This window comes from Candidatus Nitrosocosmicus agrestis, assembly GCF_008389435.1.
In the GTDB taxonomy this organism is placed as follows: domain Archaea; phylum Thermoproteota; class Nitrososphaeria; order Nitrososphaerales; family Nitrososphaeraceae; genus Nitrosocosmicus; species Nitrosocosmicus agrestis.
This window is the reverse complement of sequence record NZ_VUYS01000012.1, coordinates 1-57,671: the sequence shown is the minus strand read 5'-3', so window position 1 is coordinate 57,671 and position 57,671 is coordinate 1. Positions and strand designations below refer to the sequence as shown.

The following is a 57,671-nucleotide window of genomic DNA, read 5'->3' as shown; positions in this document are numbered from 1 at the left end:
CAAATTAATCAAGAAGACATGAGAACCTTAAATAATCTAAATGAGAATTTAAGAACAGTCTTTTTAGATTAAAAGCATTTTATTAATACACATTATCTTTAAACCAAGTAAATAATCGTGCTATCCATATTCTTAGTATATTTCAATTCTAAAATTTTGTCATTTACTTAAGTATTAATACCTATAACAACAGATGCGACTCCAAAGTCTTGCGATCATCAAACTATCTTCTCCATTATAGATATTATAAAATTTAAACGTCAAAGGCATTTGAAATTTAGCCAATGTATTGACGTAATTTTATTTGGGTTGATTTGTTTTCATCCAGTAAGTCATCAATAACAATGACATCTCTTTGGCTTTGTATTAGACAAGACTTGGTTTTTTTAGTAGTAAGAATGGAATTTTTTAATTTGTTATTACGCATCCCGATAATATGCTCTAAGAAATATTTTTAGAATAAATGACATTGTTCTAGTATCCGAGTTAGAAAATAACTCCACAATTGGTCATTTAGAGACATAATCACATTTAACTAAATTTGACTCACAACTGTCATTCGAGATCAAAGATTAGAAAGATATTTACAAAACTAGTCAGTCTGACAATCAAAACTTTCCCCTATTTGCTATCAATACAACTCCGATCATTATTATCATAGTAGCAACTACTAGCTGAATAGTGATAACCTCATCAAGTATAACCCATCCCAAAATTATGGCAATCACAGGGCTAACGTAAGCAAATGTATTTGCAAGCGTTGCAGAAGTATATCTAAGTATCCAAAAAAATCCAACCCAACCTGCAGACCCTACCGTTATGAGATAAATCAACGAAATAAATGAATTCCTAGAAATTGTATCACCGTGAAATTTCTGGAGTTCGCCAGTTGTAACACTTAATACAAGTAAAAGAAGTCCGCCTACAAATAGCATCATACCGGTCGAAATAAATATGTTGTCTGGTAGATCTGCTTTTGAAGAATATAACGATCCCCCTGACCAACTAAGGGTAGCCACCATCAATGCAAGTATGCCAACAAATTCAAACTTCGTGTTGGAAGAATTGATCTCTACAAATTGTGCCAACAAGGTAGGAGATATCAAAATAATAAAACCAATCGACCCTAATACCACACCTAGTATGGTAAATTTCTTTAGCTTTTCTTTGTATAAGAACTTTCCCAGCAGTAATATCCAAATAGGAACGGTAGAAAATAGCAGGGCGGTAAAGCTAGATGAAAGAAATTGTTCACCCCAAGTCAACAGTCCCTGACCACCCAATATCAAAGCGGCTCCAATAATCGATGCTTCCCTCCATTGTTTCTTACCAAATAGTTGAACAATTCTAGATCTGATTCCGATTTTATAATCCCGAGTTAACTTCCCTTCAGTGAGATAGTTTTTGGAAGGTATCAGAAAATTCAACAATAAAAGAAGACCCCCTGATAATGCATATCTGGTTCCTGACATTAAAAAGGGAGGTATAGTATCAATCGAAATTTTTATACCTATATATGTAGATCCTATAACGACCCAAAGCATTATTAAAACGAGCCATACTTTTAGGTCAGCCATATAATCATACCCATGGTAATAATAATTTCTATTTTAGTGTGACTCTAGTTGTTATTTATTTATTTATTTATTTACATTTTAATTATAGCTTATTTAGGAAAGTGAAATAATCTACCTATTGCTACCCCCCTCATTTTCAAAATTATTAATTGTATTTAATCACTCTATATAGCATATTTAATAGCTACCATATTGCTATACAGTCTAGATATTATGAAAAATTCCACTTCACTTACAACTAGCATTTTTAATCTGATTAGACCCGAGGTAACGGATCATCTCGCATATCGAAATTTTATAAATTCCTTGAGATCAAGATATACCAAAGATGCATATTCGATTTACCTAAACAGATTCTTAAATTTACCCCAATACAAAAATAAAACTCTAGATGAAATTCTGCAAACTAATCCCAAAGAATTAGAGGCAGACATTATAGAGCATCTGATATTCATGAAAGATAATGAGGGCTTATCCCATTCCTCTTTATCCCTTTTTCTAGCAGCACTTTCTCACTTTTTCACTATTAATGACGTTCTCATAAATAGAAAAAAAATATCAAAATTCATAGGAGAGCATGAAAACAAACAAGAATACAGACCTTACAATCTAGATGAAATTTCTAAATTACTCTCATTACAAGATGAACGAGGCAGAGTCTGTGTATTACTAATGGCTTCAACAGGAATGCGAGTAGGAGCTTTACCACATATTAGATTAAAACACCTAAAGAGATGGAATATAGCAAATACAACAAAAGACTTTATTTATCAAATAACAGTATATGGTAACTCACCTAAATCAAAATATCTTACATTTTGTACTCCTGAAACTGCTAAAGCCATTGATGAATATTTGGACATGAGAAAAAGACATGGCGAATCATCATTAAAAATAGATGAAAATGGCAACTGGATTCCAGGAGATACAGCTCTAATAATTAGACAATTCAATAAACAACTTAATACTGCACTATACTCATCTAAAACATCTATCTTACCTAGTAGTATCACTGAAAAAGTTATAATCCATAAATTACATCAACTAGGAATCAGAGAAAAAATCCATACAACAGAAACTATGAGTCAGAAAGAAGCACCCAAAATCAGACATGAACTACACCCCTGTCATTCCTTACGTATTTTTGCAATAACACAAATGCAGAGAGCCAAGGTAGACAAGACAATTAGGGAAATGCTAGTAGGCCATTCAACAGGCTTAGATAAGGTCTATTACAAGCCCCAGGATGAAGAGATTTTACAAGAATATCTTAAAGCAGTTGACCTTCTAACAATATCAAATGAGCACCGCTTACAAAAACAGGTAGACTATTACAAAGAAAGAGAGAGTGATCTATCCAGAATGAGTTTTGAGTTAGCAGAGATCAGAGAGAAATTGGGCATCTGAAATAATTGGAGAAAAAATGATTCCATCATCATCATACCGAAGCATAGCAGGTATGATATGCTTCTCAAGATTGCAAATAAGAAAGTCCATTTTGTATTATGGATTCATTTTTTAGTACGTAGGATATTAAAATAACCATGAAGAATCTGTTAGACTCCTATTTGGATTTTTGTAATTTTAGGAAAGATTATAATGAAAACAGTAAAATCATCGTCAAGAATGACTTCCTGACCCCTACTCATATTATACCTTTGTACCATTTTATCACGACTAATGATATTCCTTCAGAAAATATTATTATTGAAAATCAAGATGTCCATTCCTATTTTGAAAACATCATAAAGAAGGATATTTCGTCTAGATCTACGTTTACTTATATTCCATTGACGAGGTTGCCCGAAGATCATACAAATTTTGATTCTGAAATGGATTCAATTTACAATATTCTGAAGGACAGGTTTTCAGACCCAACTCCTTTATTTTATATTTTCCAAGAACTTATAAACAATATTTATGATCATTCCGAATTTACAAATGCTTTTTTTATGGCGCAGGAGTATAAACAACAAGGATTATTGGACTTTTCGTTTTTCGATGATGGATTAACAATACCAAGAGTATTTAGAAATAGTGGAATAGGATTACCAGAAGATGTGGATTGTATCTATAGAGCTTGGAAGGGAGTAACAACCCGTCCTGATGCAGGTAGAGGGAAAGGAATTCGTTCATCATATAATATATGCACCAATCAATATGAAGGCGAGTTTCTAATAATATCAGGTAAAGGTATATTAGATCTGAGAAAACCTCCTAGAAAGCACAAACCAAATGATCCTCATTTCCACCTTAATGGTACCATGATTAGCGCTAGATGCAAATTCATGGAGCCAAAGGGAAAATTTATTGATAATTTAGTTTGGGAGTAATTTTATAGGCAAAACTTTGGAAATATAAAAATTCAATAACGAGTTGGTCTTATTCATTGAATATGTCAAATATTCCTATTATTTCAATAAAAGATTCAATTTCTCCTCATTTAGCCATTCGAAAGAGCGTTATTTCCTTCTTTGAAAAGGATATCATACATAATCCTTCTTATCAATTAAAAATCGATTTTTCGGAAGTAAAGTCAATAAGTCATTCATTCGCAAACCAATATCTTCTTAGCAAGAAAGATGTTAATAAAGAAATTAATGAAATAAACATGCCATCAAACGTTGCAGAAATGATAAGTTTGGCTCAAAATGCGATAGATTCTCCGAAGAGAACTGAACCCATTGCTGATCAAGAGATTCCAACCGAAGAATTGAAACAATCATAGTGAAAAAATTTTCATTTTCTCTTCTTAATATTCTAAATCGAAATACTTGTATTTGCAAAGCAATAATTAATCAAGTTAGTCAATGCTATTTTGATAAAATGTAACCTAAGTCACAGAATAACTATTAACAATTGCCACTGTAACTATTATAAATTATCGGCTGCAGCAAGCATTTTGAAGATTCATAAAGTTCTAATCCACTATTACTTTCAATATTTAATTTGATTAAATCCATCCCACATTTTTTAAATATTTCATTTCATTTCTTCCTTTTAACTATTCTTAAGTAAATTCATCAATAGACTTTATGATACTATAATTTGATCAACTATTTATCACAACTCCTTCGAGAACTAGTCATCCGAATCATTTTCAATTTAGGTGGAAACATAGCTGTTTGGTTGGCCATAAGATTATGGAACTGGTTTAGGACAATAGGATTCATTCGTTAGTCTAATCTTCATTTTTTTCAATCGTCAATACTCTAGTTCATTGCCAATTGTAATATAATTAATTGAAAACATGGCATGGTTTTATAAAATTCTAATATAAAATGATCTGTGTAAATACAATAAAATAAATAATAACCAAAATACTTAAAAATTCTTACGTACTTTGACTATCTACAACTGAACAAGGGGAAAAACAAATCAAGCATTCTTTGTGTAGATGTGGAGATGTAAGAAGATCAGGAAATGTTTGACTGCGAATTATGCACAATGGCAAGTTGCTGATCTCTTTCTCTACATTTTGTATTGGATGAATATTATTTCACTTGTACAATGCTTTTATCAAAAAACTTTAATTGATGATTGCTATGGTTATCTTTCCGTTCTATAAGTTAGTTCGGAACCTGATGAATACAGGGTGGATATGCTAATGTACTTTACTAGGTTGCCTACTAGTAAATCCACCCTGTATTTTTAACATTGTCATAATGATTTAATCTCAATCCAAATAATCAAGACAATCTTTATTTAATTATTGTAGTAAGACTATCATAAAATAATTCACGTCATATGTCCAATGCGGTGAGGATGGGTGGTGGCCCGGTCATATCAACTACCATTGAAAGTAAGTATTACCATACCTTTTTTGATCCGCACCAAAGCCCATCCTGTATATTATTAGAAATTAAAAAATTTTATTTTATTTCGCCACCCAGTTCTCATTAACCATTATTTAAAATATAAACAAGAATAACTGATATTTTTCAATATGACTTTTAACTAATCCATATATTATATTTTCATATTAATAGCAACCGTATGCACCTATCCCTTAATACGCATGCATTCGACAGGGAAGGTGTATACAAAGACAAGTGGCATGTATTTGTCTTCATTTCATGTGGGATGAGCCCATGATTACTGCTTTGTCATATTGGCTATTGATTTTCATTCATCATGCGGTTCATCCCCCATTTTCTCCACTTGTAAAATAAGAACAGATAATCTAGATCATTGATAAATAATATTTTTACCATATTAATTCTTGCCCTAATCTCCGGGGTATCAAGACAAGTACCACACAGCTTGGAACGCAAAGAGAGAGAAAAGTAGAACAAAAGTAAAGGCTACAATCATGTGATAAGTATCGTTACAAAAAGTGATCCACTCCTCTAATATCAGGCATTCAGACGATCGCTTATTCATCTAATATACTACTACCTCATTTGAAAGCACGGTGATGACGATTGCACAAAGGTAAGGAAAAAATAGAAGGATTCATATCCTCACATCTACGTCTATTCATTCGCTCATACCTTCATTTGATCCTACCATTACCAAATGAGAAAAGTGCTTGCGTTGAGACGCGCAATAAGAATACAAAAGCATGAGAAAGTTCCCCATGTGAACTTCTAATTGACGCCTTTGCTATTCTCATTTCCTCTCTGTGCTACTTATTACTTTAATAATTCTAGGAGTCCTTTTTTTGATTATCATCTAGCTTTCACCCTATCCAAGGTGCTACATTTCGAACAAAAAACATTAATAGTTGATAACGTAGCTTACCCTGCAACTTTTAAAAAAGAAGGGAAGTTGCAAGTGTCATAAAATGTCCAATGTGGGATGAACCTAAAAACCTTCATCCTTTTCCGTAGGCTCATATACAATAGGTTCATCTCACATATTTACTATAATATATGATCTGATAATCAAGATAAAACTTTAATTGATGAAATTCATTATTTATCCTCCGAATATTCAACCATTCGGTTTCTACGGACACAGGATAGATTATACCAATACCTTCATGGGGTGGTGGATCCATCCGTGTAATCTATCCTGTGTATATATATAATACATACATAAGCACATCTCAAAATTACCTCAGCTTCCCTGCTCTCTTTAGCTTCTCAACTTCATCTAATGAATGAACAAAGTTCATGTGTTTACATCCAAAACCCATAACCTCATTATGGTGGTCGCAGTGTAGTGGTCCACCCTTGATAAAAATCTCGATATCTTTCTTTAAGATATTGTCTCTTACCAACAATACATTATCGTAATGGTCTTTAAGGTAATAATCTTCATCATTATCATTATTATTATTCTTGTCTGATTGGGGAGATTTAGTAGATTTTGATTTACTCATTCTATTTGATTTTTGCATCCTACTTTAACTATTTATTTTTCTATCCCTCATTTAACAATATTTTACTCCTCTACTACCTTAACAAGACCCAATATAGAATCGTGTTTTGCTATAACCTCTACTATATCATTTTCTTTTAAAAAATAATACAACTCCTCACATACTTTATACCTTTGGTTGGTCGAGGTACAAAAATAATAATTAAATGCAGGTCCAATTTCGGAATCAGTATTTTCTAAACGCTCTTTTGTTATAATCGCAATAACAATATTTCTATTTTATCTTTTCTTTCGTAAATAAACAATAAAGTAGAAATGCAGGCAATAATGAAGGCAAAAACTAAAAATATCCACCCTACACTCAGATTTAACGGTAGTGTAACAAAAGCAATGACGAAGCAAAATAATGAAACTCCTATAGAGCCTAAGAATGTACGATGATCCCTACAATCAATTTGATTTTCTTTATTGATTTTCTCCGAACTTGAGTTGAAGTTCATAACCTTACTTTTGCAGATTTATTTGCCTTCTACGACATTAATCTATAATATTTTACCGTAGAGTTTACTCCTTGATTTTACAATATTTTCAGATTATATCTGACCTGAAGGACGTGTATTCATTTCAGTATAATTCTTCCATCCTTCTAATCTTTGTTTTGATCTTTTTAGATTAAGTTTTATTAACTCGGGTAATGCCATTGTAAACCTTACATGCAGACATTCTATTGACTCGTCCTGTTCGCAAAATATCTCAAATCCGTCATCACAACTGCTATCTTCATGATACCTTAGTTTAATTGTGATTGTTTTGTTTTGTTTTTCGTCATGCAGAAATATCGTGTTATTGGCTACATATTCTAAGGAAAGATTGGGTGCAAAGATCTTTAGGAACTCATCTCTTTCTACGTTCATGAGTAGAGTCTCATTTACATAATCCTGCAATGTCTTACCCTTTTGTTCCGCTGCTAATTTTATCTTTTGATATACCGACTCAAATATTGCCACAGTTAGTCTTTTATTAGACTTCACCATTTGTATTAATTTGGCATGCTATTAACATGCTAATAAAGATATTGTAGATAATGTAGAAAACAAGTGTATAAGAATTGTATGATAAAATTGTATATTATATATAAATTTATGCAATACTATGTAGTATTGAATGTTAAAAACACACAATCGACATACAATAAGTCCAAAAAGACGAGTTAGTGTCATGATAAGTGAGAGCATAAACAAGAAACTAAACATTCTGGCAAAGTATTATGAAATGCCAAAGAAATATGTCATAAAGATGCTAATAGAAGAGAAAATAGACACATTTCATCAATGTAATAAGGGGGTTGCAAACTAGAAAATGAGTTATTCTACACCTACCTATCAAGTAACAAAGAATAACCAATCCAATGCTAACGAGTATGCAACTTCCCCCGATGCTAATACCTACACTAAAATACTTAGAACTTTCGTTTATGAAGAAATCATCAAAACCGCCAAGAAAAGAAGTAAAAATGATGTTCCTAAGTTTGACATAGATTCTAAAGATCTATTGAAAACTGCAATCAGTCTTGCAGATGCAGAATTTACCAAAAGGAGGTGTTTAATCTAAACTGTCAGATACAACAGATCGAGCAGAATTCAAAAGAAAGTTTGTAATGGAATATGACGCTATTTTGGGAGATATTGAGATAGAGCATGACGAATATCCAACTAACTATTAGAGAAACAAAAAGACAAGATTCTAAGGCTTGCTAAAATTCTGGATGAATCAGGACATCCTAAAGAGACTATTTGTGCAAGTTTGCAAGGATGTTGATAAATACGATATTAAGGAACGATATGTGAGAAAGATTCTCCCTGACGAGTATAAAAATGCAAACAAAGTCAGGGATCCAATTTGCGGCCCTAGGGCCGCAAATGTGACAGTGGAGCAGAAAAAACCTCTTTTAGTAACTAACAACGGTGAGACAACAGATCAAAATGCAGAAAATACACTAGACGAAATATACGGAGGAAAATCATTCTCACAGATGAAAAAAGAGGCTGATATTGAAGTTGCAGATGATAAAGAAGAGACTTTGGAAAACCCTGCAAACGGTCTACAACATCATCGACAGCCTACTACTCCCACTACTGCTTTTCTCTCTGATAAATCTCCAGAGTTTAGAGCAATGGAGGCAAGGATGGATGAGATGACCCAAACCATGAATCAATTAGTAGAGGATAGAGACACAGCAAGACAGCAAACAGAAAGTTGGTCAAAGAAATTCAATCAGGTGAAAGGAGGTTTAATGGCTGAGGAAGATAGGAGACTCAATGTAGAAAATAGCAATTATCGAGTATTGTTACAAGATGTAGATAGAGAAAGTCTTGCAAAGGAAGGATACAAAAAAGTTGAGGTTTTCAAACTACAACAGGACACAATCAGAATGTTAAAGGAAGTATCTAGTAAATCAGAGAGAACGTTCTTTTTATTGGTTCATACCAAAACAATGCAGATCAAAGCAGCAAAAACAGATAAAGAGATGCATCAAATTCAGGCCAAAAGAGCTGCAGGAGTTTTGTAAGCTAATGTATCTCAAAGAATTAGACTCTATCTCTACTTTTTTTGATAAGAAAAGCAATAATCTGCAAGGGTCTGGTATATCAAGAGATTTTACTAAATAACAAAATCTTATGCCTCAAATAATAGAGGCGGATATATGGGAGCAACTATTGAATCTGTTTATCAGGTCCTCAAAAGACTCCAACAATACCTCTATTCGTGAATAGCATAACTACTAACTGTAATATCAAAATATTCCTAGTCAAGCATAAACTAATCAGGGAAGTATCTCCAGAGGATAATTTGAAAAGTGAATACCTAACATACAGATATTACTCCATAGGTGTAAAGGGACAGGAATACCTCAAAAGATACGAGGGATTTAAGGAGCTGATTTCTTAACAACATGTCTAAAATAAAATATGACTTTGATGACCTGATAACACATAGAATTAGATCCTAATACGACATTTGCTAAACTCATATGCTTATTATACGAAAGGATAATGTAAATGCCATTACTTTCAAACGATTTCTAAATTCATTCAAAATACTCGTAACATGAGACGATAAACTAGTAATGACTATAAAGAAACTAAAAACAAAATGTTACTTTCTAACCAATGATTGGATGGTTTACGAAGTGAGATTCAAACAACAAGAAGAGGTATCAAACTAACATATGTGGATTCTGTCAGGGTAATTGTTGAAAAGATAAAAAAAATCAATGTAGTATAATATTAAAATCTAAACTCGAAGTTCACTGGATGTGAAATAGTCTTAGACACAGACTCAATGCGCTGCATTGCTATTGTTGCAAAAGTAGACTCAGAAAAAGAACTCCAAGAGCTAAGAATTCTTTAAAAGCTAAAATAATTAGGCCTCGGGTAAAAATGTATTAGAAAAAGAAATGGGAGTTTCATTTTGTAAAGGTAAATGCTATAGCGAAAGCAGTTATCAGGGAATTGCAGGTAGACTGCATAACTCTAAATGTTCTGTCTGTGAGATAGCCTAAGACACAAATAGCCCTAGATGCTACTGCTGCAATACTTTACTAAGAAAAAGGAGATCCAGGAATCCACGTAAGAAAAAGATGTCGCCTCTTATTCCGAAGAGGTATTAACTAATCAATAATGAGTATTATCGATCGATACTTAGACTTCAAAGTTCAACAATGAAATCAATATAATATAACTCAAGTATACTGTCATAATTGCGACAAATACTATTGCTTTTTGTATGATCTATGTCTATGTAAAAACAACAAAGAGAAAGAATTACCTAGGAAAGGAACAAACAACATGTCAAACTCTAAATTTTATGAGACTAATTCACCTCTAGATAACACGACTAGAGAGGATTAATCAGAAATAGACATAGAAAATGATATACCCTTAAGCGATGATTGCGAAAATATAATGCTACAAGAGATAAGAGAGGGCAACAAACTACAATGTCCTAATTGCGGATCAATTAATATACAATCCTCATTATAATGAATTAGTCAAGGTCGAGAACCAGGAAACAACACTAGACGAACTTTCTAGTAATGGGGAACTATCTTTTAAAGATGAAGAGAATGCAACTATAAGAAAAACCCTCAATCATAAACAAGCAAGATTAGAGGATATAGAACACGTTATAAAGGAATTTGAAAGATACAGAGATATGGAAATAATAGACAATACTAATTTGCAACTCAGAAAAGAGAGGGGTAAATTTAGAGTATTACTACTCAACGTTTAAGAGAAATATTACAATCCTTGAATAAATTACATGATAAACTGTTAGAACTACAAAACAAAATCCAAAAGAAACTTAAGTGGAGAACCAGAGAAAGAAAATATATCATACCATGAGGATATATCAGTTGAGATAATAGAACAGGAAAGAATGGGAATCTAGAACCATGACTAATAACAACAACAACGAATCTAAAACTTGTTTATATGTTAAACATGCTAAGTGTATGAACTCTTTTTGTATTTGTATATTATAGATATTTCTGATTTCAAAATAAATGATGATGTGTATTTATGAGTATAGCTTATTAGATGACACTAGTCCTCTTATCAAATTTGTAATACAATCTCCAATCTCAACACATCAATCCTATGCTGGAATTCACGAATTCAATACGATAATAAAAATTATTGATGGCTACAAACCTGTGAAAATAATTGTTAGTTGTGCTAATATGCATGCTAAAACCATTGTAAAATTCATTAGCAATTTGCTACCTAAAGGATATAAATTCACCATACATAGAACTATTATTGGGAGTTATCCTATCTCATCACGAATAATTCTTTTGAGATTCAGGTTAATTGAATTAGACGTCAATAAATAGAAACAACAGATTATTAACTAAATTAACAAATAAATCTACAAATCATTTTGTCCAATTAGGATAAGGGAAAATAAATATATTCACAAACAGGGCACCGGATCATGAGAGGTCTATTATGCCAAAGTGGCATCGGACCCATATCGCAACTTTTATTATCACAATCAATACAAAATACAAGAGGTATAAACTGTTCTCTAAACCGTATCCCATCTACAAAGCGCGTTGAATAACATTCATCATTGTCAAGGGTAACTCCCAATTTTTCAAGTGTATTTCGATCTAATTTCGAGACATAAATTGGATCATGGTATTTCGCATCAAAAAATTCCTCTGTCACATCCTAACATGGTTTTACAACAAATTATAATATTTTAATAAATATCTATTTCGGTTCTAAATAGTCATATATCCATAACAATTGATAGATGTCATAATATTGTTTAAAATTTATAAGAAATTACAAGCATTTCAATCATTTATAAAGTCATAAAAAATCAATAAATGAATTATGTAATTACATTTGAATAACTAAAAAGTGTAAAACTATATTTAGAAAATAATAAATCCTTATAGCCCATAGCGTTCCTGTTTAATGAAATATAAACTTAAGAAATGAATAGATCATTTTACTGGTTCTGATTGTTGATTCTATTCAATACATCCTGATAGTCAGTTAATGGCACAATCTTTACGGTATTGTATGAAGAAATTCCAGATTCTATACAAAGCTGTTCTATATCATGGGCACTGTTTGCTTGGACTAAAATAAACCACTCGTGTTCTAAAACAGACATGTAAAATCCATTAATTTCTTGGACTCTATATTTATCAGAATTTGACTTTAGTTTATTGTAAATCTCCTTAAAGATTTCTTTGCTTTTGTTATTATTTAGAGGTCATGACTCTGGACTATGGATTACAAATATTCCGAACAATTTGTATGATCAACTCATCAATTTTTCCTAGGTTATTTCATATATAAATTCAAATCATAATTAAATAATTAAAAATCACAAACATATTAAATTAATTTTATATATTGGCGATTGAAATTATCAGGGCGCGATTAACCTGCAATGAATTATTGTAATGGGTTCTGCTGAAATGAAAAGAATATCAATGCTGCTTACATCTTAGGGCTTGACTCAAAATATACTACCTGTGAGATTGCATATAATACGGATGAATTTAGATGTTATAGTTGTCGTGGCAGACTTAGAAAACGAAGTGCTAGATCAAATAGGTCTAGTGTTGCAAAATTGAGAAGGGAACAATTCACAAGATATTAGAATCAGACAATTAATAATGATAACATTATGTCATATCTAATCCTTAAAACGTAATAGTAGGAATAATTTTATATATTTCCAAAGCTAATTTCAAATTTATTCCTGTGAACCCGAAGATATTGATCATAGATGATGAGTTAGATTTTCTGAAAATGATACAGGAGTATCTATCTAAAATAGGTTATAATGTAATTGCCTTTAATGATCCTTTCGAAGGTTTCAAATATTTTAAACTTAATAGTTCTGAAATTGTGGTGATTATAACTGATTGGAGAATGCCAAAGATGAATGGTCTTGTATTGGCGACACAAATAAGACAATTGAACATAATGGTAAAAATTGTAATGCTAACGGCTTATGATATGGGTATAGTAAAGGCTTGTCCAGAATATGAAACAGCAAAAATATATAAAATTATTCAAAAACCTATTAGACTTTTACTTTTAAAGAATTTATTAACCGAATTACTAATACTGTGATTTCGGTAATCTAAAAATAAATCCATAAAGCTTTCCAATATTAGTAAACCTTTGAACAAAAGTGTTATAAAATCATGTAGCTTTTATCTTTCTATTATCTGAAGATTTTTGGAGTATAAGGAAAGTATAGGATTTCACTATTCATAAACAGAAGAATGATTACGTTGAGAAGGGTTAGTATATTTTAGTCCTCTTGAAGACTTTGCCATATCTTGATTAGTTAATACCTTTTTCTTTTTGTATATTTTATCTAAATCAAGCGATTCTCCTTTCTCTTCAAATCCTATTTGCTCTTGATTGATATTTGATTCAAAAGTGGAAATTTCGATTGATTTTTCTACAAACGTATAACTGTCGCTTTCTTTATCATTATCTTTTAATATTTTAATTTTTGATTTTCTTTTCATATTTTTTCTCTTCCTTATCCAATAATTTTGAAATCTCTTACAATTCGTTTAGCGTTTTATCTTTGCAATCAAAACATGTATCAATACTTGATTAAGGAATGAACTATAACCTAGAAGGATGTTTTGATAAAAGAATACTAAATGAATAAACTAAGGGACAGGATTTCAAAAGTATTCTTGATATAAAGTTATTTCTATTATTAATATATTTAAGATTTACTGAATTGCATTGCACGATTGGGAAAATTCCATGACAGTAGATGGGTTGTAGATGAGAGACGAGTATCCATAAAAATAGATCAATAGTTAAATACTTTTTTTAATAATAGTAAAGTACTCTCAGGTCAAAACCATTAATTTGGGGCAACTGTAGCTAAGGAGGGTGTTGGTATTCCACTTATAAACCCTCCTTTATAATTAAATTAAAAAATAAACAGTATTTTTATAACTTGTTATCTCAGACACTTTACTTAGATCCCGAAAAAGACATAAAGTCAAGTCAATACAAAAAAAGCCATCTCTATTCGGCTCCTAGAGATGAGTTCAGTACCATGGGTTTATCAATTCTCACACATCTCTAAGTTTACTTTAAAAATTATTATCACGGAATGGCTCTGTTAACTTAAGTCATTATATCCTTATTGTGGTTACACACAAAAAGATTCACCCAATTATAACGTGTTTTAGTTTACAGTTTTCCAGTCGGCATGGAAAGTAATCATCGAAACTTTCGGTTCTGTCCTTGATGTATTGCACTGTTCTTTCAATGATACTTTTTTCAAACGATGAATGAATGTGATGTTCTAGTCCAAGGAATCTACAAGCTTGCGGATACCAGGTTCCACCATCGGTCGATATAGCATGTTTTCCATGAATCCTAATTAACCCTGACAGAAATCTTTCAGCAACAAACATGTTTCTCTCTTTAGATATGGATAGCGAGAGTATTTGCCTGTTTTCAGGCTCGATTGCAACCCAAATCCAGATGTATTCAGAACCAATCATGATCAAAGTTTCATCTACAATATACTCCAGAATTTTCCTTTTCCTAACCCGTATCTTCAGCGGTTTGTACTTTTGAATCCAATTCCAGATGGAAACATGATTTCTCTGGTATATTTGAGATAATCTTTCAGATGTTTTCCTAAGAGAAAGACCTGAAAAGTACAAATGCAACCCATAGTAAACATACTTTGAAGGTGTTTTATTTCTAGTATTCACAAAAGAGATGGAACATCTTCAAGCTATAAGATTTCGTTAAATGAACAGAGCCTTTACAACACATATTTTCATTTATTCATGATTTAAATGAAGCAAAAAAGAATTTTGAACTTATTTTCCTTCTAATTACTTGCAAATAGAACTAGATTATCTGGATAATTCTTTTGAAGAAAAAAGCGAGGTTATCTGTATTTTATTTAGTAACGCTGCATGAATTATTAGATAGTGTTATTATTAAAGGTAGTAGAGTCGACAGTATGAGAAGCAAATTTGATCGAATTCTACCACCCATAAAAGTCACCTCGCATAGGCGAGAAGTACCTATTTCAAAATGAACAATTTGTTAACTCATACTAAAGTTAACCGAGACTTTTACTTACAGAAAATTCTGAGTTGTAGCAATCACATATCTAGTCGCCAGCCCGATTAGTAGTCGAGCTCTTTTAATGAATATACTGCAGTAATAACATAAATAATTGACAGTTTCTATAATGTTACCAGGAATTTTAATAAGCGACAAAATATAGTGATTGATTAGCCACCCAAGAAAATAGATACTAAATAATTGTCGGTATAGATAATGTATGGAATATTGATATATTATGAATTTTTTAACAGCAATATGGACATTTTTAAGGACTTACAAAGACAAAATAGTTCAATTGCATTTGCGACAGTTCATAGTTTTGGTAGTTACAACAACCTCGCTTATTAGTTCCCCAGTCGCAGATGCATAGCAACAGAATGATACAAAAACAGGTACTTTTAATCACACTCAGACAGACGAAACAGGTAGCCATAAATGGATTAACACAGGCAACTGGTCATTGACTGGCATTAACTCGTCATCACCTACCTTTGAAGCAGTTATTGACATGGCAAAACCAGACGGATCAGCGGCTCACGAACACGAGATAATAACTTACAGATTTCAGAACAATCAGACAATCAAAATAATACAACGGAAATAAACGGCACCATTACAATCACAATGAGGGAAGGTCCTGTTGATGATGAACCAACAACAATTACACTAAGTGAAAACGATATTTCAGTATACTTTGACCCCACCGAAATAGATAACCATTTTGGAAATCAGTCAATAACAGGGTCAATAACAGAATAAATATTTTCTTGGCACTATTCATCCAATTTTTTGTTATGTTATTTTGATTTAATTATCAATTACAATATCATGATATTTTTTTAATGATCATGACGAGAATAAATGACTAGTTTGATAGCAAAAGATTTCTTTTTATTTTTTTCCTTGCAAAGGAGACCAGATAATAATGTGAATTCTGAGATTCTACATCCAAGAATACTAGGTAAAAATGGCATCATAATTATTTCACTTCAGTTATACTTTCAACTGTATGGTGTATGGTGTATTATGTTGTTTTTTATATTTGGATAACATTTTTATAAAGTTCTGAATTGTTTCCTCGATAGAGAATATACAAAAAAATTGTATGAAAATTCTTGCTCAATTGCTGCGTGTTGGTTTAATCCCTTATTTAGGGACAATAATCTAATCAGATATGCAAATAATTGCCCGAATTTTAAAACAATTACTTAAGACGATGAGCATCAATTATAACAAATCTTCTCTTTAAATCAAACTGTTTTTTTCTATTTAAATATTAGATAATACTATCTTATTTATTTCATTTCTACAAACATTCTACTTATGAAACTTATTGTCATATTCATTCTAACTTTAATATCAAACAAACTTACTATACCTTTTCATAAACAAATATACTTTCTAGATTTAGAATCGTATGTCTATTATATATTTTATTTTGTCAAAAAGTTATTGTGCGAACTAACGTTACTACTATTGGTGCAACTGTTGTGTTAACTCTATTGGTATTAGGGTTTCAATCATCAGTATTTGCACAAAGTGTAAATTCATTTGGATTATCAATAATTGGTAATTCTCAATTAGACGAAGCAAATACGAAAATTAATGAGAAACTGGATGAAGCACAACAAAAGCTTTCATCTATAGATCTTGGAAATTTTGTGAATATGGATGTTTCCGAAATTTTGGATATGTTTAGAGATCTTATCCCTCTTCCAGGTAATGGAATGGGTAGTGGTGTTACTGGCCAGATAGGTGTATTGATATATACACACGGTCTAGGGTATCCTGGAAGCCATGATCCGGAGAAGACCGAGCCAATCAAAGCAGCTCTTGAGAAACTTGGATACCCAACCGAGATCATAACTCATATGCCATATAACTGGGATGAAGGATTGCAAAAACTCGATGATAGGGGAGTAAAATACGTTATCTTTATGTACTCTGACTTATTTGGTCCAGATTCAACAGTAATTCACAACGTGACAAGGGGATACTTTGGTGGGATAGAAGAATACAAGTACTGTCCTAATCCGCCAGAGGGTCCAGATAGATGTCGATACATGGGAATGCTGACTACTCCAGCAAGCCAAACAAGCGATGCAACCCTTGTCTTTTCAAGACCTGCAAGCCCAGATGACCGAATCTTGAGAGAAATATTTGTTAAAATTGCAGAAAAGGCCAATTCAGAAAATAATGGTAACCCAGCAAATGAAATATTTGTAAATATTGGTCATGGTGCAAAGTCTAACTTAAATGACATGGCTCAAACAAAGGAATTAACAAGTGCTGCCAAATATGTTCAACAAAAAATCGGTTACGCTGATGCCTTTGGAGTTACTGCAAGAGAAGACTGGCCTGATCTTATGGAGATCGCAGTACCTGCAGCAGTTGACAAGATAGAACAATCATTAGCCGAACATGATGCTGATAGAGTTATACTTGTTCCAGCCACAGGTGGAATGGGATATGACGCTGTTAAGGAAGAATTAGACAACAGGGGTATTTCTTATGTCGAAGCCGATGCACCAATCCCAATTGGTTCAGATGAATTCGTACATTGGGGAATCAAGAATGTATTGGGAACTACAGCATTTATTCTGAAGGAAAAGCCCACTGAAAATACTATAACACCTGATTGGAACTAGATATCGGGAAGGGACAACAACCTTTTTTACTCTACAAATTAACACACTAACACACACATTTTTTTCTACAGATATTATTATCATGAATTAATGAACTTTGAACCATTGTCTAACAAGCAGATTGAATGAATAAACATGTATAAAACCAAGGCAAATGAATTTAGGTCAATAATATATCAAATAATTTTATCCACTCCAGGTATTAGATACAATGATCTGTTAAGAACCACAAAATTTAATCATGGAGTTTTATCATACTCTCTTGATGTATTAGAAAAAAAGGATCTTGTAAAGTCTTTTAGGCGTTCAAATGGCAAAATAACGAGATATTATTCTACATCGATTCCAGATGAATATTTTTCAATAATAGGATATTTGAAAAACAAAACTACTAGGCAAATAATCTTGTTTTTATATGATGTTTACAAGGAAAAGAGTTTCACAGAAATAAAAATCCATATCAATAAGGCATCGTCAACAACATCTTGGAATATTAAAAGACTGTTAAACGACAATATAATAATCAGAATAAAAAGTAAAAAAAGTACCACTTTTGGTTTGGCTCAACCTCAGATAGCATCAAAGATTTTAGATAGTTTTGATAATTTAATACTCGATCGAACGTATTATGACGCGAAAATCTATACTCATATGATTAATCCCTTTGTATGACCATTAGTTAGGTAGTATGTCAAACTAAGACTATGATAATGGTTTTTAACTACCTTTGTTTATTACGAGTTTTAGTCAACGTTCCACTTAACAATAAAAATATATCCTATATGCTGTATCACTCTTTAAAGTAATTAATATATATCATATATTCAGAATCATTTCAACACATTCTACATTACAATAATTTAGGTTATTCGGTATCTAAAAAGATATTAAGAGCGATCCTAATCATCATTTTTCAGACAAGCTTATTCCATTATACAAAATAAATAAATAAATAAATAAACAAAATGTGATTGTAAGGTAAAAAATTTGGATGGTTATTGTGCAGTTGAATTTGATAAAGCTATTGCTGCATCATCCAGTACTGCGTTGATATCTGCAATATTTTGTTTTATCTCATACAGTGTAGCGTTTGAATCTATTTGGTCTCTAAGTTTTTCCCTTAACAATGATTCACCTTTGTCTGATAATTCTTTACCTATTGGAGCTTCGATAAACTCAAAGTTGTCCAAATAGGCGGTAGTTGCCAGTTCTTTGGCCTTTACCTTATCGTTTGTTTCGTAAGATGAAATCACTTGATCCAATAGACCACGGATTTTTGCAATATAATCACCTGAAGTAAGCTGCTCGTCAGATTGGGTTGATGTACCATTAGCTTGATTGTTCTCGCCTCCCAATTCTGAATTGATCTTTACTATCATTTGGTCAATTACCGATGGGTCTTTAAGATTGTTAACTGAATCTGTCAAGTTTGCAAAATCTGTTTGTAATAATGTTATTTTGTTGGCATCATTTGAAATATTTTGTGTGTCATTAAATAACAAGTATGCTCTATTGATAAAAGAGGACCCATCTTGGAACTCCACTATTTGGACTAATTTACCATCAGCAACTCCCTCCGCATACTCAGAGCCGGCGGTATTTAACAAGTCTTTTACTACGCTTGCATTGTGTTCGCTGGAGAGTAAAATGTTTGAAGGAATAACGGTTGAAATGACATTATCAGATAAATCTAGCGATTTAATTGATTGATTCTCAAAGTCAGCAATAGTACTGTTTTGCTTGGCCAAGTTATCAAGGTTAAAGAGATTTTCATAATATGTCTGATTTAGTTCACTATTTGATTCGTTTAATGGGATTGTAATTAAGCTCAGCACTTCTGCTATCGGATGCTCAGTATGTGCCAGAGTCAGTTTTTGATTGTTTGCAATTTTATTATCTACCGCCTTATCAATATGTCCATTTATTTGTTCAATATTTGAATGAAAACCAGTATAGTCAACAGTCTCGTTTAATCCATTTTGTGTTTGTGTATCATTTGACTGACCTATAGCAATATTAATTGGTGCATATGACACCAACAGTGCTACGCTCAATGCAGATACAAGTGTTACTAATGCTATGTTGATATCTCTAAAATAAAAATACATTGATGATATCGGAGAATTTAAAAATATAAATGAATTGAAAATTTTCTAGATTGAGAATCATAAATTTGTATCTTTCCTTTCGTCAATTATTGACCTACGTATAGTGTAAAAGTCAACGATATCTAGGGCCATTTTTTTCTGGATATGTTTTTAGAGGATTTTAAAAGGCTTTAATAGCGATGTACACAGTATTTATATCATACCCTTCATCTGTCCACTTAACCCTTCTAATCAAGGCTTTGAGCATATTCATAGTCGTCTTGAACCTGTCTCCATTAGTTAATGTAGAACAATATGGTATTGATTCACGACACATGAGATGGTTATAGATGCAAAAAGTACAAGAAAATCTATTCTCAGACTAAAAAATGATAATCTAGGTCAAGAATAAGTATAATTCTCTCGTTGACAAAGATAGGTCAATTCATTACTATCATAAGATCCCAGTCTGTGCGGACAGATGGAGGAATGAATCTGGTCTGATCCTTGACTTGAAAATCAGTCAGTCATCTCAAGGAGATCATTAAGAACGACAAACCAAAGAAAAAGAAAGAGAAAGTAGTAAAGGTTACATTCATGTGATAAGTATTTAATCATAGTACAGAGAATGAATAATTGTCTTGGTAATCTTGTACCACATTAAAAGGAATATCCTGACAATTGTAAAAAAAATCTTGTTGACAGCACTCAATTCTGTCTTACCATTCTTTTGCACAAACAAAGATACAAAAGCATGAGAGGCTCTTGAGACCTTTATTAATGCCTTTACTACTTTGTTATTAAAGATAATTTTGAATTCTGGTGAGATTAACCATTCAATAACCTAAAAATAAAATAATATTATATCATAAACCCTATCTTTAATTTTAATGCCATGAAATAATAATTTTATGATATAAAGTGGAAATAAAGCCGTCAAATAATTTCCTCAATCTTTCCAATTTAATCTCAAAAGATTTAAAGAATTCTCAATAAAATAAGATACTCGAAAGGCTTGATTACGTTTAGGTACTAGAATATTTGTACTCTAAAATTAGAGCAACAAATTACAGTCGATACTATGCATTAACGAAATAAAATTCACAATTGTCCTTATTATCTCTGATGTAGATGAGGTTTACTACCATGAAATAATGAAGTATAAAATTGGTGTTTTGAGGGATAGATGTTAGAAGAAAAAGCGTCAAGGTATAGATAAAAATGGATCAATGACCATCCACATAAATATCAATTCAATAATTCTCAATATTTAAAATCACCTTTTCTTTTTAATATAGATTCGTCATAAAATTAGTCACTTGACTGCCTCATGTAGAGGGATCTGTATTAGACATCAGGCCAATACCTTGGGTGTAACTTATAATAGCCGATATGCGGACGGTCAAAAAAGATGTCAAGTTTGTGAGTTGTATATAAATTGGGACATAGGGTCACATTGTCCTTGTTGTGGAAGTAAACTACGTACACGTCCAAGAAATAAACGCTTGAAAAAAAAATATAGACAAAGAAAATTAGATAAGAAGGAAAATATTAGTATCAATATCATTCATGGACAACAAAATCAAATGTCTGAATTAATTAATAATATCAATTTTTTTAAAAGTTAGATATTCAAAATATGGTTAGTTTGATTATTATTCATAATTTGTATTGATATATGTATAAAACTCTGAAAGTAAAGTAATAACTCATCATCAACAAATCCAAAATCTTTATCTATTGTCTTATAATTTTTCAAAGCCCTCTTTTCATGTCTGTCTATGAGGGTCTGTATAATTGTCCTTATGACCATGAATTTCAGTGTTCATCACAATTTCCGAACAATAACGCAATGTTCTGAAGAAGAGAATATCTTTAAACTACTCTGTCATTATTATTGTTTTCTTCATAGTTATTTGTTATATCGCCTGAATAAGACTCCATTTAACGGTGTATGTCCAATATCGTTTAATTATAAGGTTTCTGCCATAGTCAATTTATTACTCTAGAAGAACATGACATATAGAATTGTTTATAATTAGCCTAATTTTAACCACAGTGATGATACAACTTCTTTCTTTTATACCATATTTGATATGCCCTTAACTGTGTTGAATTAAAGACTTTCAGATATGATAGGAATTTGTAATCAACATAATATTTAACCACTGCCCATTTTTAATAGTCTTGTAGGATTTTAAAATGTAGTATTTTATATAAAATGTCAAATTCATAAATTTTCAAATTCACACAATTGTATATTCCCTTAATATTGGGTGATCATTTTGGCGCTATGTGTATATTATAATCTATCATAATAAAAGTAATTGTTATGGTATTAAGCTAATGAATAATAATAATTCTATTTAAATAATTCCAAAGACCAAGATATTCTTCAAAAACTTACCTCATATCTTAGCTCTATATTCTATACACATCAATAATTATTCTCAATAAAACATATGGCTATTTCTTTACTTATTCTCTTCCTTTTCTCTGTCCACCCATCAAAAATAATTTATCTTCATTCCTCTCTAGAGAATAGTCTGATTGAAAGAAAGATGCAGTATATCAAGGATAGAACCGAATGCTTTGATGACTACTTTCCATGTAGAATGAAATTGTAAGATGAAACATGTAAGTAACTAGTTAAATCTCTTTGTCGACTATCATAACAAGGAGTTAAAATGCGTTAACTGAACAGAGCCATTCTTGACAGCAGTACATTACTTAACCAACAAAGGATACATATATGTCATTTGCGTCGAAATAAATAAGTTAGAAGTAAAATGGGTGCGAAGAGAGGCTGAATCAAAAAGTATTGAATCTGTCTAGAATGACTATATACTTTGCCTGTAAATTGGTAGTTAAAGGATAAACTATTATTACTATTATTATTAATACTTACAGTTAAGAGTTATTCTTGTTTATGAGATTAGAATCAGTATTTAAATAATTGCATAATTTACTTAAGGACGGAAATATGTCGGAATCAAACAAAACTGAAACTATGACGAATTCTATATCTAGCAGTAATACACAGAAAGATTCAATACTTGATAAAAATAAAGTTAAAAATAATACTGAGTCTAACTTAACCAAATCCAAAGAACATCAATTTCAAGAGATAGTTAGCTGGTTAAGGAAGTGGGGATATGAAACTAAAGATAGCACAAAAGATAATAAGATTGAAGGAATAGAATATCAGGCACAGATTACACCTCAGCTACCATATTCGTCTGGTTCATCTACACCTTTGTTTTTAGAATATCAAAAGGATTTGGATGATGGTTTTATCATAAGGACTACTTTTGAACTTGACAACCAGACGGAAAGTAAAATAAAAGAAGAAAATTTTGATATTGAATATAGCGAATTAGAGAGCATTATATACCCAATGAATATATCAATGATCAAGTCTTATCCATCAATTAATGTATACAAGGTCATGTTTCATGAAGACTTGACAAAGAGACTTTTTTTGGAGGGCTTGACAGGAATAATTCATTCGATGTCGCTTATAATATCCAAAATGAACCGAAGGTCGCGTGAATTAGTGCAACAGGTCTGATATATATTTTGCATCATTCTTGTTTCTAAATTACTTTAATTTATAGGATTGGTATTTACCTGCTTGCTAAATTCATCCTTCTTTTCTGTAAATATCCTTTTTGCCTGTAAAATAATCCTGCGGATATACATGCTCTTGATTTTATCGATTTGATTTGTGCTGTTCTGTACGTTGATTTTTGCGATAAACATATTGTTTTTAAATGTAAAGGATTCTTGCAAATCAGAATTTTGGAAACGAAATCAAAAGAGATCCAAAAGTGTTAGTAAAGAAATATTAAAAAAATTGATAAAGTCTGAGTCATAAAATATATCAATAATCGGATTATTTGATTTCCATCTTGACCTCCTGGTTAATATCATATTGACCAATTCTTTGTAGCATGATCTTGATATTCCATTCGCCATTTTGACTTAGGAAATCTCCATCCAAACCAAACTTCCCATCAGAGATTTTTTCCATCGTTTCACTGATCGGACCAATGCTTTTACCAGGATTGTTAAGCGTTAAATATACATTCTTGATATTGGTAATTGGATTCCCTGACATATCATTTATGGCAAAGTTAAAAGTGTTATGGCCTGTCTTAAATGGTGATATTGATAGTGTCAGATTTGCATTGTCCTTAATAAAGCTAAACTGCTTTAATGTTGGATGATTTGTTGCATTTATTGTCTGTGTATTCGTATTTGCATTTGCAGTCTGTACAGTAAATACATAGGATCCTTTGGTAACGTGGCCATCTTCTTTTGATAAAGCTAACCAGTTTACCGTGTAAATTCCGTCTTTCATCCTTGATTTGTCCAAAGATACAGACAATTTGTTGTCAGCTTCTGATATTGACAGATCTTTTTATCCACTCTGAGGCCATTTTGATCTACTACTTTTATGTTACTTGCCTTGACTTCAGGTAATTGAGTAAAAACAATTGATAGTTTATCTGGAATGGATTGAACAGTTGTAAACTTTTGATTTGGCTTAGGTATATAGGATGCAGGATTTGCATGACCATATACAGGTAATGATTGGTAGCCGCTGATAGTAGCCGCCATAAAAATAAGAAATATTGATACTATGGTTGCAAATGATTTCATATTGGATAATTATATACAATTACAAATAATAATTCCTATTGGTACAAAACTCGAATCAATCTCTTTGTGAGTCCATGTTTAATGTTACCTTTATAAATAAAAAGACATTTAGTTTGACGATAATAGGCATAACACACTCTTCGATAGTTGTACAATATTCCTTAAATATTGACCTACACACCAGAATACTGATGAAAAAATACATTTTTCTGTCTATTGGAGTAGTAGTAGTTGCGTCAATGATGTTATCGCCGGTATTACAGATATTGCAAACATCCTACGCTCACCAAAAAGCCTTGTACAACATAGGAGGTAAAGATTATTTGTTTGTTATTGGTTCCTTAAATGAGCCTGCGCAGGTTGATGATAAAACTGGTGTTGATTTTAGAGCAATGTATCCAGATCCATCTAATCCAACTGATTCTAGAGCAAATGGTACGCAGCCAGTAACTGGATTAGAAAACTCTTTAAAGGTAGAAATTTCTGCGGGAAATAAGAATATGACATCTGATTTGGAACCTGCATTTGGCGAACTAGGAAGCTATGAATCAGAGCCATTCTATCCTACTATACCAACTACATATAATTATAGAATTTTTGGTGACATTAATGGGACAAATTTTGATGTTACATTTTCCTGCAGTCCTGGAGGTGAGGCAGGATCAGTATCGGATAACTCTACCGTACAAATCTCTCAAGGAGTAGAGAGAAAAGCGATAGCAGGAGGATTTGGATGTCCTGAAGATAGAATTGGATTCCCTGAACCATACATCTCGCAATATGAATTAGCTCAGGAACTAAATAAAACTGTTTAATCTATCCATATGTACCTCAATCAATTTTATCTTTTTTCAAGTCAGTAATTGAAAACAAACTCTCGATATAACATGATGCTACTAAATTTCAGAAGCATTTTTTTCTTCTCTTCTCTAATAATTACTCTATTAATTACAATACCTCAACAACAAGATTCTTTTATGTCGTTTGCTCAGGAATCTTTTGATGATTCGTCTACATCTTCATCAATGTCAACAATGACAATGTCAGAGACATCTAGTGAATCGGTAACTTCTAATTTTGATGCCATCTTAAAGGCTGGTTTAATCATTTCCCAAGTGGCTATACTTGGATTAATTTTCAATCACTTTATCCTAAAAAGAACGCTTTATTTACAAAATAAAAATATTCAGCAAGAAGATGGAATATCTATATTTGTATCTGGTATCAAAATTTCAAAAAGATTCATAATCTTGGTATTGGTTTGCTGTATTTTTATTATTGCATTTTCCACAGGAGCCATGTTGCTTCAATCTTATGAATTGGCACAAAATTTGGACCTTGATATATTATCAGCATTTTCCATATTGTATTCTACATCTGTGGGCCAAGTTTGGCTACTTAGAATTCTTTCTTCATCAGTTATACTGGGTGTAATAATCTTTTACTATTTCATATTGAGAAATAGAAAGAAGAAACTAAAGTCATATAACAAAAAATTTGATGGTTTAAATTCTAACGGTTATACAAAGATAGATAGGATTCTTTTAATATCTGTTCTAATTTTGGGATCCATAAACTTGTTCTCTAATAGCATGGTAAGTCATAGTAACTCGTTACCGTCATTTTCTAATATAGATGTTTCTATGGATTGGATTCACTTTATGGCTGTATCTATTTGGATTGGAGGATTATTCTACATTTCTACAATTTTTTTAAGACAATCTCTTGGTTTAAATGACAAGTCTGATTACAAAACAAATTCTGAAAAATCATCTAATGTCTCAGAAAATGCTATTTTGGTGCACTCTACTAGAGCACTTATGTATTTTTCATATATCGCCATTACTGCCATTACCGTGATAGGCATAACAGGATTATACTTAGGATATACTCACATACAGAGTTTAACATCGGTCGTTTTTACTGTATATGGTCAAATTCTTATAGTAAAAATTGCCTTGGCTTTTCCAATGATATTTATTGGCAGGTACAACCAAATTCATATTTACAATTATGCAAAACAAGCAGTTCTTGCGAACCACAGTGGTGTTACAAGGGCAATGGCGGAACCAACAGATAGTAAATTAATTAATAAAAATGTTAACAATATCATAAACAAAAATAAAAACGACGAATCCTTCTTCTTTAAACGAATCAACAAGTCTTTAAAAATAGAATCAATATTGGGGATTTTCGTACTTGTTGCTGCATCTTTTCTATCCGTAACATCGCCACCTGCATTAGAAGCCATGGATCAAGATATGCAAGGTATGGGCGGAATGGATGGAATGAATTCTAGTAGTGTCGGAAATGGAAATGTAGTTGATACTCATAATGTCTTTTCATCTAATATTCTCTTTCTTTATCTTGTTATCGGTATATCAATAATTATTCTGATCATAGGTATAGTTAGTTTTAAAAAGAACCACAAGCAAATAAAAGAATTAAACATTCTATCAACAAATAGTAATGCGGGCACAATGCAAAGCAAAAAGAGACAAAGTAAAGAGTAGTGAGATTATTGGAATATACTATATTGTGCAGTGAGAGAATAAAATGAATATCAAACAAAGGTATGAAAAATACTTTAAATTTCGCCGTATTCGAAAAGACAATAAAAATACTTTTAGAGGTCATCGTAACAGTAAAAGACTTGTCTGCTCAGTTCGGTCTTGTCTGTTTATTGTTGTTATCATCTATTTGATTTCATTACCAAATTATTATTCTCCTATAAATGCAGCAAATTCACCAATAATAGATAATATTGAGTGTGGTGCAATGGAGCAATTTGGATTCCATATTCACGCTCATCTTGACATTTTTGTAAATGCTAATGCTTATACGGTTCCTGCTTTAATTGGGATTACAGATAATTGTTTTTACTGGTTACATACTCATGATCAATCAGGTATAATTCATATTGAATCTCCCGAAGAAAGGAACTTTACACTCGGTCAGTTTCTTGATATATGGAAACAGAAATATGCTCTTGTACAATTATTTAACAATACAATTACTGATAATACCGGTTTGAGTGTTTATATTAATGGAAATATGCAGAGAAATGGTACTAATTATAGAGACATTGTTTTTCATCCACATGACGAAATAGCACTTATTTACGGTGAACCTCCTGCTAACATTCCGAAAAAATATGCTTTTGCAAATGGCTTGTAGCAAGGACATTACAATTTGGCTTTATAGTTTACTAGACCTTTATAATATAAACAATTATTCAATCCGATTGAATGTAATGTGATCGTACCTTCGACGAATGTACAACAAAAATTAAATACTTTTTTTTGGATGCAATGCTAAGTGAAACCTTTTCTTTTCTTAATGCTGTTGATATCATCATCTTTGATTTTGTTTTTAGGAAGTAGTTTTGTATTGATATCTCACGCTCAAACTTCAAATGAAACTCAGGTATCGCCTCTGATTAATGTTACCATGAGTACTTTACAATTCAATCCATCTATTAAAGTTGCAGGTAATGGATCCCATGGTGCGGATATGTACATTGATCCAAAAACCGATAAAGTATATGTAACTTATATAAACACTCAAAATGATGAATCTAATCTTTTCTTTGTCAAATCATTAGATAATAGCACAAATAGTTTTACCAAGCCGATAAGGATAAATGATAAACCAGGAGATGTAATGTGGGATGGAAGAGTCCCTCCTCAAATAGAAGTAACAGATAACGGCACCATCTATACATTGTGGGTATCCTCAAAAGATGCACCTGGATTTATGTATGGTTTTAGAACGCTAAAAATAGCTAAATCCATAGATGGTGGTGAAACATTTGCTCCTGCTGTATCTATAGTTAACAAGAACGATCCAAACCAAGCAAAAGCTTTTCAAACTTTTGACATTTCAGATAATGGAACTATATACGTAGGATCATTAAATTCAGATGTAAATATTTTGAGAAATGGCACCATACTTCAAAATGACACATATGGTTCTCAAGCTAGCCTGATTGCCTCTACTGACGGGGGGAAAACCTTTCACTCAAATGTGGTGATGGATAAGAATGATTGCGAATGTTGCAATGTAAATGTGCTTGCTGCATCTGCAGATGATATTTATACTTCATGGCGAAAGAAGTTCCCTGTTGCACCCAATACAGATCCACAAGTCGACCCCGTAGTAAGAGACATAGTAGTTTCACACTCTTCAGACGGAGGTGCAACTTTCAGTCAACCCGTGAAGGTTGCAAATGACAGTTTTGTATTTGGAGGGTGTGTACATGTGGGAGCACCAATGGTAGTAGACAGCAAAGGAAATCTCCACATAGTATGGTATACTGGTGCAGAGGATCATCCTGGAATTTATTACGCCATTTCAAAAGATAGGGGAAAAACCTTCAGTACTCCAATCCCTGTCCTTACAGGAGATTGGATTCCTCCTCTCAGAGCAGATCTGGCTGTTGATAATAAGAATCACGTTTGGTTAGCGTGGGAAGATTCATACGGACTAACTGCATTAGATGAAAAATGGAAGTTTGAAAATACATCGGCAAACATATTTGTTGAAAAAATATCTAGTAATGATGGCAAAATGACCGAATTTCCACCTGTAAATGGACAAGAAAACGCTCGAGCACCCACAATAGCAAGCGGTAATAACTTGATAGGTGTTCTTTGGAATGGAGATAATTCCATAAATCTCTCTATTCTAAGAACAGATAATAATACAAAGTAAAAATACTAGAAATGAGTTCCAAAGTAGATAAACCTTCTAATAGGTTTTCTTTGACACCTTCAGTAGTTCTTATTATAACTGTGTTTATTGCCAGTAGTTTCTTTATTGGAAATATCTCTTCAAATCATTATAGTTATGGACAAACAGGTGATGACGACAATAGCGATAATAATCAACAGTCAGTCCCAAAAGATAAAGTAAAATCTTATTCTGCACAATCCCTAGAAAATGAAAAACCACTTACAATTGCAACAAATACTACAGGCAAGTTAATCATTTTGAATTCTTGGGCTACTTGGTGTATTCCATGTAGAGAGGAAATGCCTGGCTTAGAACAACTATACAAAGAATATAGTAAAAGCGGATTAGAAGTGGTAGGAGTTAGTGTTGATAGCTTTGGTATGGATGATAGGATAAAGGCCTTTGCTAATAACTTGAATATTACGTATCCACTATGGCATGATCCAAACGACCTTTTTACACGTACTTTTAAAACAATAGGGGTTCCTGAATCTTATTTAATAGACAAAAATGGCACTATTTATCATCAATGGAAAGGTCAGTTTGATCCTATCTCTGCAAAAACAAAATCTTTGATAGAAAATACTCTTCTTGAGGTTTCTCCTGATGCATTTGCTGTTCAATCTGGTAATACCTCTTCTTCATCTGATTCTGCAGGCACTTTGCCTTTATCGTCATTATCATCATCATCAACAGGATCTTCAAGTACCAACTTAGCCCCAGATACCGATAGCGACTTAAAGAGCAACCTTATCACTATAGGAATCCCAATTTCATTTGCTGCTGGTCTCTTGAGTTTTCTTTCACCTTGCATCTTACCTATCATCCCTAGCTTTGTTGCCTTTATAACCGGGATGAGTTCAGATGAATTACTAAATAAAAATCATAAGAATAAATCCAACTCTCTCAAGAAACAAAAGGACTCTACTGCAACTGCTGCTAATACTGCTAATACAACTAAGGACTCTATTACACTTGATTCCAAAGAAATGGAAAAACAACAATCAGTTAAGAGGATATCTGTTATAAAATCAAAAACATTTATCAGAGGATGTTTGTTCATCTTGGGATTTTCCATTGTTTTTGTTGCTCTAGGAGCTTCAATCACTGCGATAGGTTCTGCATTTCATGATTATAGCAGATGGATCGAGATTGTAGGAGGAGTAATGATTATCTTGTTTGGTCTCAATCTACTTGGTGTTCTTAAGATCCCTGGAACACAGCGTGACCGAGGATATAAATTTCCTCAAAGACCTGCAGGACATGTTGGTTCATTGCTTATTGGAATGGGATTTGGAGCCGGCTGGACTCCCTGTATTGGACCAATTTTAGCTAGTATCTTGACAATAGCTGCAGTTACTACTTCTTTGTACGAAGGAGTATTATTACTGATCGTATATTCTGCAGGATTAGCAATTCCCTTCATAATTTCTGCGCTTGCTATTGATAAATATTTGGTAACGTATAGGAAACTCAGCAAATACATGCCGTGGATTCATCGGATAAGTGTGGCTTTGTTGTTGATAATGGGAGTACTGCTTTTGACAGGTTACCTGACCATTTTTACAACTTCACTTGCAGGGACTTTTCCTATGCTTGGATAAGTGGTAGACTGCGCCAATGCTTTATACAAAGAATTTTTTTGTTACTTTAATTGTATCTATCTATTTGTGCTCGATTTATCTGAATATCGGTAATATCGATATTGATCCAACACAGAAGATATATGCTCATAACTTTACTCCAAATGATTATGCATCATTTATTGCATTTGTTGATCAATTTCAAGTTGAATTAAACCTGTTGGAAAGTAACTACATGAGCAAAAATTTAACTCTGGCTAAGATACATTTGGATAAAGCATCCAATTTTTATTTTCAAAATATACTGGCAGAAATAGGAGAACGGGATGAAAAACTGGCACAAGATCTTACAATAGCAATAAGAAGCCTACAGAATATGTCGTCCTTATCTTTACCATCAAATTTGACATCCATTGCAAATAATGAAATAATTAATACCCAACAAGAACAAATAAAACAATTAGTTGCTAATTTGGATGCTAAAATTGATGACATTATAGAATTGGCAAAAGGGCCACAACAAAGTTTAAATCCATTAGATAATCTCGCAGGTATTTTAACTAATATTTTTAACGGTGATCGAAAAGAAACTAAAGATAATACCACTCAACCTTTAAGATTTGTCGAAATTGTAGACAGTTTATTGAGAAATTATGGAAATGCATACGATGTTAACTTTGATATGACCAACATGTCTAACATGGATAAAGTAATGATGATGACTGACCACTCGACAGTGATGACGGATGTTAATAACATTACTGCTGATAGTAATAGCAACAGCAATAATACCGAGAATCCGGGATTGCAAATGGGTGTGAGTTCAGCAACCATGAATGAAACACATACGTCCAACTCTGTTCTAACGATAAATCTGGATAACAAATCAAAAAGCGAATTTGAATTAATGAATATCGCTGAATATCAAACTGCGAGTGCATTGGCTGACAAGTCAATTCAGCTGTTTGATAAAGAATTAAAAAATATGGAATTGAGTAACAAATCTCATGTGTTTGTAGATAAACTTGGAAACGGTTTAGAAGAGATGAATAATTTGGTGAAAGATAAATCCGCACCCATGAATGTCATGATGGTCGTCCATACAAAAATTCACCCTAACCTAATCGGAGCATTTAACTTAAAATTAAACTCCTAATTTTTTGATAGGACTTATATAAATACATAATATTATTCCAATTATCTAGCTGAAAAATTTGAAAGACTGTTTGTTAAAAAATTGGTTCATCGGATTCGAATTAAACCAGATCTTTATGATCTTATAAAAGACAGCAGAAATCCAATTATTTTTAAATAATGGATTGAGATAGCATGTTATTAAATCCTAACATGAAATTTTTGGATATTAAAAACAAAAAAAAACAAAAAATAGATTAAGTTTGGCTTTGATTTAGTGATTTGGCTAATTCGTGTTGAGAGATATATGGTTCTGGAAATCCCACTCTGTAGTCAGGACAATCCAATCCCCCTGTTAATGCTTTTCTTTCTACTTCATTTGAAATCTTGATAGTGGAGTTATCAGGGGGTGCATCTTCTCCCAAGACTGGATTACAAGCAAAGGTATCATTAAATTGTGTGCCATTTATATCTCCATAGACCCTAAAGCTATAGGTTGTTGGAATTGTTGGATAGTATGTCTGAGATTCATATACTCCTAATTCTCCAAATGCCGGATCTAAATTTGAAGTAAGAGTTTTGTTTCCAGCCTGGATGTCCACCTTAAGCGAATCTTCTAGACCAGTTATAGGTTGTGTGCCATTTGCCTCAGGATCCATTGGAGTAGTCATATTTGGCGAAACAACTGTAATTTCCACACTAGTCTTGTCATCCACCGCAACGGGTTCGTTGGTCGTCTCAACTTCCATGAGATAGTTCTTACCATTTATCGAGTACAATGCTCTTTGGTGGGCAAATGAATTTTGAAAAACTGGTGTTCCCATTAACACTGCTATAATCACTAAACCAAGGACCAGATTGCGAGAAATTCGAATGGTCAATGCTTGTATATTTATACTTAAAAGAGTATATAACACATATTGTTCATTCGTCGAACACAAGAATCTAGTTGAAAATTCAAATAAAATGGTATCGATTTTAATGAGACTGATTATACATTAAGATATTGACCTGTAGTCACATTTTAAGGCATTTTAAAGCTATTCTTAGCAGATTTAAGAAACAAGTTTGTTTCTTTTAGTAATAATTCTTGAAAGTAGTTCAGGACTTTTTAGAGAGAATTCCAAATACGTTTTTCTTTTGATGCGCATTACCATCCCCGATTCGATTAATTTCTTTAAATACTATGATGTCGTAGAAGGGGACTTGTTAATATGCGACGCAATTTTTGAAAAAGATGTGACTCCTTCGTGAAAAAGCAGCATCATGATTTGTCTAGCTGGAACTGATCTAAGATATCCTATCATTACGGCAGTATCTGTAGATACCCAATATGGATAATATCTCGTGATATTTCCTTTTTTTACACGTAAGGATCTAATCATGTTGTTCCTTTCCAAAGTTTCAAGATGATAAGACAATGTTCCAATATTAAATCCGGTAATTCTTAACAGTTCTCTGTATCTAACTCCAATCAAGTAAGAAATCAGCTGGTAGACTAATAATTCATTGCTATTTCTTACGGATCCTTTGACATACGGAGTACACAAAAGGTGATTTTCAGAGATTAGATTCAATGTTTTTTATCCACCTTCAAAACACCCCAAGCAAATAATATGATCATACAAGCAAGTAATACGTGTGAAAACTCTATTTCGATGAATGGTATATAAAAAATCCGCACAAGGTGGCTTGCTTGTAACAAGTAAAGAATCTCAACTGCTACAAGAAAGACAAAGCTAAAAAAAGTTAATAATATTCTATTGCTTCTTGCTTTTTTATATGCAAGAATCGATATAACTGTTAAAAAAATTGAAATATCTAGGCTCACAATGTGAATCAGCACATGATAAGCCATGGATGCATGAGTTAGATGAGGAATTAGAAAAAAATATGTTATAACAGAACCAAATGCTAGCAAAACGATCAAAAATAAATTGATCTTATTGCTCATGAATCTAGAAATATGCTTGTACATACTAGAATGATCCTTTTTATAGAGCAATGCAAAAATAACAAAAAAATAGTTTAAAAAGGAATTGGTACAAAAATGAAACTATTCCTTTTCTTTTATTATTTGTAATATTGAGTAATAATTTCAAACTCATTTTAAGTTCGTTAAATGTACATGAAACGTTGTCATAACTAAGAGGTAAAGAAAATAATCTTATATCTGAGTCTGCAGCTAACCTGATAGTAGCGATATACATGTCAATGGCATCCTATTTACATATGGCAAATAGTGATAAATCTGATCAACTCAAATTTCTAATCCTTATTTGCGACATGCTTTCAAACTTGGATAATCATGTTTAAAATTTATTTTATTAAAATTTCTAGTTTGAAAAAGATGACATATAATCTTTCACTTTTTATCTCTTGTCCTGGAACCTAAACTGCATTCGCTATTATACATGAATTTTGTTAGAATAGTTATGGAAACAATCAGAAATGGTATGCTAATGACAAGAAATAATATTTGATATAGTCCTAGGGATGAAAAAGTAACTAATGAGCTAAAACCAATTATAGAATATAAAAGACTTCCAGCGCATGTTGGACAACCCACTAATAAACCCGTAGTCAACCCCAAGCCGCTAAAAATGCGACCCTTTGATAAACCTCTGAAATTTACATTAATCCTTTTTAACCCATAAACATTTAATGCGACAGTGATTCCTACAAGCATTGATATTACTACGCCTAAGTAAAAATTGAGAGGTATTAATAGGATCGACAAATTGGTAGTAACATATATGGTTACCATTGGTACATACCCAAAATGATTACAGCATATAACAAATCTTATGTCGGGATAATGGGCTTTAGATAAAACTATAGAATCAGATTTTTCAATGTTTGAGTCTGCAATTTGTTCATGATTTTGTGAATGACTTTGGTGTGTTCTAATGTTATTTGACTGAACTGGGTTGCCTACTTGTTGGACAATCAGCCCGCCATTTGTGTCTGTATCGTTGTCATGTGGCGGGTGACTATGATGATTACTATTCATTGGATTCATTTGAGGAATCAAAGAAAAAACAGTACCATCTTCATTAAATAATATAAACATATTTGTTAAGAATCCAAAGAAAATAAAATATGATATGGAAGAAGAAATGAAAATTAACTTAAACCTCCGAACTGCAAAAACCTTTGTCCTTAAGAAATAAAGTATATTATTGGTTTCTACGGATTTTTGATAAAAGATTATTTTTATTGTTCCATAAATTAATAATGCAATACAAACAAAGAATGAACTTAAGATTGTATAAGCCAAATCATAAAGCGATGTAGTAAGAAAGACCGAATTTTCTGGCGAAGTGAACTTTGAGTATAAAAAAAATAATATCAGTATCGTGAAGGAACTCCACAAAGGAATCGCGATTCCACTTTTATACCTTAATCGACTGATTCTCAAAGTATTTCTGATAACTAATTTTGAATATTGGGAAATGATGTATGTTTTGGATCCTAGTTTATTTTTTACTTGAGATCCATTACTGCTAGTTTGATTTTATCTTTGTCAGTCCATACAATTCCAGTAAGATTTGTTCCTGATGAAATCATTGGATCTTCACCAATTCCAAATAATTGATTCTTTAATAGTCTTCCATCAGCAGTTTTAACTGCTACAAACACATGATTATTGGTGTCGTTTCGGCCATCCGTTATAGCCATCCATACATTGTCATTTCCATCAATGGCAAGATTGGATTGGCTTTGAGGTACCCATTTGTCCGCTAAAACAGGTAACGGTTTGCTGAAATTATTTCCAGAGTCTGTAGAATTTGCATAGTAGGTTCCAGGCATAGCTCCTCCTCCAGTAAACCAGCTAACATGCAATACACCTTTGCTATCAAATCCAAGAGCTGGTCCCGCTGATGGGCAGCCATTCATATACCAATTGTCCGCGTGAATTCTTATTGCAGGTACAAATGACTCGGCTTTTCCAGAGTCATTTGAATGGGTAATGTAAATATCTCTTATTACCTCATAAATCACACCTTCTCCTAGTTTATCTTCATAATTGTAGGGGTTTGAGCCATTCGAATATGTCTCTTTAGCAGTATGATTTGCATGACGCCATAGTATATACACTTCGTTGTTATCAGCTGTTACGGCAGCTGTTTTACAACAATCACATGATGTTTCGTCTATAACTATTGGACCTTCAAAAGATTGTCCGCCATCAAAGGATCGTAATAGCTTGGCTTCTGAAGGATAACTTATGTCATAATTAGTTACATTTGAAAAGCTATCTAGATAAGTTATAAAAAGAGAATTATTCTTAGAAACCGCAAGGTCAAAAAATGCTTTTTCTCCTACGGTATCATTTGCTGGTCTGGTAGTTGGCAAAAAGGTTGCACCACCGTCCAAAGACTTTGCTAATCTCAGAGAACTTGTACCGTACTTGAATTCTTTATTGGATTCGTCAATGACCTGCCAAAGCACATAGATTTCGTTGTTAGGACCCAAGACAATCTTTGTCGAAGTCCAAGGACTCTTGGTTGCATCACCAGCTATATTGTTTACCCTGACAGGTGGACTAAATGATTCTCCCCCATCGGTAGAGTTAACCAGATAGATATTTGTCTTGTTATTTTCAGTTTTTGAGTAAGATAAGTAGATGGTATTATTTTCTGGAGAGATGACAATAGAAGGACTTGTTACGTTATTGAAGACTTTGGAAGACATTCCAGATACCACATCAGTCAAATTCCTAGTCATAAGATCTATGAGAGGTTTGTTACTAGAGTTTAACTCCTGAGCAGAAGTAGTATTCTGAGCATTTGCTTGCTGCTCAGATATTATAGGTGTTATATACCCTACACTTGCTATCAGTAATGTATGAAATAAAGACAAGATCATTAAAGTAAATCTATTATTTACTATCAAAACTATTCAGATTAATTTTATATGAATACTTTAAATATATTCTTGTACAATAATAGAATTGAATAAATTTTAACCGTGTTGAAAGTATGATCCTTGAGATCCTCTAGAAGGTAAAATAGTTGCTGCCAGTTTCATTCCAGAAATAGGAAATTGGCAAATTAATCTATTGTTTCAAATTCTTCTATTTATTATTTTATAAACTTTGTTTTGTGATATCACTATCTTATTCAAAACTGATTTTGGAACGAAACCCATACTAATAAAATTTTACCAACTACTTCTATTGATTCTCTCGCTGGACACAATAAGAAAGGCGTCTATGATGTTATTATTACAGAGTTATGATGGTTTTGCACCAAAATAACAGTTCTGTCGGCTCTGTTAACTTAAGCGTTTATCATCTCCTTGTTATGATATGTGACATACAGATTCAACCATTTTCTTACATGCTTTAGTTTACAGCTCTTCTTTCTACAAGGAAAGTAATCATCGAAACTTTCAGTTCTATCCTTGATATATTGTATCGTACTTTCAATCCTGCTTTTCTCTTCTTTGGCAAAAAAAGAATGAACATGGTGATCGAGTCTGAGAAACTGACAAGCCATCGGGTACCATGTTCTTTCACCATCAGTAGATACTGGATACATGCTTTCCATAATCTCTTACGACTCCTGACAGAAACCTCTCGGCAACAAACATGTTTCTTTCTTGAGTTATTCCTTTGGCAAAAAAGTGCTAGAATTTGATGACTTTCTGGCTCAATTGATTGCAATCCAAAGCCATATTAATTCTGGACCAATCTTAATTAATTTTTCATCAACAATGAATTCATCAATTTTCCCTCTCTTCTTTGAGAATGTGCTTTTGGAATGACCTTTTTGAATCCACTTCCAGATTGCAACATGGCTTCTCTTAACATTATGTAAGAATAACAATGCTTTGACAACACATCTAGTCGAGAAGCCAAGAAAATACAAATACAATGCACGGTCGATATCTAATGAAGATGTTCTTTGTTTCTTTTGACAACCATATGGAAATAGGGCATCTTCAAGCATTATCTTGATAATTAAGCACAAACTGTTACCAACCTCTCAAAAGGTGGTAAGTGTGATTAACTAAATTTCAATCACTTTTATGCTCAAAATATTAACTTCTCCATATCGATAACATAATTGTATTTAATCCATGTTACAATAGTAAAGTTGTTATATCATGTATTTCTTTTCGTTGAGATCATGTCCTATAGAAAACTCCGAGCTAACTGGAGCGATTGGTGGAATTTTTTTGGTCCTAGTCCTCTTGAGTAATAGCATATCTGCAGGCAGTGCTCAACAATCAAATCTAACTAGACTAGGCGTTTTTAATTCTATTCAAACAGATCCCTCAGGAGATATAGTATGGCTTAATTCAGGAAATTGGACGTTAAAAGAGTTGAATTCTCTGATCCTAACCTTTAATGCAACTATTGACATGAAAAGAGCAAACGGCTCCGAGCTGCATTCACATAAAGTTAATAACTTGGTTATCACTATGGCACCTATTCATGACAAACATTCCGAAATAATACATGGCAGGACCCTAATAACAATGCAAGGAGGCTTTGTATCTGATGTGCCAACCGAGATAAACCTCAAAGGAAATAATATGTCTCTATATTTCAATCCCAATAAGATTGAGAATCACTTTGGTAATCAATCAATTTATGGTTCTATCCTGAAATAAAGATATTTAAAAACAAATTCAACCCATCTGTATTTTTGGAATGGAGGTAGTCATTTACCACATACACTTCCACATTAAATCGAATAAATAAAAAAATAATCCCCCATCCAATACTATTGAATTCGATAGTGTAATAATAAGAAGCAATACTAGATACTTGTTTTGGATACTTCGTTATAAGATAGTAATCCAGTCGAGAAAAAACAAGCATTTCAGGTTACGGTTACAGTGCCTACCATCCCGGGATGTAGTATACAATAGTAAGGAAATTCACCAGGTACATTAAATTGATATGAAAAAGTTTTACCCTTGCTGCTTAGCATTGTTGGGCCAGTCAGTCCTGAATCAAACAAGATTCCCGAATTAGGATCATTTACTCCTCCAGAGGTTACAGTATGAAATCCAGAGTCTTCATTGAGCCATAACACAGTTTGTCCCCTCATGATTTTAATTGGATTGGGATTATAGGCAGTATCAGTCAATAAAGTTGCCCCTGGGACGATCCTGACAGTTACACCTTCAATTACTGAAGAATTATTAGAAACTTTATTTGTGATGCCCCGGTTATCGACAACAGCATGATTCGCAATGGTATCAGCACTTTGAGAATTTGCATTTTGAATCGGCCCAACAATCATCAAAAAACCAATCAGGGACACGGTTGCTATTACAAAATTGATTTTAAATCCGAATCTGTTATTTAGATTTGACATCTCTGAACCAATTTATTGATGAAGAAAGACGGTTATGCCACAGCAGTCTTTTTTAACAGATTCTAAAGAATTTTTGAATAAAGCTATTCGTAATATCGAGTCAAAAAAAACCATGAAGCAAAGTAATAGATATGCGGCCAAGATCATTGTACAACCTAGATTTGAATTGTGAAGATATAAAATATCATGTTTTGTACTACTGTCAATTCTAGAATTCATATTTCTCTTTAAAAGTACTACAGGTGTTAAAACTAAGAATGGTTTTCTGACCGCAGTAAATGGTGCTCGCAATCTTTCATTCAATTCAATATCCATTACCTTTATTACCAATGTACATGTAAATCTACCTGAGATAAGTTGAATTTTTTGAATGTCGGGCAAACTCAATCAAGATATAAAACAAAATAGACATTATTACCAATGAGTATTATTAAGCAATATGAAATCAAAGGTTAGCTTCCGGATTATCAGTAAAACACAAAGAAGCGATCGATCAGACTTTAGTTGACAAATTGAGCCATTTTTATTTTGATTATTATTTTAACATGATATTGCGGCATAAAGAATTATTTTCATATTTTCATATTCTCTATCGCTCAGCGAGATGTAAATAGCATAATGCAGAAATCAGATGGTTTAGATATCTATATGACAGATTAATTAATAGAACTGTTTAGGTTTGACAGAGGCTTTGATAAAGGTATCAAACAGGATATAAATATTTAGTTCGCGTGGGAAAACATCAATTTAAAGGACAGTTATTTTTACAGTAATTTTTATCAACTCCATCGGCAGACAAACCAATGAGTATATCCGATAACCAAGTATTCAAGTAACTTGAAAGATTATTTTTTAGCAACAAGATTAATTTTTTAGAATACGAACAACAAGACTAGGAATATGTACTGAACATACTAGAAAATTTAAGTTTTGATTCATTCTTAATGATTGGGAATTTGAGTACAAATTATCAATAGACAAGATCCAGGTCAACTTGCGCCTGAAATGATTTAGAAATTTTTTAGCAAAATCATTAACCAGAATTAACTGATCCCCTATATCAAAGCAGTCAGGCATAATATTTGTTAATTAATTAAACTTGTTTGATTAAGTTCTCGATTAAAGATATCTCAATAAAACAGATAGGCAATATAATTATGTTTAAATGCATAGTATCTAAAGTACTATAATGAAATTTAAGATAATATTTTTTGCCTCAGTGTTGTCATTTATGTTCTACCTTGCAAACACAAGCCTGTCCTATGGACAGGTAACATGGAATACATTTGAGGAGAAAAGGGGATTATTCTCAATACAATTACCGTCAAATTGGAATTTAACCGAAATGAAGGGTGATCAAGCTTTTGCTCCAATCGACTACATGTTTCAATATAATAGTCAAGATAATTCATTTGCTTGGGTTGAACTGATGATTAGCGAACCGCTTTACACGAACACAAGAGCAGCTTTAGATTCTTACATTTCAGAATATCAACAATTTGATGACTTCAATCAGCTACTCCCCATTGAATGCAATATCAACGCTTTAGATAATTCGACAGCGTGTTTCTTGTTGTCTAGTCAGCAGTTAGAAGGGGAACTTAAAAGAAATGTCTTGAATATGGTATCTATATCCCCTAACGGTGTGCAAACCGATATTGTATTCATAACTTCGAGCAATGTTTTCAACCAATTATTGCCAGTTGGTGAATTTATCATTAAATCTCTGAATATGAATACAAGCAAGATAAGTCAAGAATTAAAAGAAGAAGCGATTGAAAACTTGCAAGTTGAAATCCCAGCCATTCCCCCTGCAAAAGATACTGTTTCATCAACCCCATCAAAGTCTGAAAATATACCAAACGGGATAATGAATTCAACTTCAAGGCAGCAGCAAGAAACATTCTTCCCAGAAGTGGAAACATTTGTTACCTCAATGTCCCAAGGATTCGGCATCTATAACGTAAGAACTAATAATTTATTTGCACCCGGCGAGGACATTTTACTTTATATCGAACCAAAAGGTTTTTCTTATGAAACTATGACAGACAATAGTAATAAAACACTTTATTCAATCAATTTTGATGCAGATTTTACAATTTCAGATACTAATGGCAACATACTAACAGAGCAGAAAGGAATTTCAGTGAATAACATCACTTCTCATCACCAGAATAAAGAAATATTTATTCCTTTTACAATAACGCAGACAAGTCCATTTCCACCGGGCAATTATACAATTACTTATACAATACATGATGAAAATTCTGGAAATACTTTCACAATCGATAAGGAGATAGTAATAACAGAATCCCAAACTGCTTAACTTTTTAGAACACAATATCTTTTTTCAGGTTAAACTTAACACCAACTTGCTAAGATATGAACCAGATTTGAATGACCCCCCCCCTATCTCCAAAAAGATGGAATTTCATCATCAAAAAGTAGCCATAAAAGGATGTTCAGCAATAATAACAAATGACAAGATTTATTTGCTCATAAGTTTTAATCATCCTTTTCAGTAACTGTTAATCCCCACATGTTACCATTATTACCATTAATTTCCTCAATCCCATTCAAGGTTTTGAATTATCGTACTAAAAATTGAGTGTCTCCATATTTAGTCACGGCGATAAAGAGATTATTTGAAACGGATGAAATTGAAACAGAACTAAAATATGAAGATTGAATAAAAAGAATCATGACAATTACAAGATGATGAAAAATTTTCTATTCACAGCAAAAAAATGCAATTAATTAACAAAGAAGCTTGGGATATGGAGTAATTTAAAGTGGAAAATGAATTGGCCTCAAATTAGAAGAATAAATTCAAGAGGATCGGAAGGAATTAAGACGACCTGTTATTTATCATTATACTACAATGGCCCAAAAGGCACAACCGAGTCAAGGTGCTAGTTCTAGCCGAAGTGAATGGGTTGTTTGTGTGTTACTAAAACCCACCTGACGGTATTCCAAGACAATTACTATTTGAAAAAAGTTATGCCAAAATACTGATAATATAGTAAGTGAAAACATACTCACCGGGCGACAGGGTTTAATTTATGATGTGTTATCGTCAGGATTTACAGATAAAAAATTATTAGAAAGATAAAAGAGGTTAAAGCAGCTTTTTATATACGGTAGATTTTGCATATTAGTATTTAATTAGAAATACTTGATAATGTGCTTGAAAAATTTTAATTATAAACAATAATTGAATCATAAAAGAATATCTCAACTTTAACATCCTCGAGTAATTCCATCTCATCAGTTCCCCCCAAACTATTTATTCGAACATAATGGTATTGAAAATATCGAAAAAATGTCATTATCAAGAATTTCTACTGGCATTTTGGGTCTAGATCCTTTAATTGAAGGAGGTATTCCAAAAGGATTTAATGTTTTGATAGCAGGAAATCCAGGAACTGGAAAAACAGTATTAACATCTCATTTTCTACTTAATGGTTTAGAAAACAATGAAAATGGCATCTATGTTTCTTTTAGTGAATCCAAGGCTCAGTTTTTGACTAATGCAGCCAGATTAGAAATGAATTTTGATAGTTACGAGAAATCTCAAAAATTTCTCTTCTTAGATTTTACAGCAGTCAACAAAGAAGGTATTGAAGAAGCATTAGAAGAAATACTATTGTCAGCCCGGTCCTTAAATGCAAAAAGAATAGTTATAGATTCCTTGTCTACCATTTTTCAATCATTTGGAGAAATAAACGAGGCTCGAATCGCACTCCATGTGATCCTCGGAAAAATATTTAGAACAGAGGATATAACTTCCATGATGATATCAGAAGTTCCTATTGGAAGTAACTCAATTGGATCAGGTATTGAGGAATTTGTTGTTGATGGCATAATAAAACTAGAATATGGAATTTCTAACACAATTCCAATTACTTTGAGGGTAATAAAGATGAGAGGCACATCAATAAACAGGGAATCCCATACATGTGTTATAGGGAATAAAGGGACGATAGTATATGAAAAGCAACCCCTAAGTTTTCACTATCCCGTATCAACATCAAGAGTATCAACAGGAATTAATGGATTAGATAAAAAAATAGGTGAAGGTTTACTTAAAGGAACAGTAACTGCACTGTTGGGTCCATCAGGTATTGGTAAAACAACCATGGGTATGGAATTCATAGTAAACGGAGCAGAACATAGTAATGATATTGGAATATTTTATTCACTCGAGGAGTCAATAAAGGAAATTCGAAATAATGCAAATCGATTCCATTACAATGTGACAGATAATGAAAAGAAAGGAAAAATATTTTTACGTAATATATATCCAGAGGAAATAAATATAGACAGTTTTATCAAAACCATAAACCAAGACATTGAAAAAATAAAACCAACTAGAATGGTTATAGACAGCATTTCATCCTTAGAGTCTCTGTATCCAGATGATATCTATTTTCTGGTAAAGAGGCTTGTAAATTTGTGTCAAATATATGAAATAACCGCAATATTTACATTCTTGACTACACCACTAACAGATTATGATATCTCAAATAGAAAGATATCCTCAATAGTGCAAAATATTATATTATTGAAATTTGAGGAAATTAATAGAGTCATCAAAAGATCATTGTTAATCCTCAAAATGCGATCAACACATCATGATAATTCAGTCCTAGAATTTAATATAATAACACATCAAGGTATCGAAGTGTTAAGACCCCACGAAGAGCAACCATTGAGTAAAGGACGAGGATGATAATAAATTGAAAAATATAAATAAATCGAATTTGAATTGTACAAAATACATTGAAAATCAATTCAAATTAGATAAACTACTTTATTATCAGAACTACTTTGGTCTTAATGCAGACTGTACGGTGTTAGTATTTGTATAATAATGGTGAAAATAATCAAGATAACGGGTACCAAAAGGATATCAATTCGTTATTCAACAGTGAAAACTTAGTGAAAGTCCATGACAATCGTTCGACAACCAAAACCAAACATGATTCTTCAAACAATAATGTCACTAACTCAGAGGAACTCTATACATCTTTTAAAGATAGATATCATGAGGCAATAATAGAATCTATTGAAATTCTCGGGAAACAAGTTTCAGGAGTAGTAATCAATTACTTGGAAGAAAAACATTCCATTCAACTAGAAGAGACGGTAGATAACCCGGCGGTGTTTCATGAAGTATTAGAAGATGCGATTAACGGAGGAAGCAGAATAGTAGAAAGAAAGATAATAAAAACTTTAAGTAAAAAGTTAAAAATTAAAAACAATATAACCGAATCTTTTCAATCTAATTTTGCTGATAATCTTTTAAGACTAAAGAAACTCTATATCGAAGGGAAGACAGCCGGTTAATCCAGAATCGAGGTAAACACAATAACAATATTTTAAATTCAACGCAGTATGACAGGAAAAAGATCAACCTTGTATCAAACAGTCAATATTTCATCTATTCTTTAAAATGTAAGTCGATTTTCCAAAGGAATATTAAAAGTGATTGAATATTATTCTGATAAAGGTATAATAAATTCAAATGTACTGCCCTTTCCATCCCTATTGTTATAACACCAAATACTACCCCCATGTGCCTCAATTATTTTCTTTGTAATGTACAATCCTAATCCGGTACCCGATTCTGAGTTAGTAACAAATCTGTCAAAAATTTTTGGCAGAATATCTGGAAATATACCCTTACCTTCATCTTTAACCCGCAAAACTACCATATTTTTGTTTTTGTCTCCGAAATATTGATCACTACCAGGATGATCAACAAGTTTTGCGATAGAAATTGTTATCGTACTGTTTTCATCTGAATATTTAATGGCATTGCTAAGTATGTTGTTTAAAATCTGACCAAATCGCAGTCTATCTATTCTTACCGACAGTGGCTCATCGGAGACTAGCGCGGTATCAAAGTTTATTCTAATACCATAATCCTTACCACTTTTTTTTCTGGATGTTCTAAAATCAATAAGAAAATCATTAATTTCTTTTATTAAATCGACATTTTCCTCATTTAATCTAATGTTATCTCCCGATATATCAATTCTGGCGACATCAAGTAAGTCATTTATCAGATCACTTAGTCGAGTGGCATTTCTCAAAACAAGTTCATGATATTTTGAAAGTTGCAATGCATTTTTCTCTTTGCCCTCTTCTCTTAGTACAATCACCACTTTTTCACTCAAAACCTCTTTAAGAAGTTCATCAATTAGTTCTATATAGCCTGTTATTGCCTGGGTAGGTGTTCTCAGTTCATGAGCTGCGGTATTGATAAATTCCTTTTGTTGGATATTTTTTTTAATTAATTCCTTATTTGCCGTTTGCAACTGCTTATTATTTTCATTCATAATTTCAAAGGCTTCTTGCAAGTCACGGGATTTCTCATCTAGATCATCCTTCAATCGCTTGTTCTTAAGAAATACCATAAAAATAAACCCGGCTAATATCCCTAAAATTAGAATAAAAAAAACGTAGGTTAATAGATTTTCATCAGGTATTACATTGGTAGAAAAAATCCGAAGTATTGTATCATCTATATTCGGATAAAATAAAGGAAACGAATGATTCAGTATTAATTCACAGAGCATGGTATTTTTATCCTATTATATATCAATTTGGATTTCCTCTAAAATTGAATTTGGAATTTGTTCTTTCAAATTTAAAAATCCCATCCATCTTAGATTTGATATAACCATCTAACATTTTATTCTAACAAAATATTTTAACTATAATAATAACTGTGAATACATTTTAGATAGGGTTCCATTTACTATGTAAAAGGTCTTCTAACTTTTATTTCCTTTTTATTAATTCTATATTTTTATGCCTAAAGATAATGAAATGTTTTTCTTAGTGTTTTAATCAGAGTTAGAATGACAAGTGATTTAAGTAATTTAATAAGGATTTGGCATATGTTGTAAGTTCCCTATTTTATTTACTAGAAAAAATGTTTACCATTTTAGTGACTACGAATTTAGTAAAGCACAGTTAAAGGAATTAATGACTTTCATGCAGACACCTCGTATTTGAAACAAGGATACAAAAAATTAGAATAACTATACTTCAAACAATGAATAGTTTTTTCTCCAATTGTTGCAGGGTATTCGATTTCAAAAACTATTAGCCATATGGCGGAGAGTACAGAAAAGCGATTTAGAATTGCAAAAAGAATGCCAATACAGATTTCTCAGTCTTTAAGTCTTATTAAAAAGTAAAAAGAGACTTTGACCCAATGCATTCAAGCACGGTCAATGTGATACTACTAGGTTCATCATCATTAGGAAAAGAAAACAAAAACAACTTAAATTTTTTAAATTTCGTTTAAAATACTATTGGAACAGAAATTATCAAAAAACAATTTTTATAATTAGAAAATTTCTTTAAGAAAATAATAACAGTATTTAACATATGTTAATTCACTTTTGTACCTCACGATGAACTTGAAGGTTTGGAAGTTGAATGCAAAACTCGATAGAAATAAATTTAATTTAACGATTCTAGCAATGATTTTGACATTTTTGATTGTTTCATCAACAACAGTTAATGCTCAACTGTCAGTATTGATTAATAGGGGATTATCTAATAACACTCGGCAGAGTCCGTTAGATAAATTAACCTTTACACATTCATATAATCCATTTCTAGATGAAACAAGTTTCTCGATATTAAGTAAGAATGGTATGAATGAAACCTCAAATGCAAATAGATCATACGAACAATTAAATGAAACCAATAACTCGCACTCTATTACATTCTCAGATGATAAAAATACCACAACAATAAGGAATGACACAAAGACTATGGCAATGAAAGTAGATCACTTGAGCAGAGCGCCATTAATGGTAACGCTGAAAGGAGAAAATATATCAATATTTTTTGGCCCTCCCAATAATAATAATAATAATAATCATTTTAGTGAATAGTAATACATCGAGATACTTCATTCCTTTTGTGTAGTTTGACCAGACTTTCCCGATTAAAATACCAAATATAATTTGTACTGTAGTATATCACCGAGCTTTGTTTATTTCAATCAAGTTGTTACATAAAGAACTATTTCAACATGGTGCCAAGACTGTGGAATGGGATATATTTTAAAGGATCATAATTTGAAGTTAGAGTATGATTCATTGTAAATCATTAATTTTTATCATGTTAATTATTTTATAACATGTAGGGTAATAATGAACCTTAATTCAAAAATTTATTTGTTATAAAGGGTACCATATTCAATAAAGATTTAATATCTTGATCACTTTATGGTTTCCATGGGTTCAGATCCAGGTTCCGAACTACCACCAGTCCGAGATCCTTTACCTAAAGATAACTCGACGATCAAAAATCCAAGTGAAAATAAATGTGACATCTGTGGGTTAACAGCACGCAATATTACAGAATTAAAAGATCACATTAAACATGCTCATTATAGCGGAGATGGAGATAATAAAAATTATGTATACTCAGATGAGCAAAAAATTGATCCATTTGTGAAAACTCAAAACTAGTTTTAAATACCAAAAAAGGCATAGAAAAGAAAGATATTATTACAATATCAGGATTGCAAAATTAAGGTAGATGAATAATTTCAAATTAAAGTCAATGTCACCGAAAATCTTGCCTTTATATCATTAAATACCTTCTTAGGTTATATAAACCTCAAGAACTGACCTGATTATCCTACTTAGAGAGCTAAGATCAATATACAAATCTGTCGTTTCGTACTACTATAATGAATTAATAATTAAATTGAATATAATAAATATATTACCTTGTGAATTGGTAACTATGTAACAAATGTTTTTTTTCTCGAGTATGATGTATCTGATATAATGTGATAAATGAAATTTCTTTTACTACTCATCTATAATACTTTATAACATTTGGATTTTGTAGGTAAAATAATATGCGCGACAAAGACAATATTTATTTTATGCCATTAATGTATTTATTTGGTAAAATTAGTAAGGGAATTTATTATGACTTACCCTTATTCTACTGCACTTCTTTAAGACACATAGCAGTGTTTATTGGAAATATCTCATGACAACACCGGCACTCGATATCGTAGTAAGGTAGTCTATTGCTTTCATCCGCTGTGAAAATATGCAGTCTCATCACCTCTAAATTATCGTCTTTTTTTTGACATTTTGGACATGCAATTGAAGATAGATCGTATTCAAAAGACATTTGGATCAAGTCGACTAGATATGCTATTATGGAGTTGGTATGATATTAATAGTAAATTGTAATAATTCAATTTTCCATAAATTTATAATTATCTGTAAAAATGTAACGATAATTTTTGATTTTAAAAGATTTGAAAATGAATTGCTAAATTAAAAAAACAAATTTGTCCTTTGAATGCTGAAATAATAAGATTGACCTCAAAGGTATGGCATTAGAGATTCTCTTATTATCCCCCATTAGAGCAAGTTAACTCATAGAATTACGTCGCAAGAGTTTGAGAATGTACCTTATCATAATCAGCCCATGTCTCTTCAGGATCATCTCTTTCAAATACCGGACCAATTGATGCACCTTGCCCATGTCCTGTAAATGTTCCTCGAATTCTGTGAACATTCTCATCTGAGGAAAAGTATTCAAGCATTTTAAGATCTATTCTGTGAGCAATTACTACATGTGTTCCCCCGTCATAAAATGCAGGCATAACTTCCAAGTCATTTGATATCCTATTTCTTAACTCTTCGATATCTGGTTTTTTATCCAAGAAGATTTCCAAGGTATACATAGGATTCTTATCTTCAGCCATACGGTGAAGAATGTCTAAAATTAGTGAAGTATCTACCTTGGGAAGACAGGTTTTCATTAAACTATCAAATTCTAAGAATTTTTTTTCTAATTCTTCTGTAGAGCTCATTTATATAATAACATATTTTTTGTATTTGAATATATCGAATTTGTTAATTAATACAGCCTAATTTAATCTACAAATTATAAATATTTTATTGATTCTTTAAAATAGTTAAATTTTGTCAGGTAGGTATGAAAGAGGAGTTAAACTTCCTTTTTCCACCCCATATTTTGTTATTGGATTACATACACAACAGATTCGAAAGATGTCATACATATTATTATATGGATAGGAATAAAATTTGGTAGATAATTGTATCATCATTTAATACAAATAAAAAATATAGGTTTAATTTATACGCTAAAACATCAAGTAGTATATTATATTTAAGAGAAACTAAGTGGAAATAAATATTATCAAGTGATTAGTATCCTCAAAAGAGTATATTTTTACCATTTTTAATTAATTTCTTGTTATCTTATTTTGCCAAATAATCAAATCATTGTAATGTTTCCACATTCAGGATAACAGAAACTTGAAATTTAAGTCATATTATACATATTATTCGCATGTCCTTTGTAGGAAATTCTCCTTCAAAGAACAATTTATCATATCAGAGGATTAAGGTTTTTTTAAATGCAGTGATTGATTTGCTAGTCCTTGTTACAGTTTCAATATATTAGATATCACGACCTTTCCCTATGGAATACACCAGTTCTTAGTTTCCATTAGGAAGACAAAATATTGATTGAGCAAGCAGCAGCCAATAATTTGCAATCCTAAAGATTCTAGTATTTTAATCGTATTTCCAATTTTCCAATGTCTCTAATTAAAATTAAATGTTATTCATCTGACTTGGCATATTTTCTATAAATTAATCGGCATCAATTAATCCACCATCCAATGAATTCTTAACAGTATATCACGACTGTTAATTTCAGCTCATCAAATTTACACTTTGGACAAGACAACAATAAAATGGATCAGAAAAGTATGAATGGTTTATGTGATACATCTATCCGACGTTCAAACCTTTCTGGCATATTTCATTTCCAATATTACGAACTATTATCATTGTAGTAGAGATGATTTTTTGTTAGTATAGTATTAGGTATTTCATTAACTGTTCTTACAATGACATAGTTTGCAATTTTCATATCAACAATAATAGCATCGAGTTTGGTTTTTGGAGAAAAATAAAATATGTTTAGAATAAGAAAAGGTGACAGACAAATATTTTTTTGCGATATTACCCATAACCAAACTGGAATACGTGAGGCACTTCGGTCAAAATTTATCAAATCGTTGCAACATCTTGCAACAATAACAATAATAATTCAAATAAAACAAGAATTCACAAAAATCTATGAATATCTTCATGTAATGAAAATTCAAGATTGACAATCTAATTTTAACATCTAGAAACAAACAAATCCTTAAGTTGTCTTTCAGTTTTGCATCTCATACAGGAAGCAATAATAAAGAAGCAAAATTCAATTACAGGTTTTTCTTTAATTCGAGAAGTAACAATTAGTCTAACTCCCAAAAAATAACAGATAGTGTAGTAGACTAAAAATTTTTGTACTTAAAGCCTAACTTCTCTATTTATGATAAGATCTGATCGAGACTCAATTTTTTATAATTTGGTGTAGCAATTTCATACATGTTTCTCATTATTGCGATCTCTCACCATACTACCCACTGTTACACAGCGTAAAATTTATTAGTGATTAATTGTAATTATATTAATAAATTCATTGGAGGCATCTAATATCAATTCAAAATATTGTGCATATGGTTGTAACACCAAAATTTACTGGAATTCAGTAAATAGCGAATACTTGGAAGTAAACACAATGAAAAAACACTTTTGTCCTAATCGATCAACTATTGGTCATAAACCATTAAATACGGCAGTCAGTAACAATCCCTCATCAAAGTTTACCCCATATAAAAACGAACAAATGAATAATCAATATAACAAATATAATCATGGCTATAAAAAAGCATGGCACAACTCAAACATCAAACAACCAGTAGATAACTCCATGGAGATACTACACGGTTCAGCAGATACGATCATAAAACAATATGAAGTGTTGTCTGATTTAATAAAAGAATTTAGAGGAAAAACTCATGGCTCCCAATCGCACATCCTCCAAAACAACTCCCTGCAAATAGTAGTTTATTATGAAGTTCCAGAAGGAATGAGAGATAAGATCAAAGGGATGTTTAGTGCAAGCACAAAAAATGAGATAAAAATTCATCAACAACAATAAAGTAATTTTATATATAGTTAGAGTCAAGTTGAGATTACAATCTAAACATAAATGTTCTAATGTTTCTCTTTATTGCATCTCATCTTAGGAAATAACACAAATCATCCACATGTCATGATTTTTAAATTTCTTAGTTTCTCACATATAGATACAATTTGAAAGGCTTGTATCACAATGAACAATCTATATTGGCACAATTTTTATACCAATAGTGTTTGTCATTCTCATAGTTGGCATTTTTAAATAATATCTCGTTTAGTTCTTTTAAAACCAAGATATGAATCGCCTACAAGAAGCAGCATCAAGTGCAATATTGGAAATTGCGGATACGACTGGTATTGGTCTCGTATCGTCGGTTGATACATATATAAAAAATTTCAATTACGTGATTTTATCGACTAATAGAGCGAATAGTCTGGCATTTGACTTTGATGTGTCCAAGGGTTTACTACTCAATAAACTACACAAAAAATAATTTGTAATTCTTAAATATATGGATAATAAATCCATAAAAAAGGCGATTAATGTGAAAAAAATTTTCTAAACAGATTGATATGGACTTGGAGTTAAACAATGGTTGTTTAGACTAGTGGCAAATATCAATTGTAAATAAAGCATAATCTTGCTATTCATTCTTAATCAAGACAGCAATTTTACTTTTTTTGTGCGGTTAACTTTAACAATTGAGCTATTTACATCTACTAATCACCATTTCTCTTCAAACATATTAATCAATTATATGAAATTTCAAATATGGGAAAATAAATATGCAAACAAAACAAATACAGATTTGCATACAATCATGACTTTTTTAAGGTTAATTAAAATAAATAGATGTATACTCTTGAGAAATTTAATTGATTATGTTACTAGATAGAATAAAAATTAAACAAAACCGCTTATTAACTTTGGTAGATGGAGATATTACAGAAAGAAATGTCGATGCCATAGTCAATCCTGCAAATTCGTACTTACAACATGGAGGAGGTGTGGCTGGTGCGATAGTAAGGAAAGGAGGTAAATTGATCCAAAAAGAAAGTAATGAGATAGGTTTTGTTCCAGTTGGTACATCAGTAATAACTACTGGTGGGAACCTACCTTGTAAGGCTGTAATACATACTGTTGGTCCACGAATGGGTGAAGGAAATGAAGATGAAAAACTGCGGAAAGCAATCAATGGCTGTCTTGAAATTGGTTTGCAATACAGCTTTAAATCAATATCCGTTCCAGCAATTAGTTCGGGAATATTTGGATTTCCAAAAGACAGGTGTGCTAAAATATTAGTAAATGAAACGATTTGCTTTTTAGAAAAAATTGATGACTCGTCCAAAAATATTCAGATGGTAGAATTTTGTATACTTGGAGATGAAACCATAAGAGCATTTCTAAATGAATTTGAAATATCAAAAACAAAATACAAGAAAAATTCGCAATACTAAAATTGCTAAAGATTTTTAAAAGATTTCGAAATTGGAGGTTAACCCAATTTACTGAATTTGCATCGTTTATTTAAAAGCAAGATTGATTATGATCATCTCTAGGCCGGCTTTGAATATGAGCTAGGCAGATTACAACTTATCAGATAAGACTCGGTGAAAAATATACAATAAATATTTCAAAATCTACACAAACGATTTAATTTACTAAGATTGTTGACCTATCCAGTAAGAAGAATTTAGCAAATACCTTGTAGTAATTTTTTGACACCGGTGGTTCTTCGAGCATTATTACTCTTGTGTACATAAGGTTAAAGAGATTCAAATCTTCTTAATCAATACATTGACAGTTATTTTGTATTTACATTGGCAAGTATCTGTAATTACGTAGCTCACCAAGAATATTATCTAGGTTTATTTTTCCTTTCTATTAAGAAGTCAATTTTTTTCTCAATACCAAGGATTTGTTCAAGTAGTTTTTCTTGATGATTTTGAAAATGCTGTATAAGTTTTAAGATATTGTCATGTCTCTCATCTAACTCTTTCAGTCTCTGGAGGTTTTCGTCTTGTTTGAGAGTAGACCTTTTTTGCAAAGCGTATACGAACCAACTGATCAATGCACCTACTACAGCGCCAATTGCGATGCTGAGATAGGTGCTAGATGTATTGGTCATATCTATGCAGCCCGGAGTTGTTTCAGGGATACAGCCCCATGGAGATACAGATGGATTAAGGACGTTGGAATCACGAGATATTACATCAACCTTTCCATTTTCAGGATCATATTTGAATATCAAAGGAGTTTTTCCAACTTGTACGCTTGTGACTAAAGTGTCAGCCGAGACTAGAGTCATATCTAAAAGAATATTCGATAGCAAAGATATTACTATTAAGACTGAAATTAATGTGGTGAGCAACGTTTCTCCCTATTTTAATTAAAAAATATGCCAAGCCAATAAACAATTAGAAGAATCATTAAGTAATATTTAAGATACCACTCATACGACTTGTTAATAGAACCTATTATTGTCTTTGTTGATCAGCAGTAAACTTGTATGTTTTTATTAGACAATAAAATTGGACTAGTGTTATTAAACACATTAACAAGAATACACAATCTTAAATTTTGGTTTCCATAAGATCGTTTTATGTTCAATCCCAGTTTCCTTTGACTAATTCTGTATATTAGGGGCTAGGTAGCTTTATAATGATTCCACAAATATTATACAACATTTCGCAAACTTGGCGATATTGATTACCAACAAAGACGCTAAAGACATCCCTAAAAAATATCCTTGAAAAGTCAAATTAATTTGATACTCAATGGTAAATTCTCTTAAGAGATAGCATTAATTTAAATCCCGATTAACTATACAATTTTTCACTTTACTATTTTTATCATATAGACACGATTTAAATGCAATGAATAATCTGGATTTAGAAAAAAATTCAAATCAAAGTGTAGGTCAAGTCGGAATTTTCTTATATAGAGCTCCAAAGGAAAATCATGATGAGTTAGTAAAAATCAACAGACATTCGCATGATTTTTTCATCAAACATGGAATTTTAAAATTTGAAGTCTTTATACTCAATAGCAAAGAGAACATGATGGATTTTGTCAACTTTGCTAAAACAATTTCGGCAGGTGAAGATGAAGAGGTTTGGATAGAAATTCAATCTTATAGAGATGAAAAACACGTCCAAGAATTCATTAAATCAATGGAAGGTGATAGGAGCGGTGACGAAATGTATGAAAAATTCTTGAAACTTATCACACCAGGTTCAATAGTTTCGTTTGGCAATTTCAGTAAGCTGAGCGAAATCTCCTAATACCAAGTCCAGAATTGAATAGATTAACATCGGTAACAACAGTATTTTGTTTTGCTTTCATTCTACTTTTTTACAGTGGATTTATAAACAGTCACCAACAGAATACTGTTTTTGGTCAGGAGAAAAATAATATCAAATCAACGGCAACTATACCTACAACAATATCAAAAGAGTCGCAAAACGCTCTGATAAATATTACATCACAAATGCCAGATTTTGTTTTCCCGAAACCAAATGATCTGATTGGTTGGGAAGAACTGAACAAAAGGATTTCTTCTATGTCAATAGCTCAATCAAAAGCCCTTGTAGATAGTTTTGGAGCTAATATAACTTCAACCAAAATCGGGAATGTAAAGGTGCTTGACATCAAACCAAAAAACTGGATTAATAATGATGAGATTATAATATATGTCCATGGGGGCGGATATACAATTCTTGGAGCAAACTCTACATTAACAAATTCTGTAACAATGGCAAATGTGACTGGGCTTAGAATTATTTCCGTAGATTACACTCTGGCTCCGTTTTCAAAATGGAATGACACAACAACGGAAGTTGTATCAGTGATAAAAAGCTTAAAGGATCAAGGTTATTCGCTTAAGAACATGGCGATGTATGGAGATTCTGCCGGAGGAGGACTAGTAGCAAGTTCGGTTCTAAAAATGCGCGACGAAGGCATTGGAATGCCTGCTGTGCTTGTGCTGTGGTCCCCATGGACTGACGTTTCTAGATCCGGTGATACCTACTCAACTCTAAAGTCGGCGGACGTATTTATTCCCGAATCAATGTTAAAAAATATGGGAGAAGCCTATGCGAATGTTACGGATCAAAAGAATCCCTACGTGTCTCCAGTCTATGGAGACTTTAGTAAAGGATTCCCACCAACATTAATTCAAGTAGGAACTAAAGAAATTTTGCTTAGTGACTCTGTTAGACTGTATCAGGCGTTAGACCAAGCTGATATCCCAGTAAAATTGGATATCTATGAAGGCATGCCACATGTATTTCAAACGACTTTATATAAAACACCTGAATCGACTATGGCCATTTCAAAGACTAACGATTTCATAAGGGAATATCTAAACTATTAGAATGTCAGGTCACCAATCTAATATATTTAAGAATTGTAGACCCGCAAATTTCCTCTATTGTTTTTGTATAGTAATAAATTAAACTAATCTATGCAATGGTAGTTACAAAGTAATTGTGATTTTTATATATGTTTGTATCAAGTATTGTTTAAGAACAAAAAATTCACGATAAAAGTTTTTTGTATATCATCATTGTTATTAACCATGATGAGAGCACTGTCAAGGAGCAAAACCTTCGGCCTAATATTTATAATGACAAGCATATTAATTTTGGAGTCAACTCTTTATTACGATGTCTTCGGTCAGGGAAACAAGAACAAGTATGACATAGTATTATTAAGTCAAAATTACAATATTAACGCATTTGCTGATGAAATTGTTGGTACAATTTTGAATAACGGAACATCCACTGCAAAATATGTAGAAGTATCCGCGATCTTTTATGATGATGATGGAAAAGTTATAGGTCATGAATCAGACGGCACTAGTCCTAGTTCTATAAGTTCAGGCGATATCTCCGATTTTACCTTACAAATAACAGATGAAGCGATTAAGAGCAATGCTACCAGCTATGACTTTACTTTAAAATGGCAGGATGAACATTCTTTTGGATATTTTATGAAAGTTACAGGTGGTGAAATAGGAGATGATGGAGATGATGGAGATGATGGAGATGATGGAGATGATGGAGATGATGGAGATGATGGAGATGATGGAGATGATGGAGATGATGGAGATGATGGAGATGATGGAGATGATGGAGATGATGGAGATGACAACTAGACGATAAATAAAACTCTTCTCATCATCCTAAATAATAATCATTAAAAATATGCCCTTGCATTTATATTTGAGCCATGCCAAGGCTGTTCAATTGATTCTGGCTTATCAAATTATACTTAAGATTGCGTGTAAGATGGCATGTTAATCAAATTTAGAACTCAATTTTTGGATAAAAATAATTCTATTTAGATAGATCTATAGATATGTCCTAATAGTGTACTAGTTCAGATTTCATTAATTCGCAAGCATCTTCAAATGTAGGAATGATTCAAGGATAAAAAGAGTCGATATCTAGATCTTAGTGAGAAGCAGAATACATGATAGTAAAAAGATCTATTTTGGTAGAAACCACAAATATATTCGAGAATCTACAGATTACATTAAACAATCAATGAGCACAGATTAAAGTTATCTTTGCCATTAAATGAAAATAATTTGTAGTTATTTTACAAATACTATCCATATTGGTATAGTCTACAATAACATCCAAACAATTTGAAATCTTAAGTTGTAAGTATCATTAAGAAACTAAAAAAAAATAAAAATATCGATAGAATAGATTAAACTACTACTCTACCTTTATCTCTTTACCTGCTGGTTTCTCATCCTTCTTTTTATCAAAGGATATTTCCAATACACCATTGTTGTAAACAGATCTTGCTGTTTCAAGGTTAGCTTGTTCTGGAAGATCAAT

At 32.0% G+C, this 57,671-nt stretch carries 54 protein-coding genes (1 of these 54 running past the window's edge); 31 read left to right on the top strand and 23 right to left on the bottom strand.

Going from position 1 to position 57,671, the window contains the following annotated elements; genetic code table 11:
- Window positions 1–72, top strand: partial view of an aldo/keto reductase gene (locus tag F1Z66_RS08935; RefSeq protein ID WP_149863272.1) — the final stretch only. It extends 744 nt beyond the left edge of the window; 72 of the gene's 816 nt are visible here — the last part of the coding sequence; the start codon falls outside the window, past its left edge; it ends in the stop codon at window positions 70–72.
- A 536-nt stretch (window positions 73–608) separates the two neighbouring features.
- Here the strand turns inward: F1Z66_RS08935 and F1Z66_RS08930 are convergent.
- On the bottom strand, window positions 609–1,577 hold the full coding sequence (locus tag F1Z66_RS08930; RefSeq protein ID WP_149863271.1) for an EamA family transporter: 969 nt from the start codon (window positions 1,575–1,577) through the stop codon (window positions 609–611).
- A 213-nt stretch (window positions 1,578–1,790) separates the two neighbouring features.
- Here F1Z66_RS08930 and F1Z66_RS08925 point away from each other — a divergent pair, with 213 nt between their 5' ends.
- The 3 genes from F1Z66_RS08925 (at window position 1,791) to F1Z66_RS08915 (ending at window position 4,305) form a co-directional block, all read left to right on the top strand.
- Window positions 1,791–2,984, top strand: coding sequence for a site-specific integrase (locus F1Z66_RS08925; RefSeq protein ID WP_149863270.1), 1,194 nt, complete (start codon window positions 1,791–1,793; stop codon window positions 2,982–2,984).
- A 137-nt stretch (window positions 2,985–3,121) separates the two neighbouring features.
- Complete coding sequence (locus F1Z66_RS08920; protein WP_149863269.1) at window positions 3,122–3,910, top strand: sensor histidine kinase; 789 nt, start codon at window positions 3,122–3,124, stop codon at window positions 3,908–3,910.
- A 56-nt stretch (window positions 3,911–3,966) separates the two neighbouring features.
- Window positions 3,967–4,305 (top strand): hypothetical protein, encoded by a 339-nt coding sequence (locus F1Z66_RS08915; RefSeq protein ID WP_149863268.1) that lies wholly within the window; start codon window positions 3,967–3,969, stop codon window positions 4,303–4,305.
- A gap of 2,328 nt (window positions 4,306–6,633) precedes the next feature.
- Here the strand turns inward: F1Z66_RS08915 and F1Z66_RS08910 are convergent.
- The 3 genes from F1Z66_RS08910 to F1Z66_RS08900 form a co-directional block, all read right to left on the bottom strand.
- Window positions 6,634–6,903 (bottom strand): hypothetical protein, encoded by a 270-nt coding sequence (locus tag F1Z66_RS08910; RefSeq protein ID WP_149863267.1) that lies wholly within the window; start codon window positions 6,901–6,903, stop codon window positions 6,634–6,636.
- A gap of 250 nt (window positions 6,904–7,153) precedes the next feature.
- The gene (locus F1Z66_RS08905; protein WP_149863266.1) at window positions 7,154–7,402 is read right to left on the bottom strand and encodes a hypothetical protein; all 249 of its coding nucleotides are present in this window, start codon (window positions 7,400–7,402) and stop codon (window positions 7,154–7,156) included.
- Window positions 7,403–7,495: 93 nt separating this feature from the next.
- Window positions 7,496–7,936, bottom strand: coding sequence for a hypothetical protein (locus tag F1Z66_RS08900; protein WP_149863265.1), 441 nt, complete (start codon window positions 7,934–7,936; stop codon window positions 7,496–7,498).
- A 184-nt stretch (window positions 7,937–8,120) separates the two neighbouring features.
- Between F1Z66_RS08900 and F1Z66_RS15470 the strand changes: the two genes are divergently transcribed.
- The 3 genes from F1Z66_RS15470 to F1Z66_RS08890 all read left to right on the top strand — a co-directional run bounded on the left by F1Z66_RS15470 (window position 8,121) and on the right by F1Z66_RS08890 (window position 9,471).
- Complete coding sequence (locus F1Z66_RS15470) at window positions 8,121–8,258, top strand: hypothetical protein (RefSeq protein ID WP_154670528.1); 138 nt, start codon at window positions 8,121–8,123, stop codon at window positions 8,256–8,258.
- A gap of 3 nt (window positions 8,259–8,261) precedes the next feature.
- Window positions 8,262–8,513, top strand: a complete 252-nt coding sequence (locus tag F1Z66_RS08895; RefSeq protein ID WP_149863264.1) for a hypothetical protein — start codon at window positions 8,262–8,264, stop codon at window positions 8,511–8,513.
- Between the two features lie 184 nt (window positions 8,514–8,697).
- The gene (locus F1Z66_RS08890) at window positions 8,698–9,471 is read left to right on the top strand and encodes a hypothetical protein (RefSeq protein WP_149863263.1); all 774 of its coding nucleotides are present in this window, start codon (window positions 8,698–8,700) and stop codon (window positions 9,469–9,471) included.
- A gap of 2,383 nt (window positions 9,472–11,854) precedes the next feature.
- Here F1Z66_RS08890 and F1Z66_RS08885 read toward each other — a convergent pair.
- Window positions 11,855–12,136, bottom strand: a complete 282-nt coding sequence (locus F1Z66_RS08885) for a hypothetical protein (RefSeq protein WP_149863262.1) — start codon at window positions 12,134–12,136, stop codon at window positions 11,855–11,857.
- Between the two features lie 289 nt (window positions 12,137–12,425).
- A complete protein-coding gene (locus tag F1Z66_RS16075) occupies window positions 12,426–12,593 on the bottom strand; it encodes a hypothetical protein (RefSeq protein WP_201448617.1) in 168 nt (55 codons plus the stop codon).
- 599 nt (window positions 12,594–13,192) lie between these two features.
- Here F1Z66_RS16075 and F1Z66_RS08875 point away from each other — a divergent pair.
- Window positions 13,193–13,567 carry a response regulator gene (locus tag F1Z66_RS08875; protein WP_149863261.1) on the top strand — a complete coding sequence of 125 codons (375 nt, stop codon included), beginning with the start codon at window positions 13,193–13,195 and terminating at the stop codon, window positions 13,565–13,567.
- Window positions 13,568–13,704: 137 nt separating this feature from the next.
- On the opposite strand, the gene F1Z66_RS08870 is transcribed toward F1Z66_RS08875, so the two are convergent.
- A complete protein-coding gene (locus tag F1Z66_RS08870; RefSeq protein ID WP_149863260.1) occupies window positions 13,705–13,974 on the bottom strand; it encodes a hypothetical protein in 270 nt (89 codons plus the stop codon).
- Window positions 13,975–14,637: 663 nt separating this feature from the next.
- A complete protein-coding gene (locus F1Z66_RS08865) occupies window positions 14,638–15,195 on the bottom strand; it encodes a DDE-type integrase/transposase/recombinase (RefSeq protein WP_149863259.1) in 558 nt (185 codons plus the stop codon).
- 827 nt (window positions 15,196–16,022) lie between these two features.
- Here F1Z66_RS08865 and F1Z66_RS15465 point away from each other — a divergent pair.
- From F1Z66_RS15465 to F1Z66_RS08855, 4 genes are all read left to right on the top strand, one after another.
- Window positions 16,023–16,166 carry a hypothetical protein gene (locus tag F1Z66_RS15465; RefSeq protein WP_154670527.1) on the top strand — a complete coding sequence of 48 codons (144 nt, stop codon included), beginning with the start codon at window positions 16,023–16,025 and terminating at the stop codon, window positions 16,164–16,166.
- A gap of 20 nt (window positions 16,167–16,186) precedes the next feature.
- Entirely contained in the window at window positions 16,187–16,321 is a 135-nt protein-coding gene (locus F1Z66_RS16255) for a hypothetical protein (protein ID WP_255437907.1), read from the top strand.
- 695 nt (window positions 16,322–17,016) lie between these two features.
- Window positions 17,017–18,210, top strand: a complete 1,194-nt coding sequence (locus tag F1Z66_RS08860; RefSeq protein WP_149863258.1) for a hypothetical protein — start codon at window positions 17,017–17,019, stop codon at window positions 18,208–18,210.
- Between the two features lie 135 nt (window positions 18,211–18,345).
- Window positions 18,346–18,882, top strand: a complete 537-nt coding sequence (locus tag F1Z66_RS08855; RefSeq protein WP_149863257.1) for a winged helix-turn-helix transcriptional regulator — start codon at window positions 18,346–18,348, stop codon at window positions 18,880–18,882.
- A gap of 323 nt (window positions 18,883–19,205) precedes the next feature.
- Here the strand turns inward: F1Z66_RS08855 and F1Z66_RS08850 are convergent, their stop codons facing one another.
- Complete coding sequence (locus tag F1Z66_RS08850) at window positions 19,206–20,318, bottom strand: hypothetical protein (RefSeq protein ID WP_149863256.1); 1,113 nt, start codon at window positions 20,316–20,318, stop codon at window positions 19,206–19,208.
- 2,962 nt (window positions 20,319–23,280) lie between these two features.
- Here F1Z66_RS08850 and F1Z66_RS08840 point away from each other — a divergent pair.
- Window positions 23,281–23,868: a hypothetical protein gene (locus tag F1Z66_RS08840; protein WP_149863255.1), complete on the top strand. Its 588-nt coding sequence runs from the start codon at window positions 23,281–23,283 to the stop codon at window positions 23,866–23,868.
- A gap of 324 nt (window positions 23,869–24,192) precedes the next feature.
- Here F1Z66_RS08840 and F1Z66_RS08835 read toward each other — a convergent pair whose 3' ends face one another.
- Window positions 24,193–24,675: a copper resistance protein CopC gene (locus tag F1Z66_RS08835; protein ID WP_195907517.1), complete on the bottom strand. Its 483-nt coding sequence runs from the start codon at window positions 24,673–24,675 to the stop codon at window positions 24,193–24,195.
- Entirely contained in the window at window positions 24,657–24,962 is a 306-nt protein-coding gene (locus F1Z66_RS08830) for a hypothetical protein (protein ID WP_149863253.1), read from the bottom strand. Before F1Z66_RS08830 ends, F1Z66_RS08835 begins: the two co-directional genes overlap by 19 nt.
- A 113-nt stretch (window positions 24,963–25,075) precedes the next feature.
- Between F1Z66_RS08830 and F1Z66_RS08825 the strand changes: the two genes are divergently transcribed.
- The 6 genes from F1Z66_RS08825 to F1Z66_RS08800 all read left to right on the top strand — a co-directional run bounded on the left by F1Z66_RS08825 (window position 25,076) and on the right by F1Z66_RS08800 (window position 32,435).
- The gene (locus F1Z66_RS08825) at window positions 25,076–25,777 is read left to right on the top strand and encodes a hypothetical protein (RefSeq protein WP_149863252.1); all 702 of its coding nucleotides are present in this window, start codon (window positions 25,076–25,078) and stop codon (window positions 25,775–25,777) included.
- A 162-nt stretch (window positions 25,778–25,939) separates the two neighbouring features.
- Window positions 25,940–27,475 carry a copper resistance D family protein gene (locus tag F1Z66_RS08820; RefSeq protein ID WP_159357570.1) on the top strand — a complete coding sequence of 512 codons (1,536 nt, stop codon included), beginning with the start codon at window positions 25,940–25,942 and terminating at the stop codon, window positions 27,473–27,475.
- 43 nt (window positions 27,476–27,518) lie between these two features.
- On the top strand, window positions 27,519–28,139 hold the full coding sequence (locus F1Z66_RS08815) for a hypothetical protein (RefSeq protein ID WP_149863250.1): 621 nt from the start codon (window positions 27,519–27,521) through the stop codon (window positions 28,137–28,139).
- Between the two features lie 141 nt (window positions 28,140–28,280).
- On the top strand, window positions 28,281–29,675 hold the full coding sequence (locus F1Z66_RS08810) for a sialidase family protein (RefSeq protein WP_149863249.1): 1,395 nt from the start codon (window positions 28,281–28,283) through the stop codon (window positions 29,673–29,675).
- 11 nt (window positions 29,676–29,686) lie between these two features.
- The gene (locus F1Z66_RS08805) at window positions 29,687–31,300 is read left to right on the top strand and encodes a redoxin domain-containing protein (RefSeq protein WP_149863248.1); all 1,614 of its coding nucleotides are present in this window, start codon (window positions 29,687–29,689) and stop codon (window positions 31,298–31,300) included.
- Window positions 31,301–31,316: 16 nt separating this feature from the next.
- On the top strand, window positions 31,317–32,435 hold the full coding sequence (locus tag F1Z66_RS08800) for a hypothetical protein (RefSeq protein WP_149863247.1): 1,119 nt from the start codon (window positions 31,317–31,319) through the stop codon (window positions 32,433–32,435).
- Window positions 32,436–32,670: 235 nt separating this feature from the next.
- Here F1Z66_RS08800 and F1Z66_RS08795 read toward each other — a convergent pair whose 3' ends face one another.
- The 6 genes from F1Z66_RS08795 to F1Z66_RS08770 form a co-directional block, all read right to left on the bottom strand.
- Window positions 32,671–33,255, bottom strand: a complete 585-nt coding sequence (locus F1Z66_RS08795) for a hypothetical protein (protein WP_195907516.1) — start codon at window positions 33,253–33,255, stop codon at window positions 32,671–32,673.
- A gap of 342 nt (window positions 33,256–33,597) precedes the next feature.
- On the bottom strand, window positions 33,598–33,990 hold the full coding sequence (locus F1Z66_RS08790) for a hypothetical protein (RefSeq protein ID WP_149863245.1): 393 nt from the start codon (window positions 33,988–33,990) through the stop codon (window positions 33,598–33,600).
- Window positions 33,991–34,778: 788 nt separating this feature from the next.
- Window positions 34,779–35,486: a hypothetical protein gene (locus F1Z66_RS08785; RefSeq protein WP_149863244.1), complete on the bottom strand. Its 708-nt coding sequence runs from the start codon at window positions 35,484–35,486 to the stop codon at window positions 34,779–34,781.
- Window positions 35,487–35,899: 413 nt separating this feature from the next.
- Window positions 35,900–37,285, bottom strand: a complete 1,386-nt coding sequence (locus F1Z66_RS08780) for a sialidase family protein (protein WP_159357571.1) — start codon at window positions 37,283–37,285, stop codon at window positions 35,900–35,902.
- 413 nt (window positions 37,286–37,698) lie between these two features.
- A complete protein-coding gene (locus F1Z66_RS08775; protein ID WP_149863242.1) occupies window positions 37,699–37,968 on the bottom strand; it encodes a hypothetical protein in 270 nt (89 codons plus the stop codon).
- A gap of 102 nt (window positions 37,969–38,070) precedes the next feature.
- Entirely contained in the window at window positions 38,071–38,391 is a 321-nt protein-coding gene (locus tag F1Z66_RS08770; RefSeq protein ID WP_149863241.1) for a hypothetical protein, read from the bottom strand.
- A gap of 136 nt (window positions 38,392–38,527) precedes the next feature.
- Between F1Z66_RS08770 and F1Z66_RS08765 the strand changes: the two genes are divergently transcribed.
- Window positions 38,528–39,037 (top strand): hypothetical protein, encoded by a 510-nt coding sequence (locus tag F1Z66_RS08765; RefSeq protein ID WP_149863240.1) that lies wholly within the window; start codon window positions 38,528–38,530, stop codon window positions 39,035–39,037.
- A 212-nt stretch (window positions 39,038–39,249) separates the two neighbouring features.
- Here the strand turns inward: F1Z66_RS08765 and F1Z66_RS08760 are convergent, their stop codons facing one another.
- Together F1Z66_RS08760 and F1Z66_RS08755 are read right to left on the bottom strand one after the other, a co-directional pair.
- On the bottom strand, window positions 39,250–39,750 hold the full coding sequence (locus tag F1Z66_RS08760) for a cupredoxin domain-containing protein (protein WP_201448618.1): 501 nt from the start codon (window positions 39,748–39,750) through the stop codon (window positions 39,250–39,252).
- Window positions 39,751–39,762: 12 nt separating this feature from the next.
- The gene (locus tag F1Z66_RS08755; protein WP_195907515.1) at window positions 39,763–40,131 is read right to left on the bottom strand and encodes a hypothetical protein; all 369 of its coding nucleotides are present in this window, start codon (window positions 40,129–40,131) and stop codon (window positions 39,763–39,765) included.
- 808 nt (window positions 40,132–40,939) lie between these two features.
- Between F1Z66_RS08755 and F1Z66_RS08750 the strand changes: the two genes are divergently transcribed.
- From F1Z66_RS08750 to F1Z66_RS08740, 3 genes are all read left to right on the top strand, one after another.
- Entirely contained in the window at window positions 40,940–42,076 is a 1,137-nt protein-coding gene (locus F1Z66_RS08750; protein WP_149863238.1) for a hypothetical protein, read from the top strand.
- 996 nt (window positions 42,077–43,072) lie between these two features.
- Entirely contained in the window at window positions 43,073–44,482 is a 1,410-nt protein-coding gene (locus tag F1Z66_RS08745; RefSeq protein ID WP_149863237.1) for an ATPase domain-containing protein, read from the top strand.
- A gap of 131 nt (window positions 44,483–44,613) precedes the next feature.
- The gene (locus F1Z66_RS08740; RefSeq protein WP_149863236.1) at window positions 44,614–45,099 is read left to right on the top strand and encodes a hypothetical protein; all 486 of its coding nucleotides are present in this window, start codon (window positions 44,614–44,616) and stop codon (window positions 45,097–45,099) included.
- Window positions 45,100–45,248: 149 nt separating this feature from the next.
- On the opposite strand, the gene F1Z66_RS08735 is transcribed toward F1Z66_RS08740, so the two are convergent.
- Complete coding sequence (locus F1Z66_RS08735; RefSeq protein WP_159357572.1) at window positions 45,249–46,172, bottom strand: sensor histidine kinase; 924 nt, start codon at window positions 46,170–46,172, stop codon at window positions 45,249–45,251.
- Window positions 46,173–47,201: 1,029 nt separating this feature from the next.
- On the opposite strand from F1Z66_RS08735, the gene F1Z66_RS08730 reads away from it, so the two are divergent.
- Both F1Z66_RS08730 and F1Z66_RS08725 read left to right on the top strand, forming a co-directional pair.
- Window positions 47,202–47,669, top strand: a complete 468-nt coding sequence (locus F1Z66_RS08730) for a hypothetical protein (protein ID WP_149863234.1) — start codon at window positions 47,202–47,204, stop codon at window positions 47,667–47,669.
- A gap of 345 nt (window positions 47,670–48,014) precedes the next feature.
- On the top strand, window positions 48,015–48,251 hold the full coding sequence (locus tag F1Z66_RS08725; protein ID WP_149863233.1) for a hypothetical protein: 237 nt from the start codon (window positions 48,015–48,017) through the stop codon (window positions 48,249–48,251).
- A gap of 941 nt (window positions 48,252–49,192) precedes the next feature.
- Here the strand turns inward: F1Z66_RS08725 and F1Z66_RS08720 are convergent.
- Window positions 49,193–49,624: a hypothetical protein gene (locus F1Z66_RS08720; protein WP_149863232.1), complete on the bottom strand. Its 432-nt coding sequence runs from the start codon at window positions 49,622–49,624 to the stop codon at window positions 49,193–49,195.
- 1,790 nt (window positions 49,625–51,414) lie between these two features.
- On the opposite strand from F1Z66_RS08720, the gene F1Z66_RS08715 reads away from it, so the two are divergent.
- The 3 genes from F1Z66_RS08715 (at window position 51,415) to F1Z66_RS08705 (ending at window position 53,276) form a co-directional block, all read left to right on the top strand.
- On the top strand, window positions 51,415–51,837 hold the full coding sequence (locus tag F1Z66_RS08715; RefSeq protein ID WP_149863231.1) for a hypothetical protein: 423 nt from the start codon (window positions 51,415–51,417) through the stop codon (window positions 51,835–51,837).
- A 277-nt stretch (window positions 51,838–52,114) separates the two neighbouring features.
- The gene (locus tag F1Z66_RS08710; protein ID WP_149863230.1) at window positions 52,115–52,312 is read left to right on the top strand and encodes a hypothetical protein; all 198 of its coding nucleotides are present in this window, start codon (window positions 52,115–52,117) and stop codon (window positions 52,310–52,312) included.
- A gap of 388 nt (window positions 52,313–52,700) precedes the next feature.
- Window positions 52,701–53,276 (top strand): macro domain-containing protein, encoded by a 576-nt coding sequence (locus F1Z66_RS08705; protein WP_149863308.1) that lies wholly within the window; start codon window positions 52,701–52,703, stop codon window positions 53,274–53,276.
- A gap of 401 nt (window positions 53,277–53,677) precedes the next feature.
- Here F1Z66_RS08705 and F1Z66_RS08700 read toward each other — a convergent pair whose 3' ends face one another.
- Window positions 53,678–54,190 (bottom strand): hypothetical protein, encoded by a 513-nt coding sequence (locus F1Z66_RS08700; RefSeq protein ID WP_149863229.1) that lies wholly within the window; start codon window positions 54,188–54,190, stop codon window positions 53,678–53,680.
- Window positions 54,191–54,695: 505 nt separating this feature from the next.
- On the opposite strand from F1Z66_RS08700, the gene F1Z66_RS08695 reads away from it, so the two are divergent.
- From F1Z66_RS08695 to F1Z66_RS15860, 3 genes are all read left to right on the top strand, one after another.
- Window positions 54,696–55,103, top strand: a complete 408-nt coding sequence (locus tag F1Z66_RS08695; protein ID WP_149863228.1) for a DUF1428 family protein — start codon at window positions 54,696–54,698, stop codon at window positions 55,101–55,103.
- A 14-nt stretch (window positions 55,104–55,117) separates the two neighbouring features.
- Window positions 55,118–56,194 carry an alpha/beta hydrolase gene (locus F1Z66_RS08690; RefSeq protein ID WP_149863227.1) on the top strand — a complete coding sequence of 359 codons (1,077 nt, stop codon included), beginning with the start codon at window positions 55,118–55,120 and terminating at the stop codon, window positions 56,192–56,194.
- A 252-nt stretch (window positions 56,195–56,446) separates the two neighbouring features.
- Window positions 56,447–56,977 (top strand): FxLYD domain-containing protein, encoded by a 531-nt coding sequence (locus F1Z66_RS15860; RefSeq protein WP_195907514.1) that lies wholly within the window; start codon window positions 56,447–56,449, stop codon window positions 56,975–56,977.
- Window positions 56,978–57,545: 568 nt separating this feature from the next.
- Here F1Z66_RS15860 and F1Z66_RS16460 read toward each other — a convergent pair.
- Entirely contained in the window at window positions 57,546–57,671 is a 126-nt protein-coding gene (locus tag F1Z66_RS16460) for an Hsp20 family protein (RefSeq protein ID WP_149863226.1), read from the bottom strand.

Bases quoted from the DNA above. Each gene is read 5' to 3' on its own strand.
- F1Z66_RS08930 (WP_149863271.1), bottom strand. From the start codon at position 1,577: ATGGCTGACCTAAAAGTATGGCTCGTTTTAATAATGCTTTGGGTCGTT.
- F1Z66_RS08925 (WP_149863270.1), top strand. From the start codon at position 1,791: ATGAAAAATTCCACTTCACTTACAACTAGCATTTTTAATCTGATTAGA.
- F1Z66_RS08920 (WP_149863269.1), top strand. From the start codon at position 3,122: ATGAAGAATCTGTTAGACTCCTATTTGGATTTTTGTAATTTTAGGAAA.
- F1Z66_RS08910 (WP_149863267.1), bottom strand. From the start codon at position 6,903: ATGAGTAAATCAAAATCTACTAAATCTCCCCAATCAGACAAGAATAAT.
- F1Z66_RS08905 (WP_149863266.1), bottom strand. From the start codon at position 7,402: ATGAACTTCAACTCAAGTTCGGAGAAAATCAATAAAGAAAATCAAATT.
- F1Z66_RS08900 (WP_149863265.1), bottom strand. From the start codon at position 7,936: ATGGTGAAGTCTAATAAAAGACTAACTGTGGCAATATTTGAGTCGGTA.
- F1Z66_RS15470 (WP_154670528.1), top strand. From the start codon at position 8,121: ATGATAAGTGAGAGCATAAACAAGAAACTAAACATTCTGGCAAAGTAT.
- F1Z66_RS08895 (WP_149863264.1), top strand. From the start codon at position 8,262: ATGAGTTATTCTACACCTACCTATCAAGTAACAAAGAATAACCAATCC.
- F1Z66_RS16075 (WP_201448617.1), bottom strand. From the start codon at position 12,593: ATGTCTGTTTTAGAACACGAGTGGTTTATTTTAGTCCAAGCAAACAGT.
- F1Z66_RS08870 (WP_149863260.1), bottom strand. From the start codon at position 13,974: ATGAAAAGAAAATCAAAAATTAAAATATTAAAAGATAATGATAAAGAA.
- F1Z66_RS16255 (WP_255437907.1), top strand. From the start codon at position 16,187: ATGAGGGAAGGTCCTGTTGATGATGAACCAACAACAATTACACTAAGT.
- F1Z66_RS08855 (WP_149863257.1), top strand. From the start codon at position 18,346: ATGTATAAAACCAAGGCAAATGAATTTAGGTCAATAATATATCAAATA.
- F1Z66_RS08850 (WP_149863256.1), bottom strand. From the start codon at position 20,318: ATGTATTTTTATTTTAGAGATATCAACATAGCATTAGTAACACTTGTA.
- F1Z66_RS08840 (WP_149863255.1), top strand. From the start codon at position 23,281: ATGTCGGAATCAAACAAAACTGAAACTATGACGAATTCTATATCTAGC.
- F1Z66_RS08830 (WP_149863253.1), bottom strand. From the start codon at position 24,962: ATGAAATCATTTGCAACCATAGTATCAATATTTCTTATTTTTATGGCG.
- F1Z66_RS08820 (WP_159357570.1), top strand. From the start codon at position 25,940: ATGTCGTTTGCTCAGGAATCTTTTGATGATTCGTCTACATCTTCATCA.
- F1Z66_RS08815 (WP_149863250.1), top strand. From the start codon at position 27,519: ATGAATATCAAACAAAGGTATGAAAAATACTTTAAATTTCGCCGTATT.
- F1Z66_RS08805 (WP_149863248.1), top strand. From the start codon at position 29,687: ATGAGTTCCAAAGTAGATAAACCTTCTAATAGGTTTTCTTTGACACCT.
- F1Z66_RS08800 (WP_149863247.1), top strand. From the start codon at position 31,317: ATGCTTTATACAAAGAATTTTTTTGTTACTTTAATTGTATCTATCTAT.
- F1Z66_RS08785 (WP_149863244.1), bottom strand. From the start codon at position 35,486: ATGTTTATATTATTTAATGAAGATGGTACTGTTTTTTCTTTGATTCCT.
- F1Z66_RS08780 (WP_159357571.1), bottom strand. From the start codon at position 37,285: ATGATCTTGTCTTTATTTCATACATTACTGATAGCAAGTGTAGGGTAT.
- F1Z66_RS08775 (WP_149863242.1), bottom strand. From the start codon at position 37,968: ATGGAAAGCATGTATCCAGTATCTACTGATGGTGAAAGAACATGGTAC.
- F1Z66_RS08765 (WP_149863240.1), top strand. From the start codon at position 38,528: ATGTATTTCTTTTCGTTGAGATCATGTCCTATAGAAAACTCCGAGCTA.
- F1Z66_RS08760 (WP_201448618.1), bottom strand. From the start codon at position 39,750: ATGTCAAATCTAAATAACAGATTCGGATTTAAAATCAATTTTGTAATA.
- F1Z66_RS08750 (WP_149863238.1), top strand. From the start codon at position 40,940: ATGAAATTTAAGATAATATTTTTTGCCTCAGTGTTGTCATTTATGTTC.
- F1Z66_RS08745 (WP_149863237.1), top strand. From the start codon at position 43,073: ATGTCATTATCAAGAATTTCTACTGGCATTTTGGGTCTAGATCCTTTA.
- F1Z66_RS08735 (WP_159357572.1), bottom strand. From the start codon at position 46,172: ATGGTATTTCTTAAGAACAAGCGATTGAAGGATGATCTAGATGAGAAA.
- F1Z66_RS08725 (WP_149863233.1), top strand. From the start codon at position 48,015: ATGGGTTCAGATCCAGGTTCCGAACTACCACCAGTCCGAGATCCTTTA.
- F1Z66_RS08720 (WP_149863232.1), bottom strand. From the start codon at position 49,624: ATGAGCTCTACAGAAGAATTAGAAAAAAAATTCTTAGAATTTGATAGT.
- F1Z66_RS08715 (WP_149863231.1), top strand. From the start codon at position 51,415: ATGAAAAAACACTTTTGTCCTAATCGATCAACTATTGGTCATAAACCA.
- F1Z66_RS08710 (WP_149863230.1), top strand. From the start codon at position 52,115: ATGAATCGCCTACAAGAAGCAGCATCAAGTGCAATATTGGAAATTGCG.
- F1Z66_RS08705 (WP_149863308.1), top strand. From the start codon at position 52,701: ATGTTACTAGATAGAATAAAAATTAAACAAAACCGCTTATTAACTTTG.
- F1Z66_RS08695 (WP_149863228.1), top strand. From the start codon at position 54,696: ATGAATAATCTGGATTTAGAAAAAAATTCAAATCAAAGTGTAGGTCAA.
- F1Z66_RS15860 (WP_195907514.1), top strand. From the start codon at position 56,447: ATGACAAGCATATTAATTTTGGAGTCAACTCTTTATTACGATGTCTTC.